We start from the raw sequence: 57671 nt of genomic DNA on the forward strand, positions 1-57671 counted from the left end.
GGTCCGGTGACGCCGCCGCCCGCCCGCTGCGGGATCACGCCTCGGGGTCGACGGTCTCGGGTTCGAGGCCCAGCAGGTTGGCGACCTCTTCAACGACGGTGTCGTAGACGAGAAGGGCCATCTCGTCAGGGTCGGTGGTGCGGATCTCCACCGGGCGGCGGTAGACGATGATGCGGGCCTGCCCGGTGCCGGCGCGCTCCAACCGGGAGAACGGAATGCCGTCCTCGGCTGTGACACCGGGAGGGACCTCCGGGACGTCCTCGACCATGAATTCGACGTAGGCGAGTTCGCGGGCCCACACGCGTTCGAGGCGTTCGACCGCATCGAGCACGAGGTCGTCGAAGACCTGCGCCCGGGTCCGGGATATGGGGAGCTCAGACGGCGTCAATGGGCCGCGGATTCCACGTCCGCGGCGATCCCTGCGCCGTGTTCGGTCGGCTTGGGGCCGATGAGGGTGCACTCGTCGCACGCATTGAGCCTATGCCATCCGGAGCCCCCCGCGCAGCCCCAGGGGCGCCGGTTCGGGCCGCCCGCAATGCGCTCCGGCCGCCGACCGCTTCGCGGGGCTCCGGATCGCCCGCGCACGGGAGCACGCGCCTGCGGCGCCGTGTCGATGCCGGTAGTAGCGGATGCGCCGGGAAAGGCATAAGGTCAGGGGTCGTGAGCGTTGTCCGACGCTGCTCTCGCACCGCGTGCAGGCAGCCCGCCGTCTTCACGCTCACCTATGTCTACGCCGATTCCACTGCGGTCCTCGGCCCGCTCGCGGCCTATGTCGAACCGCACTGCTACGACCTGTGCGCCATGCACGCCGAACGCCTCACGGCGCCCCGCGGGTGGGAGGTCGTCCGGCTCCCGGCCGACAACTCCGGCGGCCCCGGCAGTGACGACCTCGAAGCGCTCGCCAATGCCGTCCGCGAGGCGGCGCGGCCGCCCGTCCGGCGCGAACCGGTCGGGCAGGGCAGTGAGACCCACCGGCGCGGCCACCTGCGGGTCGTGAAGTCCGAGCCGCGCGGCGAACCCCCCGCCCACCGGCAGGCCCGCCCCGGATCCGACGGCTGAACGGCGGCCCCTTGCGCGTCCGCTGCGGCCGCGCCCCCGAAACGAGGCGAACCCCCGGACGCGCGGCCTCCGGGGGTTCGCGGCATGCGGCGCCGGGCGCCTACCGGGCCGGCCGCCGGGCGTTCCCACGGCGGCGGAGGGCCGTGACGACCACGATCACCAGCGCCGCGACGATACCGGCCGCGGCGAGGCCGAGCCCGATGGAGACCATCGCGACCCGCCGGGTCTCGGCGCCCTTCACCACGTCGCCGCCTGCGATCCCATGGCGGATCTGGGAGCCGCCGGCGCAGCTGTAGGTGTGCTCCCCGGGCTCGGTGGTGTCGAGGTAGCCGTTGAGGATCCACACGCCGTCGTCGGTCTCGTAGGACCCTTCGCGTTCGAGCACGCCGACCTTGCCCGAGGGGGTGGTGTGGGTGCAGTCCCAGGTGTTGACGTCGGTGGTGAACAGGGCCCATTGCCCGTCCTCGCCCGCGCCGACCTCGAAGGTGGCCGTGCCGCTGCCGTCGACCTGCGCGGCGAAGTCGGGGGTGGGCTTGGCGGAGTTGGCGCCGAGCGCGATCAGTGCGACCCCGGCGGTGAGGCCGACCGCGAGGACGACGGCGCCCACCCAGTACCAGAGGCGCCGCGGCCTGAGGTCCTGTGTGGAGGGAGCGGAGGAATGCGCGTGGGGGATGTGCGGGGGCATGGACGGGGGAGGTGACTGGGGTAGGGACACATGCGGGATTCTGCCAGAACGCCCCCGGATTCGGACACCTGCGCGATTCGGCACGTGTGCCCGCCTGCGATCCGGCCGTGCGCCGGTGCGCGCGGGCGTCCGATCAGGGGCGCCGTCCGCCGTCGTCCCCGCCTTGGTCCGCGGCCCCGGCTGCTCCGCCGTCGTCGCCGTCGTCGCCCTGGTCCGGGGCGCCGTCGCCGTTTCGTCCCGCGTCCCTGCTCCCGCCCGCGCCTCCGCCCTTGTCTCCGCCCGTTTCTCCGCCGTGTTGCCCGGCCTCGCTGCGGTCGCCGCCCTGCGGGCCCGGGGGGCCGGTCGGCGCGGGGCCGTCGGCCGCTGCGAGGCCGCCCGGGCCGTCGGGCCGGGCTCCGATCGCGGCGAGGACGTCGCGGCGGACGACCCCCATCGCCAGCGGCACGGCGAACAGCATCAGGAACAGCACCCGCGTCAGCCGTCCCTGCGTCTCCGGACACGCGCCCGACGGGTCGACGACCGGGCCGCCGCACACCGCAGCCTCGGCGGCCCCGGCGCTCGGCCAGGCGAGCAGCCACACCGCAGTGAGCAGGATCGCGGCGAGGAGCACAGCGGGGACGTCCATGGCGCGGCCGTTGCGGATCCGCCGGTACATCCAGATCAGCACGATCCCGCTGCCCGCCGCCCACAGGCCCCGGCCCGTGGACGCCGAGCCGACGCAGGGGGCCGGGGCGATCAGCGCGTCGTCGGTGTCCCCCTCGGCCGGCGGGGTCGCCTCGGGAGCCGGCGGCACCGTCACCTCGGAGCGGAGGTCCTCCGGAACCGGCGCCCCCGAGCCGAGGAGCTCCTCTGGCACCGGCGCCCCGGAGTCGAGGAGCTCTTCCGGGACCGGAGCCGGCGACGGCAGCTCGGTCTCGGCCGACTCCGACGTGATCTCGGTGAGCGTGTACTGCTCGCACGGCACACCGCCGAACGTCAGGTAGACCGCGAACACGAACATCGCGGTGATGAGCGTGAGCAGGAGGGCGAGCATCCCGTTGGGGCGGCCGCGAACGTCGGTGACAGGGGGGATGACCACAGTGGGCTCTCTACTCGTGAGGGCTGGTCGTCGGCTTGATGACTGATGGGGCGCCGGTCTGGTCGGTCCCGACCAGACCGGCGCCCCAACAGCTGCTCAGGCCGGACCGGCACCCCGACAGCCGCTCAGGCCTGCTGCGGCCCGCCGCCTTCGTCGGTCGCTCCGTCGCCACTACTGTCCTCGCCGCCGCCGGTGCCGCCCGTGCCGCCGTTTCCGTCCGGCGCTCCGCCGGAGGGCGGTGCGGGTGGGGGACCCGGTGCGGGGCCGGCGGTCGCCGCCGCGTCGCGCCGCACCACGCTCATTGCCAGCGGGACCGCGACCAGGACGACCAGCCAGGACGGGAGCAGGCCCGACTGGCCCCAGGAGGGGAGCAGCAGGCTGCTCGGCCAGCACACCGACCACAGCAGCAGCGCCAGCGCGATGAACCGGAGGTCGAACGAGCGGTTCGCGCGGGCGCGCAGGTACAGCCAGCCCAGCACCAGCGCGGTGCCGAACGCCCACACCGCGAGGCCGGAGCCCCCGCTGCCGTAGCCGCTCCCCTGGACGGCGACCATGGGCGCCGCGGTGTTCCCCGAGTCGTTCCCCGAGTCCTCCGGCGTGTACTCGTCGACCCCCGTCTGCGCCGCGCCCCCGCCCTCGACGATGACGTCGGCCGGTGTGTAGGCGAACCAGCCGAAATCGGACGGTTCGCCGGTGGAGCCGCCCGACAGCGAACCGACGAGCAGGTGCACGGTGAGGGCCAGCATGGAGGCCGCGAGGCCGAGCAGGATGGCGAGCAGGCCGCTCTGCCTGCCGCGCGAGTCGGTGACGAGTCGGGTGAACACGGCGGGAAATCCCCTCGGATTCGGGTGTGGTCGGGGCGGTGCGGGGGAGAGCACCGCGCAGTCTGCCCGACACCGGCGACATCCCGCCAGGGGGGCGCTTGCCGAGGCTGCTGCCATGGCGCCCGCCGGTCTTATAGGTTGGAAGACCGCGGGCTCCGGCGGCCCGCAGCACCGATCCCACAACGAATCCCGCGGAGCGACGACAGTTGGGCGACCTCGCACAGATCTTCAAGGCGTACGACATTCGCGGCCTCATCCCCGACACCCTCGACGCCGGTATCGCGCGCGCCATCGGCGCCGCCTTCGCCGAGGTGGTCGGCGGGCCGACCATCGTGGTCGCCCACGACATGCGGCCGTCGTCGCCGGAGCTCGCCGCGGCGTTCGCCGAGGGTGTCACCAGCAGGGGCGTCGACGTCGTCGCCGCAGGGCTGGGCTCCACCGACCTGCTCTACTACGCGTCGGGCGTGCTCGACATCCCTGGCGCGATGTTCACGGCGAGCCACAACCCGGCCCAGTACAACGGCATCAAGCTGTGCCGCGCCGGGGCCGCGCCCATCAGTTCCGACACCGGGCTCGACGACATCCGCCGCCTCGCCGAGCAGGGCCTGCCCGCGCCGAGCGGGCCCGCGGGCACCGTCACCGAGCGCGACCTCCTCGCCGACTACGCCGCGCACCTGCGCTCCCTGGTCGACCTCAGCGGCGGACGCCCGCTGAAGGTCGTTGTCGACGCCGGCAACGGCATGGGCGGCCACACCGTCCCCGCGGTGCTCGGCAAGGACCTGCTGGGGCCCCTGCCGCTGGAGATCGTCCCGCTCTACTTCGCGCTCGACGGCACGTTCCCGAACCACCCGGCGAACCCGCTCGACCCGGCCAACATCGTCGACCTCCAGGCGAAGGTGCGCGCCGAGGGCGCCGACATCGGCCTGGCGTTCGACGGCGACGCCGACCGCTGCTTCGTCGTCGACGAGCGCGGCGAGCCCGTGTCGCCCTCCGCCATCACGGCGCTGGTGGCGGTGCAGGAACTCGCGAAGCACCCCGGGTCGACCATCATCCACAACCTCATCACCTCGCTCGCCGTGCCCGAGGTCGTCCGCGAACACGGCGGCACCCCGGTGCGCACCCGTGTCGGGCACTCCTTCATCAAGGCGGAGATGGCGCGTACCGGTGCGGTGTTCGGCGGTGAGCACTCCGCCCACTACTACTTCCGCGACTTCTGGCGGGCCGACACCGGCATGCTGGCCGCCATGCACGTGCTGCGCGTGCTCGGCGCCCAGGACGCGCCCCTGTCGGCCATCACCGCCGAGTACGACCGCTACGCCGCATCGGGCGAGATCAACTCCGAGGTCGCTGACCAGGCCGCGCGGGCCGCCGCCGTCGAGGCGGCCTTCGCCGGGCGCGACGGCGCCTCAGTCGACCACGTCGACGGGCTCACGGTGTCGCTGCCCGACGGGAGCTGGTTCAACCTGCGGGCCTCCAACACCGAGCCGCTGCTCCGCCTCAACTGCGAGGCGCGCGACCCCGCGCTGATGGCGGCGCTGCGCGACGAAGTCCTCGAAATCGTCCGGGCCTGACCGGCCCACCGCACTGCCGACCTACTGGCTCTCCCGACCGACCGCCCTGCCGACCCACCGACAACGACTGATCACGACCGACCACCGGCGAGGAAGCACGAACCATGAGCACCACGATCGACGACTGGCTGCTGGAGATCCTGGCCTGCCCGAAGAGCAACGCCCCGCTCCGCCTGGACGAAGAGGCCGGCGAACTGGTGTGCGACGAGAGCGGGCTTGCCTACCCCATCCGCGACGGCATCCCGGTGCTGCTGGTCGATGAGGCCAGGACCATCGAGCCGTCCTAGGCCGGCCCATGCCATTGGTGTTCGAGGAGCACCGCCTCGGCGGGCTCGCCGAGGGCGGCGACCCCGCCGCCCTTGAGGCGCTGCGCGCGACCGCGTCGGGTGCGGCCCGGCTGCGGTCGGCCCGCTCCGCCGCGCTCGAAGCCGACCTGGGCGCGCTCACCGCCGACGGCCGGCCCCGCTCCATCGTCGTGGTCGCCGCGGACGCGCCGGTCGGCGAGGCGCCGGCCGCCGTGTTCGGCAACGGCTGCCCCGTCCCCCTCGTCGCAGTCCGCGACCACCGGCTGCCCGGCTGGGTCGCCGGACACGATCTCGTCATCGCCGTCGCGGCCACATCCGGCCAAAACGCCGATCCGGTGGCGCGCGCGGCGGCCGAGGCGGTGCGGCGCGGGTGCCGGTTCCTGGGAATCGGCGCACCCGGCGGACCGCTCGCGCCGATCGCCGAGCAGGCCAGGGCGCCCTACATCCCGCTGCACGCCGCCGGGGCCGTCGCCGCCGACATCGGCCCCGCGCTGTGGGGGCCGCTCGCGGCCGTCCTCACCGCCGTGGGCCGGACGGCAGGGATCACCGCCGTCCCCGCCGAGGTGTTCGAGGCGGCGGCCGCGCGCCTCGAAGACGTCGCCCACCAGTGCCGGCCGGCGGCGGAGCCCTGGATCGACCCCGCCAAGTCGGTCACCCTCGACCTCGCCGGGGCGCTGCCGCTGATCTGGGGCGGCACCCCGATCGCGGCCGTTGCGGCGCGCAGGTTCGCCGCGACCCTCGGCGCGCAGGCGCGCTACCCCGCGCTCGCCGGGGAGGTGCCCGGCGACCTCGCCTGGCAGGCGCCCACCGCCGAGGGGCCGTTCGGCGGCGACGGCGCCCCCCGCTCGATCTTCGACGACCCGGAGCCCGAAGGCGCGGCCCGCATGCGCGCGGTGCTGCTGCGCGACCCCGGCGGGCCCGGCGACCCCGGCGATTCGGACGAGCCCAGCGTTTCCGGCGATTCCGGCGGGTCCGGCGCTATGGCGGGTACGATGACGGCCGCCGAGGAGTCGCTGCGCGCACGTGGTGTGGGCATCAGCGAACTCCGTACCGAACCGGGCCATCCCTTGGAACGTTTGGCCGGTTTGATCGCTCTAACCGAATACGTCACTGTGTATCTTGCTGTGGCGTACGGCGTCGATCCGCTGAGTTCCCGACCGGTCGTGCCCTGACGCCGTACACGGCCCCTTTGCCTGGAGGAAAACTCGATGCCCGGTTCCCAACCGCTGTTGCCGAACGATCCCGCCTCGTTCGGCGCCTACAGCGTTGTCGGACGTCTGGGCAAGGGCGGTCAGGGCATCGTCTTCCTCGGTCGCGACGGCGAGGGCGACGAATACGCCATCAAGGTGCTGAACGACACCTGGGCGGCCGATAACGACCTCCGCAAGCGGTTCGAGAAGGAGGTGCGCGCCGCCCAGAAGGTCGCGTCGTTCTGCACCTCGGCGATCCACGAGGCGAACCTCGACGCCGACCCGCCCTACGTCGTCAGCGAGTACGTCCCCGGCATGTCGCTCCAGGAGGCCGTCGCCGCCGAGGGCCCCCGCAAGGGCGCGTCCCTCCAGCGGCTGGCCGTGTCGACCGCGACCGCGCTGGTGGCCATCCACCAGGCCGGTATCGTGCACCGCGACTTCAAGCCGGGCAACGTCCTGCTGGGCCCCGACGGCCCGCGGGTCATCGACTTCGGGATCGCCCGCGTCGACGACGGCACCGCCACCATGACCAACTCCATCGTCGGCACCCCGTCGTACATGTCGCCGGAGCAGATCGAGGGCTCCGGCATCACCGACCGCGCCGACATCTTCGCCTGGGGCTGCGTCATGGCGTTCGCCTCCACCGGCAACGCCCCGTTCGGCTCCGACAGTGTCCCCGCGGTCGTGCACCGGGTGGTCAGCGCGCCGCCCGACATCGGGGCCATCACGGGCCCGCTGCGCCCCATCATCGAGGAGTGCCTGAACAAGGACCCCAATCGGCGGCCCAGCGCCCAGCAGCTGCTGATGCGCCTGCTCGGCCACGAGAGCCCGGCCTCGACCGACGAGATCAAGCGCGAGGGCGAGCAGCGCGCGGCGGAGTCCGGCCCGCAGAGCGGACCGAACGCGCCCTACGGCGCGTTCCCGCCGCACAGCGGCCCGCAGACCCCGTTCCCGCAGCAGCCGCCCACGGGCATGAACCGCCCGATGACCGGGCCGCAGCAGCACGGCGGGTTCAACACCCCCCTCCCGCAGCAGCGCCCCATGGCGCCGCAGAACCCGCAGGGCATGCACAACCCCATGGGCCCCGGGCCCGGGGCGCAGCGCCCCCCGATGGCGGGGCCCAACACCACGTTCGGGCCGGGGTTCGGCGGGCCGCAGCACACCATGGGCCCACAGCAGCCGCCAAAGCCCGCCCAGCAGGAGGACCCCCTGCTGTCGCAGGGCTGGGTCGTGCCGGCCGTGCTGATCGCGATCATCATCCTGCTGCTGCTGCTCGTCCTGGTGTCGCTCAGCGGCGGCTGAGGCGCCGCCGGCCGGTCAGGCCATGGCCTTGGTCAGGCGTTCGATCGCGCGGGCCAGCACGTCGTCGACGAAAACCTCGATCGCGGGCCACCGCTCGCCCGCACTGTCTGTGGGGACCAGGGTGACGCATTCGGTGCTGGCGAGGTCGAGCGCGTCGCCGACCCCCTCCCGCGTGGTCAGGCGCGCGTCGGCGGTCACGGCGAGGACCCCGGTCACGGCGCTGCCCACGTCCTGCACCGCGACCAGCACCCGCAGCGCCGCGTCGCTGACCGCGAGTTCGAGGCTCGCCCACCAGCAGCCGGGGCCCCGGTGGAACAGGGCCCGCTCGGCCGCGTCGTCGGACCGCTCACGGGTGTCGCCGTCGTCGGCGGTGCCGGCGCGCACCGACGCGCGGGCGGAGCCGTCGAGCGTGCGGAGCACGAGCGCGGTCGAGTCGGCCGCGCGGCGGAGCCGGTCCCCGATCGCGCGGTGCACGGCGCCCGCTAGGGCCGTGCTGCCGCCCTGGACGGGCTTGTGCGCCGCCGCCGACGCGCTCACGTCGGCGCGCAGCGCCGCGGTCTGGAGGTCGGTGAACAGCCGCACGACGGCGCCAAGCCGCAGGCGGGCGTCGCCGAGGTGCAGCGCCGCGGCGTGCCGGTGGGCCAGGCGGTGGTCCATGATCAGCGGCGCGTAGTCGGACCGGATGAGCGCCAGCGACCCCAGTGCCCACGGCAGCGGCCGCAGGCGCGCGGGGACGCCGCCCGCCCCGCCGGAGTCACCGGACCCGTCGGACACGTCGGCTGGGGGCCCTGCTGCCGCCAGTACCTCCGCGCACTTCACATGCAGGTGCGCCGCCCGGATGAGCGGATGCGTCTCCACGGCGGTGTCGGCGGCGAGGTCCCCGACACCGCGCGGACCGGCCGCGCCGAAATCGGGAATGGACGCGGCGAGGCGGGTGAGGTACGCCGCGTCGAGGACCTGTCCCGCGCGGCAGTCCGCCGCCATGGCCGCGAGCGCGTCCTCCTCGGCGCGCAGGCGCTCGCGCAGGGCGGAGTCGCCGGGGCCGAGGTCGGCCAGGCTCCACACCGCCCGCCGCGCGGCGGGCGCCGGGACCGCGCCAAGGCCCGCTGCGGCCCGCAGTTCGACGATGTGGCGGCGGAAGCCGCGGCGCTGGTCCTCGGCCCGCTCGTCATCGGTTCTGCGCCGCCGCCGCGCCGCCCAGACCTCCCTCAGCCGGTCGACCTCGACCAGCCGGCCGCGGATGTCGGCGGGGAACTGCAACGGGGACAGACCGTGGTCTCGGGGGGCGATCACGGAATCAAACTAACCACGGTGGATGCCCGGGAAACCCCCAATGGGCGGTATTCGCGCCGAACGTCCGCCTCGGCGTCCGGCGGCGCCCCGGCACCAGGGTGTGGCCCGCAGTTCAACCGGGGTTGGTGCGCTCCATTCCGGCGCGCAACGGGCGCAGGGAAGCATGGCCCGGCGCGGAGGGCCCCGGTTCGGGACCCCGGCCCCCGCACCGAAGCCCTCCCGCAGACCCGTGAAGGCGGCAGCCGTGCAGAGCCCACCGACCGCGCCCGGTGCCAAGAGCGGGTACCGGCCGGAGATCCAGGGGCTGCGCGCCGTCGCCGTGCTCCTGGTGGCCGTGTACCACGTCTGGCTCGGCAGGGTGTCCGGCGGCGTCGATGTGTTCCTGCTGCTCACCGGGTTCCTGATCACGGGTTCCCTGGTGCGCGCCGTGGAGCGCGACGGAGGGGTGGGCCTGCTCGCCTTCTGGTCGCGCCTGCTCCGGCGGCTCTCCCCGGCGGCAGGGGTGGTCCTGCTCGGTGTGCTCGCCGCGACGGCCCTGTTCCTGCCCAAGGACCGGTGGCGCGACACCATCGGCGAGGCCGTCGCGGCGGCGCTCTACCACGAGAATTACCGGCTCGCCTTCAACGCGGTCGACTACCTCGCCCAGGACGTCGCGGCGAGCCCCGTCCAGCACTTCTGGTCGCTGTCGATCCAGGGGCAGTTCTACATCGTGTGGCCCCTGCTGGTCGCCGCGGCGGCGTGGGCGGCCGCGCGGCGCCGCCTCCCCGTGCGCAAGGCCGTCGCGGCGGCCCTGGTGCTGGTCTTCGCGGCCTCACTGGCGTACTCCGTGTACATCACGGGCGCCGACCAGCGGTGGGCCTACTTCGACACTGGGGCGCGCCTGTGGGAGTTCGCCCTCGGCGGGCTGCTCGTCCTGGCACTGCCGCACCTGAACCCGCCCCGGGTGGCCCGCATCGCGCTGGGGTGGGGCGGGCTGGCGGCGCTCGTCCTGTGCGGGCTGCTGCTCCAGGTCTCCACCGTGTTCCCCGGCTACGCGGCGCTGTGGCCGACGCTCGCCGCGGGCGCGATCGTCGTCGCGGGCGGCACCGGCAGCCGCTTCGGCGCCGACCGGCTGCTGACACTGCGCCCGCTGCTCTACGTCGGCGGCATCTCCTACGCGCTGTACCTGTGGCACTGGCCGGTCCTCGTCTGCTACCTGGCGGTCACCGATCGGACGGCGGCCAGCCCGGTCGGCGGGGCCGCCGTCCTCGCCGTGTCCGTCGCGCTCGCCGCGGCGACCAAGGCGGTGGTGGAGGACGGCGTGCCGCGCCTGACCCGGGCCCGCACCACCCCGATGTGGTCGGCCGCTGTGGGAGCGGCCTGCCTCGCCCCGATGCTCGTCGCCTCCGGCGGCTGGTCCGCGGCGCTCGACGCGGAGCAGCGCGAGCGCGAGGCGTTCGTCGCCGACCCCGCGAACTACCCGGGCGCGCTCGCGGCGCGCAACGGCGGGAGCGGCCTGCGCGACCTGCCCGTCTACCCGGCCCCGGCGGAAGCGGCCGACGACGTTCCCGAGAGCTACCCCGACGGCTGCAACCAGAACGTCGCGGGCAGCGAGGTGCTGACCTGCGAGTACGGCGACCCCTCAGCGGAGCGCACGGTGGCGCTGGTGGGCGGCTCGCACGCGGCGCACTGGTTGCCCGCGCTGGCGGAGCTGGGCGAGGACCACGGCTGGCGGGTGGTCAACATCGTCAAGGGCGCCTGCCTGTTCACCGACCTCGCGCAGACCTACAAGGGCGAGGACTACCCGGCGTGCGCCGAGTGGAACGAGGGCGTCCTCCGCGAACTCGCCGACCTCGGCCCGGACGTGGTGTTCAGCACCGCCACCACCAGCAGCATCGACAAGGAGGCGGGGTTCGGCGGTGAGGTGGTGGTCGACGGCTACGTCGACCGCTGGCGGGAGCTCGACGCGCTGGGGATCGACGTCGTGGGGGTGCGCGACACGCCCCGGTTCGGGTTCGACGTCGCCGAGTGCGTCGCGGAGAAGGGCCCGGAGGGGTGTGTCGGGCACGCGTCGCCGTCACTGGAGCGGACCTCGCCGCTGGCGGACCTGACGGAGTCGGGCGACGTGCCGGACAACGTGTCGTTCGTCGACGTCAACGACCTGCTGTGCGAGGACGGGCGGTGCCCGTCCGTCATCGGCAACGTGCTCGTCTACTGGGACAACGCCCATTTCACAGCGACCTTCGCCCGGACGCTCGCCCCCGCCATCGAGGACGAACTGAAGGCCGCCATGGGGGCAGGCGGGAGATAGCGGAGCGTCCCTGGCGCTGTTCCCTCGACCCACGGTGCGGTCCGGCTGCGGCACTGCGCCAGGGCCGCCCAGCGGACCTGGCGAAATACCGCTAGCCGTCCGCCGCACTTCCCGGCGCGCCGTCCGGGCCGCCGTCCGGTCCGCTGTCATCTCCGCCTACCGGCTCCCCGTCCGCCGGGCGGCCCAGTTGGACGCCGATCTTCGCGGTCTCGGTCAGCAGCAGCTCGCCGAATCCGCGCACCTGCTCCTGGTCCATCCGGTACGCCGGGCCCACGAGGCTCAGCGCGCCGACGATCCCCTGCGGCGCGACGATGGGCGCGGCGACGGCCGTGACGTCGGGCTCGGTGAGCGAACCGGCGCTCGCGTACCCGCTGTCGGGGAGCTCGCCGCGCAGCGCCCTCCCCGCGGCGGAGTCGCCCATGGGGACGGCGTGCCCCACCCAGCTCACGTGCCGGATGGAGTGGCTGCCCTCGGCCTGGGCGATGTACAGGGCGGTGTCGTCGAGGCCCGGCACGCTGAGGTAGGTGGACTCGCCGGTCTCCTGCGCGAGGAAGTCCATCGACGGTTCGGCGAAGCCCACCAGCGACTCGCGGCTGAGCGCCTGCGCGCCGAGCTGGATGAGGCGGGCCCCCGGCCGGAACACCCCGGCGTCGTCGCGCCGGACGAACCCCGTGGCCTCCAGTGTGCGCAGCAGCCGCAGCGCCGTGCTCGTGGCGAGTCCGCTGCGGCGGGCGCACTCGGTGAGCGTCGTCTCCCCCTGATCGGAGACGACCGCGAGGAGTTCGAGTGCGCGCTCGACGGCGCGGGTGGAGGGCTCAGCCATGGCCCGATTCTCCCGGACGGACATCAGGCGTGCGCCGGGACCCGCGGCGCGGCGTCGTGCGGGCCCGCCTCGGGCCCGCCTCGTTCCCGTCTCGTTTTCGTTCAATGGAACCTCTTTGCCGCCTGACGGCAGGATGGCATACTGCGATCATCACCTTGATGAAGAGGGGGTGCGCCTTGCTGCAACTCGACGGTTCCGCTCTGACCTGCGACCAAGTCGTCGCCGTCGCCAGAGGCGGCTCGCTGGTCAGGTACACCGGTGAGGCCCTGGCCCGCATCGACACCGCGGCGCGGCAGGCCGCCGCGGTCGCCGCGCGCAGCCCGGTGTACGGGCGCGGCACCGGCGTCGGCGCCAACCGCACCGTCGCGATCGCCGCCGACGACGGCGGCCACGGCCTGCGCGTGCTGCGCAGTCACGCCGCTGCCGCCGGGCGGCCGCTGCCCGCCGCCGCCGTGCGCGCCATGCTGCTCGTCCGCGCGAACCAGCTCGCCCAGGGCGGCTCCGGCGTCGCCGCGGCGACCGCGCAGGCCCTGGTGCGGATGCTCAACGACGACGCCCTGCCCACCGTGCGCTCACACGGCTCCGTCGGCACCGGCGACCTCACCGGGCTCGCGGCGACCGCGCTCACCCTCATCGGCGAACGCCCCGCGACCCGCCCGTGGCAGCCCCTCACGGCGTTCGACGGCGCCGACGCGCTCGCGTTCATCAGCAGCAACGCCCTCACCCTCGGCCGCGCCGCGCTGGCCGCCTGGGACCTCGAACGGCTCATCCGCGCCGGCGCGGTGACCGCCGGGCTGTCCTTCGCCGCCGTCGACGGCAACACCGAGGCGTTCTCCGAGGCGGCGCGGCGCACCGCGCCGTCCGACGGGGTCGCGACCGTCGGCGACTGGCTGAGAGGGCTCACCGCCGCGGCCCCCGCTGCGGCGCGCGTGCAGGACCCGTTCGGGTACCGCGCCTACCCGCAGGTCCACGGCGTCCTGGTCGACGCCTGGCGCGACCTCGCCGGTTCCGTCGAGACCCTCACCGCCACCGCCCAGGAGAACCCCCTGATCGTCACGGCCGCCCGCGACGACGACGCCGCGGCAGTGCACCACGGCGGCTTCCACCTCGCCGGCCTCGCACTGAAGCTCGACACGGTGCGGCTGGCCTTGGCGCAGACCACGCCGCTGCTCCTCGGGCGGCTGCGCACACTGAACGACCCCGCCTACACCCGCCTGCCCGCGTTCCTCGCCGCCGGTCCGGCGGGGGCGTCGGGGACGATGATCCTCGAGTACGTCGCCGCATCGGCGCACGGCGCCCTGCGCGCCGCCGCGGCACCGGTCGGCCTGGAGACCGCCGTCCTGTCGCACGGGACCGAGGAGGACGCCAGCTTCGCGTCCCTGGGCGCCCGCCAGTTGGAGGACGCCGTCGCGGCGTTCCGCCCCATGCTGGCCTGCGAGCTGCTCACCGCCGCGCGCGCCCTGCTGATGCGGGCGCCGGGCGCGCCGCGGTCGGCGGGCGGCCCGCTGGACGAGGCGCTGCGGCGCTGGGAGGAGCGCACGGGCCCGCGTCCCGACGCGTTCGACGACCGCGACCTCCAGGACGAGCTGCTCGCCGCCGAGGAGATCGTCGGCGACCTCGCCGACCTGCTGCCGCGTCCCACCTACTACGGCGAGCGCCGCTACAGCAGCGACGAGATCGCGGCGCAGGGCGACCAGCTGGGGCTCATCACCGCGTGAGCGCCCGAGCGCCCGCCCGCGTCAGCGCTCCCGCCGGAGCAGGCGCAGCGCCTTCTGCTTCTCGAAGTCCAGCGCGCGGGTGGGCGGCGGCGCGAGGCGGCCGAGCCGTTCGCCGTAGCCGCGCACCCGCTCCCTCGTAGCCGGCTCGGAAAGGACCCGCAGCGCGAACGACAGCGCGGCAGGGGTGATGTCGAAGCCCCGCTCCAGTTCCAGCCCCGCCGCGATGGTGCGCAGGTCGCCCTCTGTGAACCGGCGGTGCCGGTGCCCGCGCCCGGTGGGCTGCTCCTTCGTCACCGGCAGCAGCCCCAGCCCTTCGCGATAGCGCAGCATGCGGGGCGTGGTGTCGAGCCGTTCGGCGGCGGCCGAGATCGGGATGTCGCGCTCCATAGGGCGAATCTAGGCGAGATCCGGCGCGCACGCCCCGCCGAACCGGCAAAACTGACAATCCTGCGTCAAATTGACCCGGTTTCCGGTGCCGGGGGAGCACCACCGCCCTAGACTCAGGTCGCATCCACACGAGGAGAGAAAACGCATGGCATTCGACTACAAGGTCGCCGACCTGTCGCTGGCCGAGTTCGGCCGCAAGGAGATCCGCCTCGCCGAGCACGAGATGCCCGGCCTCATGGCGACCCGCGCCGAGTTCGGCGACTCCAAGCCGCTCACCGGCGCCAAGATCATGGGCTCGCTGCACATGACCGTGCAGACCGCCGTCCTGATCGAGACCCTTGTCGCACTGGGCGCCGAGGTGCGCTGGGTGAGCTGCAACATCTTCTCCACCCAGGACCACGCGGCGGCCGCCGTGGTCGTCGGCCCCAACGGCACCCCCGACAACCCCCAGGGCGTGCCCGTCTTCGCCTGGAAGGGCGAGACCCTCGAAGAGTACTGGTGGTGCACCGAGCAGGCCCTCAACTGGCCCGGCGGCGCCCCCAACATGATCCTGGACGACGGCGGCGACGCCACCATGCTCGTGCACAAGGGTGCCGAGTACGAGAAGGCCGGCGCCGTCCCCGACCCCTCCACCGCCGACTCCGACGAGTTCCGGGTCGTCCTCGAACTCCTCAACCGCAACTTCGCCGAAGACCCCCAGAAGTGGACCAGGATCGCCCCTCACATCAAGGGCGTCACCGAGGAGACCACCACCGGCGTGCACCGGCTCTACGAAATGCACCGCGACGGCGCGCTGCTGTTCCCCGCGATCAACGTCAACGACTCCGTCACCAAGTCGAAGTTCGACAACAAGTACGGCTGCCGCCACTCACTGGTCGACGGCATCAACCGCGCCACCGACGTCCTCATCGGCGGCAAGGTGGCCGTCATCCTCGGCTACGGCGACGTCGGCAAGGGCTGCGCCGAGTCGCTGCGCGGCCAGGGCGCCCGGGTCATCGTCACCGAGATCGACCCCATCTGCGCGCTCCAGGCCGCCATGGACGGCTACCAGGTGGCGACCCTCGAAGACGTCGTCGAGACCGCCGACATCTTCGTCACCACCACCGGCAACTTCAACATCATCATGGCCGACCACATGGCCCGGATGAAGCACCAGGCCATCGTCGGCAACATCGGCCACTTCGACAACGAGATCGACATGGCCGGCCTCGCCGCGACCCCCGGTGTCGAGAAGATCGAGATCAAGCCGCAGGTGCACGAATGGCGGTTCGCCGACGGGCACTCCATCATCGTGCTGTCCGAAGGGCGCCTGCTGAACCTCGGCAACGCCACCGGCCACCCCAGCTTCGTGATGTCCAACAGCTTCACCAACCAGACGATCGCCCAGATCGAGCTGTTCACCAAGCCCGGCGAGTACCCCGTCGGCGTCTACGTGCTGCCCAAGCACCTCGACGAGAAGGTCGCCCGCATGCACCTCGACGCCCTCGGCGTCCGGCTCACCGAGCTGACCAAGGAGCAGGCCGCCTACATCGGTGTGGACGTGGCCGGCCCCTACAAGCCCGACACCTACCGCTACTGATCGCCAGCCGCACCGGATATGGCACAGCCAGCGAATGACGTCGCGGACCTCGGCCTCGCACGGGCCGGGGTCCGCCGCGTCGAATGGGCCGAACGGGCCATGCCCGCCCTGCGCGGCGTCCACCGCCGCTTCGCGGCCGACCGGCCGCTGGAGGGCTGGCGCATCGCGGCGTGCATGCACGTCACGGCCGAGACCGCGAACCTGCTGCGCGCCCTGAGCGCGGGCGGCGCCGACATCGCGCTCGCGGCGTCCAACCCGATGTCCACCCAGGACGACACCGCCGCCGCACTCGTCGACGCCTACGGGGTGTCGGTGTACGCGCGCGCGGGCATGGACCCCGCCACCTACGAGCGCAACCTCGTCACCGTGCTGGAGCGGCGCCCGCACCTCCTCCTGGACGACGGCTGCGACCTCGTCAACACCGCGCACGCCGAACTCCCCGGGTTGCTCTCGGAGGTCCTCGGCGGCTGCGAGCAGACCACCACCGGCGTCATCCGGCTGCGGGGCATGAGCGCCGAAGGCGCCCTGCGCATCCCGATGATCGCCGTCAACGACACCGCCACCAAGCGCATGTTCGACAACCGGTACGGCACCGGGCAGTCCACCATCGACGGCATCCTGCGGGCCACGAACACCATGCTCGCCGGCCGCACCATGGTCGTCGCCGGGTTCGGCTTCTGCGGGCGCGGCCTCGCCGAGCGGGCGCGCGGCATGGGCGCCCGCGTCGTCGTCACCGAGGTCGACCCGGTCAAGGCGCTCGACGCCGTCATGCAGGGCTACACCGTCCTGCCCATGGAGCGGGCAGCCGCGATCGGGGACGTGTTCGTGACCGTCACCGGCAACCGCGACGTCGTCCGCGCCGAACACCTCGCGGCAATGAAGGACGGCGCGGTCCTCGCCAACTCCGGGCACTTCGACGTGGAGATCGACCTCCCCGCGCTGGAGGACCTCGCCGTGGAGGTGCGCCGCGAGGTCCGCCCGCAGGCCGACGAGTACGTCCTCGCCGACGGCCGCAGGCTCGTCCTGCTCGCCGAGGGCCGCCTGGTGAACCTCGGCGCCGCCGAGGGCCACCCGGCCGCCATCATGGACATGTCCTTCGCCGTGCAGGCCCTCACCGTCGACTACCTCGCGCGCAACCACAAGGACCTCGCACCCGGCGTGCACGACGTCCCCGGCGAGATCGACACCGAGGTCGCCCGGCTGGAACTCGCCGCGCTCAACGTCGACATCGACGCCATGACCCCCGGGCAGGAGGACTACCTCAGCTCCTGGCGGGTGTAGTCCCGGCGTGCGGCGCGCCCCGGCGGGTCAGGCCGGACCGCCGGGGCGGCGGGCGGCGAGGCGCTCCTCCTCGCGGCGGCGCCGCTCGGCGAGCACCGCCGCCAGGAATTCGACCGGGCTGGCCTGCGGCGGCGGGGGCGGCGCCACCTGCTGGGCGACCATCGCGGCGATGCGGGCGCCCATCTCCGTGCGCGCCTGGTCGCCCAGTTCGTGGAAGCGCAGCACGTACTGGCGCGCGGTGTTGGCGGTGTCGGCGCTGAGCGCCGACAGCTCCGCGGTGCGCGCCCACTCCGCCATGTGCCGCGGCATCTGCACGATCCCGGAGTTGCGGTTCCCGCCCCGCTCCGACACCACGAACGTGCCGGCGAGGAAGTCGCCGACGCGCCGCCCCTGCGGGTTGACCAGTGACGTGTAGAGCGCGACGGAGCCGAAGGTGACCCAGAACTCGACCGCGCCGCACAACGCGCGCGCCAGCGCCTGGCGGAACCGCTCGGGCGAGCCGTCGATCCCGACCACCCGCATGCCGAGGACGAGCTTGCCGAGGGAGCGCCCCCGCGTCAGCGACTCGACCGCAGTCGGATAGCCGACGGCGATCAGGATGGTGAGCCCCAGCTGGACGGCCGCCGTCGCCGCGGGGTCGAGGCCCTCGGCGATCCGCGTGACCCCGAGGACGGCCAGGACCATCAGCGGGACCTGCACGAACGCGACGTCCATGCCCATGGCGAGCAGCCGGGTCACGAACCCGGCGGGCCGCAGGTCCAGCACGACGGCGTCGCCGGTGACCAGCGGGGCACGCCCGTAGTCGGCACCGTCCTGATTCGCCACCGGTGCGCCTCCCGAAGTCGGTGGTCGGTGAGCGGGCACCGCGCTGTGGGCGCGGGCCGCCTGTCCAGTGCATACCAGTCTGGCAGGATTACCGCGCAGCGGGCGCCACCGGCACTGCCCGCCGCGGCCGCCCCGCCGGGGTGAGTAGGGTCGGACCCGTGGATCTCGACGTGTACACCGCCGCGCACCGCCCCGACTGGGACCGCTTGCAGACCCTCGTCCGCCGGCGGCGCAGCCTCGACGGCCCCGAGGTCGACGAACTCGTCGAGCTGTACCAGCGGGTGTCCACCCACCTGTCGGTGGTCCGGTCCTCCGGGCAGGACCCCGCACTCACCGGCCACCTGTCGGGCCTGGTGGCGCGGGCCCGCTCGGCCGTCACCGGTTCGCACAGCGCCGGCTGGGGCGACTTCGCCCGCTTCTTCACCCGGACCTTCCCAGCGGTGCTCTACCGGCTCCGCTGGTGGTGGATCACCGCTTCGCTGGCGTCGCTCGCCGTCGTCGTGGGCATGGCGGTCTGGCTGGTGAACGACCCCCGGGCGCTGGCGGCACTGGGGCCGCCGGAGATGATCCGCTCCTACGTCGAACACGACTTCGCCAACTACTACGTCGAGCACCCCGGCGCGTCGTTCGCCGCGCAGGTGTGGACGAACAACGCGTGGGTCGCCGCGCAGGCGCTGGTCCTGGGCGTGTTCCTGTGCGTGCCGGCCGTCTACGTGCTCTGGGCCAACGCCGCGGCGCTCGGTCAGGCGGCCGGGATGATGTTCGCGAACGGCAAGGGCGACATCTTCCTCGGCCTGATCCTGCCGCACGGGCTGCTGGAGCTGACAGCGGTGTTCGTCGCCGCCGGGGTCGGCATCAAGCTGGGCTGGACCATCATCGCCCCCGGGCACCGCCCGCGGATCCAGGCGCTGGGCGAGGAGGCCCGCGCCGCCATCGCTGTGGTGCTGGGCCTGGTGGTGGTGCTGTTCATCTCCGGGCTCATCGAGGGCTTCGTGACGGGGTGGGTGCACATCACGTGGCTGCGCATCGGCATCGGCGTCCTCGCCGAGGCGCTGTTCCTCGCCTACGTGTTCATCCCGGGCCGCAAGGCGGCCCGCGAGGGCGAGACCGGCGACCTCAAGGAAGCCCCGCAAACCGCCCCGGTCAGCGGGTGAAAAACCCGGCGCACACGACGCGCCCCGGGTAATCTGTGTGCATGGCGGTCACCGAGGAAGACAAGGGACGGCGCTCGGCTGCGAAGAAGCGGGCGCCGCGGCGCAAGGTCGCGCTTCCGCAAGCGCTGGCCGATGACATCCGCACGCGGGTCGACCCCGAAGACTTCGACGCGTACGTGATCGAAGTCCTCGAACGTCAGGCACAGCGTGAGCGGCTCGCCGAATTGATCGCCGCACACGAGCGCGAGCAGGGCCCGCTGCCGCAGGAGTACCTCGATGAAGCCTATGAGGCATTCCGCGAGGCCGAACGGAAAGAAGCCAAGCGGCGCGCAGCAAACCTCTGACCAGTGGGGTCGTTGTCCTCGACTGCGAAGCGCTCGGCAAACTGATCTCCCGGGACCGGCGGCTCTTGGCCTTTCTCGCACGAGCGAACACCGAAGAGCGGCGGATTGTCTGCTGTGCCGCGACCCTGATCGAAGCGCAGCACAGCAAGGTCAAGGCGGCGGAACTCTCGTACGCGCGCTCCCTGGTATCGGTCGAAGCGGTGACGGAGGAGATCGCGAACGAGGCTGTGGCGCTGCTGCGCGCCGCCGGTCTCCACGGGCACCGCCATGCCATCGATGCAATGGTTGCGGCTACGGCGATGGCTCAGCAGGGCGGCGTCGTCCTGCTGACCAGTGATGTCGATGACATGACCGCGCTTTGCGGCGATCGTGTCGCAGTCGTCAAGGTCTGAACGCCGCCTGTCGGTACCTGCCACTGGCGCCGGGTCTCAGGGCCGCCCCTGGGCCTTACTGGCGATGGCGGAGTCCAAGGCGGCGGGCGGATGCGGTGGAAGGGGCGCGGACATGGCGGCTCGATGGTTCACGAGCAGCCACAGCAGCGCCGAGACCGGCAATTGCGTAGAGGTCGCCTTCGCGGGGCGGGCCGTTCTCGTGCGCGACTCGACCGCACCGGCAGCCCGCACTCTCGCCTTCGGGGCGGGGGAGTGGCTGGGGTTCCTGCGTACTTCGGCCCCCGCCGATTCCGGTCGCCGGACCGGCCCCCGGTAGTCCGGACCCCGGTACGCGCGGCCCGTTGCGGCGCCGCCCGTTCGGTCTCTTCATTCAGCCTCGGCCAGGCGCGCGCGGGCGAGACGGGTGTCGGGGTGGTCGGGGCCGAGCACCTCGCCCATGGCGTGCGCGACCGACGCGAACCCGCTGCGCGCCGCGGGGAGGTCCCCCCGCTCCAGCGCGGTCAGCGCGAGGTAGTAGTGCACATCCAGGGTGGCGGGGTGGTCGGCGCCGAGTAGGCGCTCCCTGGCGGCCAGTACCCGCCGGAAACCCGCCTCCGCCGCCGTGTTGCGGCCCTTCCGCAGGTCGACGTAGGCGAGATTCTGCCGTGTGAACAGGGCGCTCTGATCCTCGGTCTCGGCGCGGCGCTCCCAGACCGCGAGGAGCAGGCGCAACTCGGTCTCAGCCGTGTCCCAGTCACCGCGTTTCACCGCTATGAGAGCGAGCTGGTGCCGGGCGCTCAGCGTGTCCGGGTGGTCGGGCCCTGAGATGCGTGTGCGGGCGTCCAGGACCGAACGGAACTGTGCCACCGCCTCGTCCAGCCGGCCGCCCGCCAGAAGGGCGTCCCCGGCGTGGTGCCGCGCTGTCAGGGTCACCCGGTGCTCGGCGCCGAGTGCGCGCTCCGCTTCGGCGGCCACAGTGGACAGCTCCGCGTACGCGCGGGCGGAGTCGCCCCGTTGCAGGGTGAGCCGAGCCCGGCGCACCTCGGCCGTCAAGGTGTCGGCGTGCACCGGCCCCAGCGCGTGGCTCCGGAGGTCGCGGACGGCCAGGTAGGCCGCGTGCTCCAGAGCGGGGTCGCGGCCCGGCTGGGCCTCCAGCAGCCGCACCGCGTCATCGGCGGTCGCGGCCGCCCGGTCGCCCAGCCCGGCGCGCACGGACTCGCCGATGAGCGGGTGGACGCGCAGCCCCGGCCCGCGCCCTCCCCCGCCGGGGCCGCCTGCGTCTCCCCGGCCGGTGCCGCCTGTGCCGCCCAGGCCGGTCAGCTCTACCAGGCCGTGGACGACGAGGGCGTTGAGCGCGCGGGCCACGGCGGGTTCGTCCAGGGTGCGGTCACCGGCGTCCACGCTCCCGCCGCGGAGCAGGCCCACCGGCAGCCGGGCGAGCGGGACGGCCGCACCGTCGGGTCCCAGCACGGACAGCAGGCGCAGCAGGGGCGCCGCCTCCGGCGCCTGCTCCGGGGGGATGAGTTCGAGGGAGAGCTCCCAGGCCCCGGAGAGCAGCCGGCGCGAGCGGCCGGCCCCGTGCGCGTCGTCGAGCGGGAGCGTCAGCGCGTCCAACCGGGAGACGGCGCCGTCGATATGCGCCAGCAGCGCGTGGCAGTCCTGGAACAGCGTCCGGTGCGTCGCCAGGATCCGGCCGGCCAGCGCCAATGCGAGCGGGTAGCCGCCGAGCCGGTCGGCCAGGTCACTGGCGCCCGCGGACCCGGCGGCGCCCGCGTGGTCGGCGAGGACGGCGGCCGCGCTCTCCGCGTTCAGCGGCGCGACCTCGTGCAGCACCGCCGGGGCCCACACGGCGGCGTCGCCGACCCTGGTGGTGACCAGCACGAACCCCGCCGGGTCGCCGCGCAGCCAGTCGAGCCCTTCGGCGAGGGTCCTTGTCGGGGCCAGCTCCGCAGGCCGGTCGATGTTGTCGAAGACCAGCAGCCACGGGACGGGCGCGGCGGCCAAGTGCCGCCAGACCCACCGGGCCGCGCGCCCGGGGGTCGGAAAGAGCTGTTCGGCCTCCGCCCGCGGTGCGCCCAGCTCCACCGCGACCTCCAGCATCGACGCGAGGACGTTCCCGGTGCGGACCCAGAACACCGTCCGGCCCCGGGCGGCGGCCCGGTGCGCGAGTTCGGCGGCGACCGTGGACTTTCCGATCCCGCCGGGTCCGGCGAGCACGTGGGGGCGCGAACCGCCGGCGTCCATGGCGTCGGCGAGGTCGTCCAGCAGGGCGGTGCGTCCGCGGGTGTCCGTTGTCGGTCGGGGCGGGTCCAGGTGGACGTCGTCCAGCGCGGCGGGCGGCGGCGCGGAATGGAGGTGCACCTCGCCGTGGATGTCGCGCGCCTGGAGCAGCGTGCCGTGCACGGCGCCGCGGACGGCGTTCCCCGTGTTACTCGGGTTCCCCGGGTCCCTCGGGTTCCCCGTACCGGTGCCGCCGTGCGGGGGCTGCGCGGTGGGGTCGGGAGTGCGCCCGGGGTCCCGCCGCCCGTCGGCGGAACCGTCGCCGAACGGGCCGCGCCTGGGGGTCACAACCGGCCCTGGGCCTTCAGGGCGATGTAGGCGTCGGCGAGGGCCGGGGCGATGTGCTCCGGGTCGGCGTCGACCACCTCGACCCCGTAGCGCCGCAGCTCCGCCGTAATGCGGCGGCGGTCGGTGCGGGTCTTCTCCGCTGCGGCCGCCCCGTACACCGCCTTCGCGTCGCCGCGCAGGCCCGCCATCTCGGTGACCCTGGTGTCGGACACGGCGGCCACCATGACCAGGTGCCGGGCCGTCAGCGTCGGCAGCAGCGGCAGCAGGCCCTCTTCCATGGACGCTGCGTCGAGCTCGGTGAGCAGCACCACCAGCTGCCGGGTGCGGCTCTGCTGCGACAGGACCGCGGAGACCAGCCCGCGCGGGTCGGACTCCACCAGCTCCGGTTCGAGGGTCGCCATGGCCTGCACGATCGCCGGGACGGTGCTGCCGCGCCCGTGCCCGCGCACCTGGGCGCGCACGCGCCGGTCGTAGCCGAGCAGCCCCACCCGGTCGCCCGCCTTCGCCGCGAGCGCGGCGAGCAGCAGCGCGGCGTCCATGCCGTGGTCGAGGCGCGGGGTGTCGCCCACCCGCCCCGCCGAGGTGCGGCCGGTGTCGAGGACGATGAGGATGCGGCGGTCGCGCTCGGGGCGCCACGTGCGCACCACGACCTCGCTGCGGCGGGCGGTCGCCCGCCAGTCGATGGACCGGACGTCGTCGCCGGGGACGTACTCGCGCAGCGAGTCGAACTCGCTGCCCTGGCCGCGCACCATCGCCCGGTGCTGGCCGTCGAGTTCGCGCAGCTTCGAGAGCTTGCCTGGCAGGTGGCGGCGGCTGTGGAACGGCGGCAGCGCCCGCACCGTCCAGGGGGCCGGGAGGGTGGCCTGGCGGGCGCCGAGCCCGAGCGGGCCGAAGGAGCGCACCGTGACCCCTGCGGCGTGCTGGTCGCCGCGCCGGGTCGGCGTGAGGGCGGTGTCGATGCGGCGCCGCTCCCCGCCGGGCAGGGTCACGGTGTGGGTGCGCGGGGCCGCGCCGGCGCTGGGCGCCCACGCGTCGCGGACGAGGGCGCGCACCCTGCGCCCGCCCGGGTTGGCGAGGAGCAGGCCGACCTGCGCCGACTCACCGAGGCGGATGGAGGTCTCGCCGTCGCGGACGAAGCCGAGCGCGCGCGGCGACGGTGCGAGCAGCACGTCGAGCAGGATCGCCCCGAACAGCGCGACGAGGACGGTCCACAGGACCCACCAGCCCAGCGCCCCTCCGGCGAGGACGACGAGGACGCCGATTGCAGCGAGGAGTACCGCCCGCCCAGTGATCGCCATCGCGTGTGGTGCCTCGTTCCGATCGGGGTCGGCGCGCCCTTCCTGCCGCGGACGGCCTGCTACCGACCACCTTGCCGTACATGCGGGGCGAAGGCATCCCGCGGGGCGGTCAGCCCTCTGCGGCGAGCAGCCGCGCGGCGGCGTCGCGCGCGGTGGCGATGGCGCCGGGCAGCTCGGCGACGCTGCGGCCCACGACCGCGCCCTCGTGCAGGATGAGCAGGGTGTCGGCGAGGCGTGCCGGGTCGGCGGCGCCGAGTTCCGCCGCGAGTTCCAGGTAGCGCCCGCGCAGCCACTCCTTCTGGTCCCTGGCGGCGGCGCGGCCCGGGTGATCGGGGTCGGCGAGTTCGGCGCAGGCGTTGACCATGGCGCAGCCGCGCTCGTTCTCGCGGTCGGTCCACTCGGCCAGCGCGTCGAAGGTCGCGAGGATCCGCCGGACGGGGTCGTCCTCGGCGTCGACCGCGTCGGTCACCCACTGCCGCCAGCGCGCGTCGCGCGCCCGCAGGTAGGCCACGACCAGCGCCTCCTTGGAGCCGAACCGGTCGTAGATGGTCTTCTTGGTCACCCCGGCCTGCTCGGCGACGAGCTCCATGCCGACGGTGTTGATGCCGCGGCGGTAGAACAGGTCGCCGGCGACGTCGAGGACCCGCTGCGCGGCCGGGGTCAGAGGGCGGTCGGCGCGGGTGCGTGCGGGAGCCATGGGATCGATCGCCTTCCTCGCGTGCCGTGTCCGGGTACGCCACCACTATACCGAACGGTGTGGTTATGCGTGGCCCGGTCCCGCGCTCCCGCGCCGGCCCGGCTACCCCTTCGGGCGGAAGTGCGGGTTCTCGATGACCCCGACCAGGTGGCCCTCCACGCCGCGGACGACGGCCACCCGGATGCCGCCGCCCACCTCCGCCACCTCGCTGTGCGGCTCGGCCCCGTGGTCCAGCAGCCGCTTCAGCCCGGCGTCGGCGTCGGGCACACCCCAGTAGGTGACGGGGGAGCCGCCGGCCGTCTCCGCGGGCTGGAGGCCCAGCTCGTAGCCGCCGACGTCGAACCCGACGTAGTACGGCTCGTCGAAGTAGGGGCCGTGGCCCAGCAGCTCGGCGAACCACGCCTTTGCCGCGGGCAGGTCGGCCGCCGGGTAGATGATCGTGCGCAGTCCGAGGAACACGGTGCTGCCGTCCTTTTCGAGTCGGGTGCGCCGGCGGGTCCGGCACACCCGGCAGTCTCCCGGCGCGCGGCCCCGCGGGTCTTGAACGGAACGGACACGCCGCCCCAGTCCCTGCCCCAGCCCTGCCCTAACCCTCGCCGAGCCCCTGCCAGCCCTCATCCCCGCCCAGCCCCTGCCGCGCGGATACGGGTCAGCGGGGCACCGGCACCGACGCCAGGACGCCGTCGAGGATCCCGTCGGTCGTTGCACCCTCCAACTCCGCCTCCGGGCGCATCGCGATGCGGTGCCGCAGGGTCGCCTTCGCGAGCGCCTTGACGTCGTCGGGGCTCACGTAGTCGCGGCCCGACAGCCACGCCCACGCCCGCCCCGTGCGCAGCAGCGCGGTCGCGCCGCGCGGCGAGGCGCCGAGTTGGAGTGACGGCGACTGCCGGGTCGCCCGGCAGATGTCGACGATGTAGCCGAGCACCTGCGGCGCGACCTGCACCGCCTGCACGGCCTGCCGCGCGGCCCGGAGCTCGGCGGCCCCCGCCACCGGGTGCACCCCCGCTGCGGCGAGGTCGGCGGGGTCGAACCCGGCGGCGTGCCTGGTCAGCATGTCGACCTCGTTGTCGCGCTGCGGCAGCGGGACCATCAGTTTCAGCAGGAACCGGTCGAGCTGCGCCTCCGGCAGCGGGTACGTGCCCTCGTACTCCACCGGGTTCTGCGTCGCGGCGACCATGAACGGGTCGGGCAGGCCCATGGGCCGACCGGCCACGGTGACCTGCCGCTCCTCCATGGCCTCCAGCAGCGCGGCCTGGGTCTTGGGCGGGGTGCGGTTGATCTCGTCGGCGAGCAGCAGGTTCGTGAACACCGGGCCCTCGTGGAACTCGAACGCCGTGCTCCGCGCGTCGTAGACCTGCGACCCGGTGACGTCGCCCGGCATCAGGTCGGGGGTGAACTGCACCCGCTTGTGGTCGAGCGACAGGGCCGCCGACACGGTGCGCACCAGGAGCGTCTTCGCGACGCCGGGCACGCCCTCCAACAGCACGTGGCCGCGGCACAGGAGCGCGACGACCAGCCCGGTCACCGTCTCCTCCTGGCCGACCACGGCCTTGGCGACGACGCCGCGGAGTTCGGTGAGCGCCGCGCGGGCCTGCTCGGCTGACGGCTGCCCATCGGTGGTAAAGGCGGTCACGAGTGCTGGTACCTCTCTCTTCGCGGTGCTGTGGTCTGCGCCGTGCTGGTGGCGTCGCGGTGTCGGCGGGTCAGCGGAGGCCCGCTTCGAGCCGGTCGAGTTCGTCGGCGAGCCGGACCAGGCCGGCGTCGTCGGCGGTGAACGGGTCGGCGCCGCCGGGGTCGGGCGACGACCCGTAGAGCAGCGCGGCGACGTGGCCGCGATCGGCGCCGCCGCGGGAGGCGACGGCGTCGACCACGGAGCCGGGCGGCGCGTCGGGGCCCAGCCCGAAGGCGGGCCGCAGCCGGCCGATGACACCGCCGCGCAGCGCGGCGGCCGCGCGGTCGCGGGACCGCCGCGACGCGTACAGCCCCGCGCGGCCCTCGGTGGTCTCGGCCGCGCGCACCACCACCGGCAGCGACTCCGTCACCAGGGGCCCCAGCCGCCGCCCCCGCCACAGTGCGGCCAGCAGCAGCGCCGCAGCCAGCGCGCCGAGCGACAACCGGACGGAGAACGGGGTGAGGTCCCACAGGGTCTGCCCGCCGCCCTGCACCGGGACATCGGGGATGGCGAACACGACGTCGCCGGGGTCGCCCCCGTTCGCGCCGAGGAGGTTCAGAGCGAGCGCGGCGTTGCCGTTGGCCGCCAAGTCCTCATTGCGCAGGAACGCCGAGCCGCCGAGCACCGTGGTGGTGCGCCCGTCGGCGTCCGTGCGCACCAGTGGGGCTCCCCCCGAGCCGCCGTAGCAGGACTCCGCTCCGTCGGAACCGCGGTAGCGCTCCCCGTCGAGGTCGGCGCGGCCGGCCGCCGCTGCGCCCGGCAGGGCGCAGCGCGGTTCGGGTGCGCTGTCGCCGCCGCGGCCCGACACCCGCACCCCCGGCGCGAACGCGTCCAGCGCGCCGGTCGTGGGTTGGACGAGGACGCGGTCGCCGGGCACCGCCGCGAGCCGCTTCAGCTCCGCCGGCGTCAGCCGGTGGGACTGCGTGAGGAGCAGGGTGGAATCGCCGCCGTTGCGCTCCGCCGCGTCGGCGGCGTCGGCGGCGTCGTCGATGCCGCGGGCGACGGTGACCTCGGACCCCTGGTCGGCCAGGATCCGGACGAGTGCGCGGGTGCCTTCGGGCCCGGCCGATTCGGGGTCGAGGTCGCCGCGGACACTCGTTTCGGAGCCGAGTGACACCAGCAGCGCCACCACGACCAGGGCCGCGCCGAACAGCAGCGGGCCTCGGGCCGCGCGCCACATCTGCCGGGGGGTGCGGGAGATCTGGGCGGACTGCCGGGACGGCTGCGACGGCGGGGATGCCTGGGACGCGGGGGCGGCGGTGGCACCGCTTTCGGGGGCGGGGCTTTCGGGGGCGGGCACGCTCACCGGGCCGCCCCCGCACCGGCGTCCTGCGGGTGGACCGGTCGGCCCGCCGCGAGGCGGGTGTCGAGCTCCTCCAGCATCCTGGCGTGCTCGGCCGTCGCCTCGCGGCCGCCGTACCAGACGTCGTTGAACACCGTTGCGGCCCGGTGCAGCTCGACACGGTGCGCGGGGAGCGCGACGGACGCCTCGGACGCGAGCTCGGTCGCCGTGCGCCCGGAACGCGGTGCGACGATCGCGCGCTCCTCCAGATCGCGGGTGAAGGCGCGGAGCCGCTCCCTGACGGCGTCGGCGTACTCGCCCGCTGCGGCATGGCGGTCGGCGCGGGCGCGGTGCGCCGCCGCCGTCAGGGCGGTCGCGGGGTCGAACAGCGCGCCGCGGCGCCGCGCCCTGCGGGCCGGGCGGGTGTAGAGCAGCAGGGCGACCACCAGCAGGGCGAGGACGGCCAGGACGGGCCCGAGCACCCACCACCCGCCGGGGACGCTGTCGGACTCGCCGATCACCCGGAGGAGTTCGGCCAACCACTCGGCGACGGCGTCGTAGATGCGCTGGAGCAGGCCGGGGTCGTTGTTGCCGTAGTCGGGGTCGGCCAGCTCCTCACGGGCGATCCGGGCGCCGTCGTCCCCGCTCACCTGGCCGCCCGCCTGCGCTGCCACCGCCACCGCCGCCGCTGTCGCCGTCAATGCGGCGCCCCGTACTGCTCCCCGTACGGCCGGGGCCGGTCGCGCAGGTAGACCTCGGCGCCGACGGACTCGTGGCCGCCGCGGGTGGCGGTCTGGAGTTCGAGGTCGAAGCCCTCGCGGCGCATGCGCATGTCGACGTAGAGCAGTGTGGTGACCCCGGCGAGGAAGGGGCTGGTGACGGCGCCGCTGACCGCGGTGCCGAGGAAGGTCGCGACGCCCACGGTGATGCCGACCCACGCGGCGTCGCCGCCGAGCGGGGCGGCCTGGTTCACCATGGAGAACGGGAAGTTCAGGATGCTGCCGACCACGCTGACGAGGACCTGCGAGAGCAGCAGGATGAGGAAGACCCGCCACCAGCTCCGCCGGGTCAGCGCCCACGACCGGCCCAATGCGCTGAACGGGCCGATGCGCTCCAGCACCACGGCCGGCATCGCCAGGGCGAACTTGTTCATGATCCAGGCGTAGAAGGCGACGTAGGCGAACACGCTGAGCAGCACCATGGGGATGAACACGTACCACTCGGTGCTCTGCCAGGTGGCCGCGATCACCGCGACGTTGAGGACGGTCACGCCGCCGGCGATGGCGATCATGAGGAAGTAGATGAGGAGCTGCACGGCTCCCAGGCCGAGGATGGCGCCGATACGGCCGTTGACGGCGGCGATGGCGTCGCCGAAGCTCAGCCGGTGGCCCAGGACCGCGCGGCCGATGACCCCTGCCAGCAGCCCGCTCAGGACGAGCACGGCGATGGCGTTCACCAGCAGGCCGGCGAGGATCGCGCCGAACCCGAAGGCCCCCGTGGCGAGCAGCTCGTCGAGGAGTTCGTCCGGGTTGTCGACGTTCGAGGGCGGCGCCGCGGTGAGGCTGCTCAGTTCGCCCAGCAGGACCGCGGAGCCGAAGGCCGGCAGGATGCTCGCCAAGCCGATGACCAGGACCGAGATCCCGAGTGTGGCCTTGGGGTTCTCCCGCATGTAGGCGAAGGTGCCGTTGAAGATGTCGCCGAGGGTGAGCGGCCGGAGCGCGACGACGCCGGGCCGCGGCTCCCGCGGCGGGGGGACCCAGCCGGAATGAGGCGGTGGTCCCATCGGCGATGGGCCCCAGGCGCCGCCGGATCCCGGCGGGGGACCCCAACCCCCGCCGCCGGGCGGCGGCGGCCCCTGCGGACCGTAGGGATCCGGCCCCTGCGGGCCTCCGGGTGCCGCCCAGCCGCCGCCGGGCGGCGGCCCCTGCGGGCCTCCGGGCCCGCCCTGCCAGCCGGGTCCGTGCTGCGCAGGCGGGTACGGGCCGCTGCCCGGGGGCTGCCAGCCCCCGCCGTCGTCCTGCGTCATCGATACTCCGTGGGGGTCGCCGGATCGCTGTTGCCGCGGCCGCGGGTCGCCCGCGAGCGCACCCCCAACCTACTTGCACCATGGGATATCGCCGCCGCGCCGTGTGCCCGGGCCGCGGCGCGGGTATAGGCGGAAAACGGGCGGCGGGCCCGCTGCGAGGGGCCGGCGTGGCGGGGTGCGCCCCTGGTGGGCCGTGTTGCCGGTGCTCGTTCATTCATTTTGTATGCTTTCGTTATCCGCAGGTGTGCGGTACCCCGGGACCGACGGCTCTAGACGCGGCGGCCGGTCACGCGGCAGGGTGTGCCGAGAGTGCCGGTCGGCGGCCGGAAGTGCCTGGTCCGGCCGTCCCCCGGGCACGATGAGCCCGCAGATGGCAAGCTTGGACGGGGTGTCCGCGCGCGGCGGCCCCGGCAGGAGTGTCGGCGCGCACGGAGCGCGGGCGGAAGGCTCGCCCTCCGGGCGATAACGCCAGAGACGCAGTAGACGCCGAAGTTGTGCCGCATGAGTGTCCGGAAAGGAGAAGGTGCTCGGGCCCGCGTGATTCCGCGCGGAGCGGCCCCCCAAGGGCCGCCCGCCACGGTGCGCGGGATCAGCCGAAGAGCGCCGGAAAGTCAATGAAGGGACGCGTACTGGTCGTCGACGACGACCTCGCTCTCGCCGAAATGCTGGGCATCGTCCTGCGGGGTGAAGGCTTCGAGCCGTCATTCGTGCACGACGGCGACAAGGCGCTCGAAGCATTCCGCGAGACCAAACCGGATCTCGTACTGCTCGACCTCATGCTGCCGGGTGCCGACGGTATCGACGTGTGCCGGCAGATCCGGGGCGAATCGGGTGTGCCCATCGTCATGCTCACGGCGAAGAGCGACACCGTCGACGTCGTCCTCGGCCTCGAATCGGGGGCCGACGACTACATCGTCAAGCCGTTCAAACCCAAGGAGTTGGTGGCGCGGGTGCGCGTGCGGCTGCGCCGCACGGAGGAGCCGGCCCCCGAGGTGCTCCAGATCGGCGACATCACCATCGACGTCGCCGGCCACTCGGTGCGCCGCGACGGCACGCCCATCAGCCTCACCCCGCTGGAGTTCGACCTCCTCGTCGCGCTGGCGCGCAAACCGCGCCAGGTCTTCACCCGCGAGGTCCTCCTCGAACAGGTGTGGGGGTACCGGCACGCCGCCGACACCCGCCTGGTGAACGTGCACGTCCAACGGCTGCGCGCGAAGATCGAGAAGGACCCCGAGCACCCCGAGGTCGTCGTCACCGTGCGCGGCGTCGGCTACAAGGCCGGGACCGCCTGACCAAGTGCGAGTGATCGAGTAGACGTGTGACGGCCAGGGTGTCGATCAGGAGGCGGACGGCCGGCGGCCGGCCGGGCGGCGCCATGGGCGGCAGGCGCGGCGCCCCCGGCCCGGGGGCCGCCGAGCGCCCCGAGGGCGAGGCCGCGGCGCGGTCGCGCGCGCAGCACGCCGCGGCCCTGGTCCAGCGCAGCTACCTCGCGGCGCAGCGCGTCGCCCGCCGCCTGGTCGGCGCGGTCCACTCGCGCTGGCGGCGGTCGCTGCAACTGCGCGTCGTCAGCATGACCCTGGTGACCTCGGCGCTGGTCACAGCGGTCCTCGGGTTCTTCATGATGCAGCAGGTGCAGGCGGGCCTGCTCGACGCCAAGCAGGACGCCGCACTCAGCGACCACCAGGCCGGGCTCACCTACGCCCTGAGCGAACTCCAGGGCGACGAGCAGGCGGGCGACCGCTACGGCCAGTTCGAGCAGATCACCAGCGAACTCAGCACCCGCAGCGGCGCCACCGGCCTCTACGACGTCCTCATCCTGCCCTCGTTCCCCGGCGACAACGGGTGGACCAGCGGCGACGTCGAAGAGGCGAGCGTCCCCGACGCCCTGCGCGACAAGGTCCAGCAGACCAGCGAGCTGGAAAAGCCCTACCTGCGCTACACCGAGATCGTGCGCACCGGCGGCACGGAACCCGGCCTGGCCGTGGGCGCCCAGCTCGTCGACGCCTACGAGCTGTACTACGTCTTCCCCCTCGACCACGAGCAGCAGATCCTGAACCTCGTCCAGGGCACCCTGTACCTCGTGGCGTCGGCGCTGAGCATCCTGCTCGCCGCGATCGCCTACATGGTCACCCGGCAGGTGGTGCTGCCGGTGCGCAGGGCCGCCGGCTCGGCGGAGAAGCTCTCATCGGGCGACCTCACCGAACGGATGAAAGTGCGCGGCGAGGACGACCTCGCCCGCCTCGCCGTCTCCTTCAACAACATGGCCGGGAACCTCCAGGAGAAGATCCGCGAACTGGAGGAGCTGTCGAAACTGCAACGGCAGTTCGTCTCCGACGTCTCCCATGAGCTGCGTACCCCCCTCACCACCATCCGCATGGCGGGCGACCTGCTCTTCGACGACCGCGACGGCTTCGACCCCACCGTCCGGCGCTCGGTGGAGCTGCTCCAGAGCCAACTGGAGCGGTTCGAGGAGCTGCTCGCCGACCTGCTGGAGATCAGCAGGCACGACGCCGGGGCCGCCACCCTCGCCATCGAGTCGGTCGACGTGCGCGGCGCGGTGCTGAAAGCCGTCGGCGACGCCGAGCAGATCGCGGAGAAGCGCGGCATCAAGGTCGTGCTGCGGCTGCCCGCCGACCCCTGCGTCGCCGAGTTCGACTCCCGCCGGATCAGCCGTATCCTGCGCAACCTCGTCGTCAACGCCATCGAGCACAGCGAAGGCAAGGACGTCATCGTCACCGCCGCCGGCGACCGCGATTCCGTCGCCGTCGCGGTGCGCGACTTCGGCGTCGGCCTCAAGGAAGGCGAGGAGCTGCTCTGCTTCGACCGGTTCTGGCGGGCCGACCCCGCGCGGGCGCGCACCACCGGCGGGACCGGGCTGGGGCTGTCCATCGCCAAGGAGGACGCCACACTGCACGGCGGCTGGCTCCAGGCGTGGGGGACACCCGGCAAGGGGTCGCAGTTCCGGCTGTCGCTGCCCCGCAAGGCAGGCGGTGAACTGCGCGGTTCCCCGCTCCCGCTCGCGCCCCCCGAGATGGCCATGGGCAGGGTCCGCGCCGTCGCCGCCATCACCGCCGGCGACGCCGAGGCGTCCCGCACCGCACCGACAAGGGAGCAGCCGTGACCGCCTCCCGAAGCCCTCGCAATCCACAGCATCCCCGGAATCCCCGGCGCTCCCGAAGCCCCCGGAATTCCGGCAGCGGCTGGAGCCGCGACGCCCGCCGGGCCGCCGCGCTCCTGTGCCTCGCCGCGCTCCTCACCTCGTGCGCGAGCGTGCCGACCGGCGGCCCCATCGTCGCCGGTGGCGGCGGCGAGAACGGGCGCGGCCACCAGGACGACTACGTCCGGCTGCTGCCCGCGGGCCCGCAGCAGGACGTCGGCGAGGAGCGGCTGGTCCGCGACTTCCTCCGCGACATGGGCAGCCTCGAAGAGGACCACCGGGCGGCGCGGCTCTTCATGACGGGCGACGAGCAGCGGCAGTGGCGGCCCAACGGCACCGTCCTGGTCTACGACGAGATCCGCGACGCCGACTTCACCGTCAGCACCGCGGCCGACGGCGAAAGCGCCACCGTGCGGATGCGGGCCGACCAGGTCGCCAGCATCGACCACGGGGGGCAGTACCTGCCCGTCGACAAGGGCGAGCGCATCGACACCGTGTTCACCCTGGCGAAGGCCAAGGGGCAGTGGCGCATCGCCGACCTGCCCGACGAACTGCTGCTGTCGCGCCGCGACATCGACCGCGTGTACCGCCCGCTGAACCTCTACTACTTCAACCAGGACGACAGCACCCTGGTGCCCGACCCCGTGTTCATCCCGGCCTCCACCGAGGAGATCCCCACCCGCCTGGTGCGGATGCTCGTCAACGGGCCCACCGAGTGGCTGGCGCCCGCGGTGCGCACCGCGTTCCCCAAGGACACCAAGGTCGCGGTCGCCTCCAGCGGCGGGCGCGTGACCGTGCAGCTGCGCTCGACCGGCGGATCGCCCGACCAGGGCGAATCCTTCCGCATGGGCGCGCAGATCGCCTGGACCCTGCGCCAGCTCGCCGAGGTCCAGGAGTTCACCGTCGAGGTGAACGGCGAGGAGACCCCGATCCCCGGCGGCCAGGACGGTGTCCAGCAGGTCTCAGGGCGGCTGTGGGACTCCGTGAACCCGTCGGTGGGCTCCGACAGCGAGCACGCCTACTTCACCCGCGAGGGGCAGCTCTGGTCGCTGTCGGCCGGTAGCGGCAAGCAGAACGCCGACCCGGTGCCCGGCCCCGCCGGCGCGGGCAGCGCCCCGCTGGAGCAGTACGCGGTGTCGGTGCGGGAGGGCCTGGTCGCCGGTATCGACGCCGCCGAGAAGGACTCCACGTCGGTGCTTGTCGCCGACCTCTCCGACGGCAGCGAGTACCGCACCGTTCTCAAGGACGGCGACTACACGTCCCTGTCGTGGGACGGCTACGACAACCTGTGGGTCGTGCAGGACCTCGGTTCGGGCGCCGACTCCGAAGAGGAGCGCGAGGCCGACTCCGCTGCCGACGACACCGAGCGCGGTCCCGAGCGCGATCCCGCCGACCCCGCGCCGCCCGACGAGCGGGCCGACGACGACCCCGAGTCGGGGGCGACCCGGCTGTGGCAGGTCGACGACGGGAAGCCGACCCGGGTCGAGGCGCCCGAGCTCGACGACCGCACGGTCACCCGGCTGCGCGCCTCGCGCGACGGCACCCGGGTGGCGGTCCTCCTCGAAGAGGACGACACCTCCCGCCTCTACGTCGGGCGCGTCACCGAGCACGACGGCGAGGTGCGGCTCGACCGGTTCAAACCGCTCGGCTCCGACCTGACCGAGGTCACCGACGTCGCGTGGCGCGGCGCCGACCAGCTCGCCGTCCTCGGCAAGCGCGGCGGCGCCGTGCTCGGGTACCTGGTGCGCCTCGACGGCAACGCCGAGTCGACCAGCGCCTCCGCGCCGCCCGGCGCCGACATGAAGACCATCGCGGCGGCGCCCGGTCAGCCGCTGCTCTCGGGCGCGGAGGACGACCGGATCTGGATGACCAACGACCGCGTCACCTGGCAGCGCATCACCGACGGCACCAACCCCGTCTATCCGGGCTAGTCGCACTTCGTTGCGTCGGCTGGGCGGCCTGGTCGAAGTCCTGCCAACGCGGGTCCCGGGCGGCCGTCCACAGGCCGCGCGATCCGCCTCGCCGCGACGGTGGTCGCGGCGCCAGTATGGCCGAATGGACCCGGAGCACCCGGCCCCGCCCGCCGCACCCGCCTGGATCGCGGCGGCGCTCTCGGCGCTGGTCGACCTGCTGCTCGGCGAGACCTGCGCCGGATGCGGGCGGCCCGGGGCCGCCCTGTGCGCCGCGTGCTCCGGGCTCCTCGACCGCCGGCCGCGGCGCTGCCGCGGCCGCCCCGGCTGCCCGCAGGCGTGGGCGGTCGGCCCCTACTCCGGCCGCGACCGCTCGGTGCTGCTCGCATTCAAGGAGCAGCAACGCCGCGGCCTCGCAGCCCCGCTGGGGCGCTCACTCGCCGCCGCCGTCACCGCGGCGTCCCGCGCGGGCCCCGGGAGCCCGCTGCTGCTGGTGCCGGTGCCGCCGCGGCCGTCCGGTGTCCGCCGCCGCGGCTACGACCCCGTCCTGCTGCTGGCCGGTGCGGCGGCCCGCGCCCTCACCGCGCGCGCCCGCCCCGCCCGGGTCCACGCGGCGCTGCGCCCGGTCCGCCGCGTCGCCGACCAGGTCGGCCTGCGCCGCGACGAGCGGCGGGCGAACCTCGCCGGAGCGTTCGCCGTGCCGCGGCGCGCGGTGCGGCCGCTGCACGGCCGCGCGGCAGGGCGCACCGTCGTCCTCGTCGACGACGTCCTCACCACCGGCGCCAGCCTCGCCGAGGCCGCCCGTGCCCTGCGGGCGGCCGGTGTGCACCCCGCCGCAGCGGGGGTGCTGGCCGAGCGCGGTCGAGGCAGTGGGCGGCCGGGGTAATCTCAGTGGGTCTCTTGCGCGGGCCGGATGCCCGGTGTGTCCGGCCGGTCCGCGGGAGGGGCTGCACGCGCCCGGGAGGTGTCGGGAGTTCCCCTGCTGACAGCTGGTGAATCTCGGGTTAGCGTTCGAGCATGGCACCCGTCCGGGTCCGTGGTTGCGCCGGGTTCGGCGCCCCGAGCGAGGGGCGCCCGCCCGGCAAGCCGAGGCCAGCCGCAGGCGAAACGGCCCACGTAAGGCGACTTTTCGTCGACCGATCACGGTGCGGCTTAGAGGTAAGACCTGCCCCGTCGGAGGTCCCGATGTCCTCCACGACAGGGAGAAGGGCGGTAGTGGTGCATAAGCGCCGCGGAACCCTCAGCAGGCGGATGTGGGGACGAAGACCAGGTCGGCCGGACGGGTGGCATGCTCCTCGCGTGGATCTCCAGGCGCGCGGCGGAAGTTCGCACCGATTACCCACGTTGCTCCCGATACACCGTTGAGGTCTCGTTCACCCTGGTGAAGCCGATGCCGCATGGGGAGTGCAGGGGTGCGATCGGATGGGTATACGGCACCCAACACCGCGTGACGTGTTATCTCGTCCGCTTCGCGGAGAGGAACCACGGGAGCGGGCGCCCGCAGCCCCGGCGGTGGGCGCACAACCAGAAGCAGGGCCGCCGCAGCCACGGCGGCCACGCGCGACGAAGGGGGTCTTGTGGACATCATCGTCAAAGGTCGGCGCACAGGTGTCAGCGACAAGTTCCGGCAGCACGTCGAAACGAAGCTGGCCAAACTCTCCAAGTGGGAGCAGAACGGGATGAGCGTCGATGTGGAGGTGTCCAAGGAGCGCAACCCGAAGCTCGCCGACCAGCGCGAGCGCGTCGAGTTGACCATCCACGGCGGTGGTCCGGTGATCCGGGGTGAGGCGTCGGCCGACGACCGCTACGGAGCGTTCGACATCGCGCTGGACCGGATCGAAGCGCGCCTGCGCAAGGTCGCCGACCGCCGCAAGGTGCACAAGGGGGCCCGGGCGCCCGTCTCGGTCGCCTCGGCAACGGCCGACCTCGCCAACGGCAACGGCGGCCCGCTCGCCGGTACCGGCCGGGTCCGCACGGCTCCCGCCGCCAGGGACGCCGAGGACACCGAGATCGACGGCGTCGCCATCGACACCGCGTTCGGCGATGAAATCCTGGAACTCGACACCCAGGGCGAAAACCCGGTCATCGTTCGGGAGAAATTCCATTACGCCAAGCCCATGAGCATTGACCAGGCGCTGATGGAAATGGAACTCGTCGGGCACGATTTCTACCTGTTCCACGACGAGAAGTGCGACGCCCCCAGCGTGGTGTACCGCCGGAAGGGCTTCAACTACGGCGTCATGCGCCTCATGGAGTAATCCGGCGGGCCGCACGGCGCGGCCCGGCAGCGCGGTGCGCCGCGACCGCACCCCGGGCGGCCGCGGCGCACACCTATGTGGTCTGCTTTTCCCAACCTCCGGCGGATTCCCGCGAATTTGCGGAAACTGTAGAAACACCGGGCCGGTTGGTGCTGTGCTGAAACAAGCCCTGCTCGAACAGGCCCTGCTCGAACAGGCCCTGCTCGAACAGGCCCTGCTCGAACAGGCCGTACTCGAACAAGCCCTGCTCGAACAGGCTGTGCCCGAACAAGCCGTGCCTGAACAAGCTGCTGGAACACGTTGAACGACCGGCGACCGCCGCCGTGCGGTGAGGAAGGGACTACGCAGCCGTGACCGGGACTCCCCCCACCCGCCGCGAACCCATCCGGGTCCTCGTCGTGGACGACCACGCCTTCTTCCGCAGGGGCCTCGTCTCGGTCCTCGCCGAAGAGTCCGACATCAGCGTGGTCGGTGAGGCGGGCGACGGGCGCCAGGCCGTGGACCAGGCCGGCGATCTGCTCCCCGACGTCGTCCTCATGGACGTCCGGATGCCCCACATCAGCGGCATCGACGCCTGCACCGGGATCAAGAGCGCCGTCCCCAGCGCCAAGATCGTCATGCTCACCATCAGCGACGAGGAGGAGGACCTCTTCGACGCGATCAAGGCGGGCGCGACCGGCTACCTGCTCAAGGAGATCTCCGTCATCGAACTGCCCGAGGCGGTCCGCGCGGTCGCCGACGGCCAGTCGTTCATCAACCCGTCCATGGCGACCAAGCTCATCGGCGAGTTCGCGACCCTCGCCAAGAAGGAGTCCGACAAGGGCCGCGGCGGCGACGTGCCCGCCCCTCGGCTGACCGACCGCGAGAAGGAGGTCCTGCGGCTGGTCGCGCGCGGATTGAACAACCGCGACATCGGCCAGGAACTCTACATCTCCGAGAACACCGTGAAGAACCACATCCGCAACATCCTGGAGAAGCTCCAGCTGCACTCCCGGATGGAGGCGGCGCTCTACGCGATCCGCGAACGCATCCTCGACGAGGACTGAATCCCGGCCCGGTGTTCGGAGCCGACTGCCTGCCCTGAACTCCCTGCCCACGATTTCCCTGCCCCCGAACTCCCGGCCCCGGATTCCCGCCTCCCGATCTCCGGCCCTCGATTCTCACCTGGTCCTAACCCTCGGGTGACAGTCTGGGGGAGCGGCCGCACCCGCGCGGCCGCCGCGCCCACCGAGGTCAGGGCCGCGGGCCCGGCCTGAAGCGGCGGCATCGCGGCGCCCCGTCCCGCGCAGCGCGCTCGTATGCAACGGTCGAGGTACTAGGGTCGCCTACGATGGAATGCTGGGTGTAGTGGAGTAGTCGCCCCGCCTCAACCGACGCGGGCCACGATCGGCGAGGAGCGCATAGGAAGTGCCAGGCATACTCGACAAGGTCCTGCGCGCGGGCGAAGGCAAGATCCTGCGTAAGCTCAAGAAGCTCAAGGACCAGATCAACTCGATCGAGGACGACTACGTCGATCTGAGCGACGCCGATCTGCGCGAACTCACCGACGAGTACAAGCAGCGCTACGAGGACGGCGAGTCACTCGACGACCTGTTGCCCGAGGCGTTCGCCACGGTGCGCGAGGCCGCCAAGCGCACGCTCGGCCAGCGCCACTTCGACGTCCAGCTCATGGGCGGCGCCGCGCTGCACCTCGGCAACATCGCCGAGATGAAGACCGGCGAGGGCAAGACCCTCACGGCGACCCTTCCCGTGTACCTCAACGCGCTCTCCGGGAAGGGCGTGCACGTCGTCACCACCAACGACTACCTCGCCCGCCGCGACGCCGAGAACATGGGCCGCATCTACCAGTTCCTGGGTATGGAGGTCGGGGTCATCGTCCCCGACATGTCCAACGACGAGCGCCGCAAGGCCTACCTCGCCGACATCACCCACGGCACCAACAACGAGTTCGGCTTCGACTACCTCCGCGACAACATGGCGCTGTCAAAGGACGACCTCGTGCAGCGCCAGCACCACTACGCCATCGTGGACGAGGTCGACTCCATCCTCATCGACGAGGCGCGCACCCCGCTCATCATCAGCGGGCCCGCGGAGCAGAACTCGCGCTGGTACTCCGAGTTCGCCAAGATCGCGCCGCGGCTGCGCGGCGTCGAAGTGCGCGACCAGGACAACCTCCGCGAGATCGAAGAGCGCGACGGCGTCACCTACCACTACGAGTACAACCTCAAGAAGCGCACGGTCGGCATCACCGAGGCCGGTGTCGCGAAGGTCGAGGACTGGCTCGGCATCGAGAACCTGTACGAGGCGGTCAACACCCCTCTCATCAGCTTCCTGAACAACTCGCTGAAGGCGAAGGAGCTCTTCAAGCGCGACAAGGAGTACGTCGTCAAGGACGGCGAGGTCCTGATCGTCGACGAGTTCACCGGTCGCGTCCTGGCCGGCCGCCGCTACAACGAGGGCATGCACCAGGCCATCGAGGCCAAGGAGAAGGTGCGGATCAAGGACGAGAACCAGACCCTCGCCAAGGTCACCCTCCAGAACTACTTCCGGCTGTACGAGAAGCTCGCCGGGATGACCGGTACCGCCACCACCGAGGCGGCCGAGTTCAACCAGACCTACGACATCGGCGTCGTGCCCATCTCCACGAACATGCCGATGGTCCGCACCGACCGCAAGGACATCGTCTACAAGAACGAAGAGGTCAAGTTCGACGCGGTCGTCGACGACATCGCCGAGTGCCACGAGAAGGGCCAGCCGGTGCTGGTCGGCACCACCAGCGTCGAGAAGTCCGAGCTGCTGTCGAAGCTGCTCAAGCGCAAGGGCATCCCGCACGAGGTGCTGAACGCGAAGAACCACGCGCGTGAGGCGTCCATCATCGCCCGGGCGGGCAAGCTCAGCTCCGTCACCGTCGCCACCAACATGGCGGGCCGCGGCACCGACATCATGCTCGGCGGCAACCCCGAGTTCATGGCCGACGAAGAGCTCCAGGCGCGGGGCCTCGCTCCGCTGGAGACCCCCGAGGACTACGAAGAGGCGTGGCCCGCGGCGCTCGAAAAGGCCAAGCAGGAGTTCGACGAAGAGCACGAGCAGGTGGTCGACGCCGGCGGGCTGTACGTCCTCGGCACCGAGCGGCACGAGTCGCGCCGCATCGACAACCAGCTCCGCGGCCGCTCCGGCCGCCAGGGCGACCCCGGGATGTCGCGCTTCTACCTCTCCTTGCAGGACGACCTGATGCGGCTGTTCAACAGCGCCCGCGTCGAGATCATCATGGAGCGGCTGAAGATCCCCGAGGACCAGCCCATCGAGCACGGTGTGGTCAGCAAGGCCATCATGAGCGCTCAGGGCCAGGTCGAGGTCCAGAACTTCGAGATCCGCAAGAACGTCCTGAAGTACGACGAAGTCATGGACCGCCAGCGCAAGGTCATCTACGCCGAGCGCCGCAAGGTCCTCGACGGCGCCGACCTCCAGGAGCAGGTCGAGGCCATGCTCGACGACGTCCTTGAGGGCTACGTCCGCCAGGCCACCGCGGAGGGCGACGCCGAGGACTGGGACCTCGAACGGCTGTGGAAGGCGTTCGGCCAGGTCTACCCGGTCAGCTTCACGGCCGACGAACTGGTCGAGGACAACGGCGGCGAGATCAGCACGATCACCCCCGACATCCTCATCCAGCGCGTCACCGAGGACGCCCGCTCCGCCTACGCCCGGCGCGAGGAGGAGCTCGGCGCCGAGAACATGCGCGAGGTCGAGCGCCGCGTCATCCTCCAGGTCATGGACCGCAAGTGGCGCGAGCACCTCTACGAGATGGACTACCTCCAGGAGGGCATCGGCCTGCGCGCCATGGCGCAGCGCAACCCGCTGATCGAGTATCAGCGGGAGGGCTTCGACATGTTCCAGGAGATGCTCGCGAGCATCAAGGAGGAGGCCGTCGGCTTCCTGTTCAACGTCGAGGTGCAGGTCAACAACAAGGAGGACGACTCCGAGGTCTCCGCGTCCAGCGCCGCCGCCACCGCGGCGGCCAAGGCCGGCGCCCTCGCGGCGGCAGTGGGCGGCGACACCGCCGTCCGCCCCGGCTCCGGTGATTCCGCCGGATCCGACGAGGACTCCGAGGACGCCGAGGGCGACTCCGCCGATGCGGAGTCCGACGACGCAGCCGCGGCCGCCGCCTCCGACCGTCCCGACCTCGTCGTCCCCGGGTTCGGCGAGGGCCGCCCCGGACGGCTCGACTACTCCGCCCCGAGCGAGACCGGCGGGGTCGAGAAGCGCTCCGAGACCGTCGACGACGCCTACGCCGGCACGTCCCGCAACGCGCCGTGCCCGTGCGGCTCGGGCAAGAAGTACAAGAAGTGCCACGGCGCGCCGAACGCCAAGTAGTGCGGCGCTCGCACGACCGACGGCCAGGGGCCCCGCGGTGCGCGGGGCCCCTGGCCGCTCCCGGGCCCCTGCCGTGAGCGGCGACCGCCCCTACACCACCCTCAGCTGCGCGATGTCCCTCGACGGCCACATCGACGACCTCGCGCCCCGGCGCCTGGTGCTGTCCGACGACGCCGACTGGGACCGCGTCGACGCCGTCCGCGCCGACCACGACGCGATCCTCGTGGGCGCGGGCACCGTCCGCGCCGACGACCCCCGGCTGCTGGTCCGCTCCGAGCGGCGCCGGGCCGCCCGTGTCGCCGCGGGCCGCCCGCCGAACCCGCTGCGCGTCACCCTCACCAGCGGGGGCGGCCTCGACCCCGGGCACAGGATGTTCGCCGACACCGCCGCGCCCACGCTCGTGTACACATCGGCGTCCGCAGCCCCGGCGCTCACCCGGCATCTCGCCGCGGCCCCCGCTGCCACCGTCGTCGCAGCGGGCGAACCGCTGGACCTGCGCGTACTACTGGCCGACCTGCGCGGGCGCGGTGTCGAGCGGCTGATGGTCGAGGGCGGCGGGCGCGTCCACACCCGCTTCCTCGCCGAGTCCCTCGCCGACGAGCTGCACCTCGTCATCGCCCCGTTCATGGTGGGGGAGGGGGCCGCACCGCGGTTCCTGTACCCCGCGGCGTTCCCGCAGACCCCGGCGGCGCCCATGCGGCTCGCCGAGGCGAAGGCGCAGGGCGACCTCGTGCTGCTGCGCTACCTCCTGTAGCTGCGCTGCTTCCTGACCTGCGCTGCTGCCTGACCTTCCCTGCTTCCTGAACTCCCGAGTTGCCCTGCCCCCTGAACCGCCGGGGACACGGACAAGGGGCGGGCCCGCGGGCCCGCCCCTCACCTGTTCCCGATGCTTCAGTTGTTTCGGATACTTCGGATGTCGCCCGGACTGCGGAGCCGACCGGTCAGGTGCCGGTCCCGTCCTTGTCGCCTTGGGCGCCGTCGGCCTTGGGACGTGGCTCCGGCTGCGGCTCCGCGGCAGGGGTGCTGTCGCCGGCGGCGATCGGGACCTCGACGTCGGGGTTCACCGCGATGGACGCGCCCTCCTCGATCGGCTCGCGCCCAGGGGTCGCGATGTTCAGCCGGGTGATGAGGAAGTAGAAGATCACGTAGTACAGCGCGAAGTACAGCACGCCCATACCGAGGATCAGCGCCAGTCCGGTGGTGTTCGACTTCGTCGCGTTGAGCAGCATGTCGATCAGTCCGGCGGAGAATCCGAAGCCGAGATGGGCGTCGAGCGCGTTCAGGATCGCCATCGATATGCCCGTCAGGACGACGTGCACGACGAACAGCATCGGCGCGATGAAGATGAACGCGAACTCGATGGGCTCGGTGATCCCGGTGACGAACGCGGTCAGCGCGCCGGAGATCATGATGCCGCCGACGGCGGCGCGCTGGCTGGGGTGCGCGGCCCGCCACATCGCCAGGGCAGCTGCGGGCAGGCCGAACATCAGCACGGGGAAGAACCCGGACAGGAAGCCGCCGGCGGTGGGGTCGCCCGCGAAGTAGCGGTTGATCTCGCCGTGCACGACGCCGTCAGGGCCTTCAAAGGTGCCGAAGATGAACCAGACCACGGAGTTCACGACGTGGTGCAGGCCGAACGGCAGTAGCAGCCGGTTGACGATGCCGTAGGCGCCGGCGCCGATCCAGCCGGAGGTCATGATCCACTCGCCGAGGCTGTTGATCCAGCCGCCGACGGTCGGCCAGAGGAAGCCGAACGCCACACCGAGGATCAGGCCGGCGAGGGCGGTGATGATCGGCACGAAGCGGCGGCCGCCGAAGAATCCCAGCCAGGTGGGCAGCTTGATCCGGTAGTAGCGCTGCCACAGCAGCGCCGCGACCAGGCCGATGACGATGCCGCCGAGGACGTCCGTGGGGTTCTTGGCGCCCCAGTTGATCGCCGGTTCCAGTGTGGAGATGTCCCCTTCGGCGGGGACGCGGGTGCTGGGGTCGGCCGCTGCCGCGTAGGTGGTGACCCGCGTGCCGACGTCGCCCTGCGGCCCGTCGAACGCGAAGAACACCACCTTGGACACCCGGTCGAAGACCAGGTAGCCGACAACGGCGGCGAGGGCTGTGGAGCCGTCGGCCCGCTTCGCGAAGCCGATGGCGACACCCACCGCGAACAGCAGGGGCATCAGTTCGAACAGCGCGTTGCCGGCCTGTCCGACGACGTTGGCGACCTGTTCCCAGCCGCCGATGGCGCCGAGGAGGTCGGGCTGGCCGAGGCGCAGCAGGATGGCTGCCGCGGGGAGCACGGCAATGGGCATCATCAGGCTGCGCCCGATGCGCTGGAGGATGGCGAGTGCCGCTGATGGGGCCTTCGCCTGTTCTGCCGGCATGGTGGAGCTCATCGGTGGTTCTCCCATGACTTGCAGGTGAGAGGGGGCGGAAGTGGGGAGCGGGTCTGCGCGGTGCGGAGCGCTGGTCGGCAGGGTGCTGGCGTCGGCGGGTCGTCCGGGCGGCGCGGTGCCGCTAACCCGCGGCGCGCCGGCGCGGGTCGAGTGCCGTTTGGAGTTGGTAGCGGTCGCCGCGGTAGGACGACGTGGCGACCTCGACGCAGCGCCCGTTGCTGAAGCTGCGGCGCTGCATCAGCAGTACGGGGCTGCCCGGCGGGAGCCGGAGCAGCTTCGCGTCAGTGGGGTCGCAGATGGCGGCTTCGATGGTCTGCTCGCCGGAGTCGAGCAGCACTCCGTACTCTTCTTCGAGCAGTTGGTACAGGGAGCGGCCGGCCAACGAGTGGGTGTCGAGGTCCGGGGCGAAGGACAGGGGGATGGTGGACCGTTCGACCGCCATAGGTTCGTCGTCGGCGGTGCGCAGGCGCTGGATATGGTGCACGCGCGTGCCGGGCGGGAGGTCGAGCATCCGGGCGGCGTGCCCTCCGGCGGGTTCGATCCGGCGCAGGATGTCGCGCGAGCCGGGGGTGAAGCCGCGCTGGCGCATGTCGTGGGTGAAGGATGCGAGGGCGAGGGCCATGGCGATCTTGGGGCGTGCCACGAAGGTGCCCTTGCCGGGGACCCGGTACAGCTTGCCTTCGGCGACGAGCTGGTCGATGGTCTGGCGGACGGTCATCCGCGACAGGCCGTATTCGGTGCCGAGCTCGCGCTCGGAGGGGATCGCGTCGTCCACGACCAGTCCGGAACCCTCGATGAGGTCCAGCAGGATCTCCCGGAGTTGTGAGTACTTCGGGATCGGGCTCGCCGGATCGATCGCCATGAGCGGTGCCTGTTCGCTGCGCGGTGGTGGACGTGGTCGGTTCGGAGCGGGTCTGATATGACTGGTATAGGCCGGACTAGACCACAGCACGACGCGGCGTGTCAATATCAGTCGCGCCGTTGCTTTCCAACAGCTTTCCAACTGCTTACATCTGCTTTCCACCAGTGTTCCAGCTGCGTTCCAGCTCGATATCGAATGGGCCGCGGGCCCTCAGCCATGGGGAGAAGTCAGTGCCAGCAACGACCAGCGTCATGCGCTCCGAGATCGATGAGCAGCCCCAGGCGCTGCGCGCCACGCTCGACGCGCTGCTGCCCAAGTCCGCGGAGATCGCCGCCCTTGCGCAGCAGACCCGCCAGGTCCTGTTCATCGCGCGCGGCACGTCCGACAACGCGGCCGTCTACGGCAGCTACCTGATCCAGGCGCACGCCGGGCGCCTCGCGAACCTCGCCTCGCCGTCCATCGCCACGGCCTACGGGGCGCGGATCGACCTCTCCGGTGTGCTCGCCGTCGCCATCTCCCAGTCGGGCAAGACCGAGGAGATCGTCGAGACGCTCCAATGGGCCGCCGACTGCGGTGCGAAGACCGTCGGCATCACCAACGGGGCCGACTCCCCGATGACCCGGATCGCCGACGTCGCACTGGTGACCCAGGCCGGGACCGAGCTCGCCGTCCCCGCCACCAAGACGTTCACCGCCCAGCTCGCCGCGCAGGCCGTGCTCGCCCTCGGCCTCGGCGCCGGGCTCGACGCCGCCGAACTGGAGCGGGTGCCCGACGTCGTCGAGGACATGCTCGGCCGCAACGAGGAAGCCATCGACGCGGTCGTCGAGCGCCTCGCCGGGGTGCACGGCACGGTGGTGTCCGGGCGCGGCATGGCATTCTCCACGGCGCTGGAGGCCGCCCTGAAGCTCAAGGAGGCGTGCTACCTGCACGCCATGGGACTCTCCTACGCCGACCTGCTGCACGGGCCCATGGCCGTGGTCGACGCCGACACCCCGGCGATCCTCATCGCGGCGAACAGCGGTCCGACCCTCGCGGGGACGGTCGCCCTGGCCGAGCGGGTCCGCGCGAACGGGGCGCCCGCCTACGCCATCGGCGGCGGATCCGCGCTCGCCGACGCCTGCGACCTCAGCGTCCCAGTGCCCGACCTGCCCGAATGGCTCGCACCGTTCAGCCTCATCGTCCCGGCGCAGATCATCACCGAGAAGCTGGCGCGGCGCCTCGGCTACGACCCCGACAGCCCCCGCGGGTTGAACAAGGTCACCCAGACCTCCTGACCTGAGCTCCCTGACCTGAGCTCCCTGACCTGAACCCTCTGACCTGAGCTCCCTGAACCGAGCCTCCTGATCTGATCCCTCTGATCTGATCCCGTCGACCTGGGCTCCCTGACCTGAGCCACCTGCGGCCCGTGCGCCCCGCTCGGGCCGCCCTGCCACTGGCGGGCGCGGCGGCGGCCTAAGCTCGGCCGTGGACCCGGAACCGGCGTACACTCCCGCTCGACCGAGCCCGGTCCGCACCTCGCCAACGCCCACTGGAGGAAGCATGTCCGACAAAGCAGCAGCGATCGTCGCCGGTCTCGGCGGGGCCGACAACATCGAAGACATCGAAGCCTGCATCACCCGGCTCCGCAGCGAGGTCGCCGACCCCGCGAAGGTCGACCAGGCCGCGCTGAAGGCCGCCGGCGCCCACGGTGTCCTGGTCTCCGGGAACGTCATCCAGGTCGTGGTCGGCCCCGAAGCCGACTCCCTGACCGACGACATCAACGACATCATCGGTTGAGGTCGGGCCGGCGCTGCCGGGCCGACCATCGACGCCGCGGGCGCGGCCGCCCGGCCGCGCCCACGCATGAGGAGGCAGCAGTGTTCTCTGTTCGCACACCCGTGGCGGGCTCCGCCGTGGGTCTCGCAGCGGTCCCCGACCCGGTGTTCGCCGAGGCGATGGTGGGCCCGGGTACCGCGGTCACCCCGAACGGCGGCAGCCAGGAGGCGGTCGCCCCGGTGGCGGGGACGGTCGTGAAGCTGCACGCGCACGCCTACGTCGTCGTCGGTGCCGACGGCCGCGGGGTGCTCGTCCACCTCGGGATCGACACGGTGAACCTGAACGGCGCCGGGTTCGAGAAGCTCGTGGACGAAGGCGCCGAGGTCGAGGCGGGCCGCCCCCTCATCCGCTGGAACCCGGACGAGGTCGCCGCGCGGGGGCTCTCGCCGATCGTGCCCGTCGTGGCGCTGGACGCCGCGGCCGACGCGGTCTCCGCCATCGCCGAAGGCGCCGTCGCCGTGGGAGACCCGCTGTTCCAGTGGGCCTGAGCTGGTGTCGGACCGGTACCGAGCACCGCTGCGCGGCTGCTAGACCGGAGCTGACCGCAAACCGAGAACCCACGGAGACGGAAGCCCTGTGCATCACCCTGACCACTCCGGACGCTCCGGACACTCCGGACAGCCCGATCACCCCGGCCCGCAGCCCTCCGGCCCCGGCCGGGACGCCGACGAGGACGGCGCGGCCCCCCGCGCGGCGCTGTTCGACCTCGACGGCACCCTGATCAACAGCGAGCCCCGCAGCCTCGCCACCTGGGCCAAGCTGCTCGACGCCCACAACGTGCCCTACGACGACGAGCGCCTGCACACCTTCATGGGGCGGCGCGGCCGCGATGTCCTCGCGGAGCAACCCGATCTGTTCCCCGGCGTGAGCTGGGACGTCCTCCTCGCCGAGCTGGGCGTGTACGGCTCGGCTCCGGACCTGCCCGAAGTGGAGCTGCTCCCCGAGTCGGTGCGGTTCGTGCGCCGCCTGCACGCCGAAGGCGTGCCGTTCGGCCTGGTCACCTCGGCCGGCCGGGACTGGGCGGAGTTGGCGCTCGACCGGCTCGGCGTGCGGGAGCTGTTCCGGGACCTGGTCACCGCGGGCGATGTCACGGTGGGCAAGCCCGACCCCGAGGGCTACCTCCAGGGCGCGGAGAAGCTGGGTTTCGCCCCCGAGCACGTCGTCGTGTTCGAGGACGCCCCCGCCGGTGTCGAAGCGGGCCGGCGCGCGGGGATGCGGGTCGTCGGCATCACCACCACGCACGCCCGCGACACCCTGGGGTCGGCCGACCTCGTCGTCGACCACCTGACCGAGGTCGACTGGCCGCGCATCGACGCCTAGTCCCCACGGCTCCGATGCCGCACCGGCCCCCGAAGCCGCCCCGAATGTCCCAAAAGCGTCCATAGTGCCGAATCGCGGGCCGCCGACCGGTGACGGCCCCGGTAAGCCTATGTACAATCACCGCAACCAAAGGCAAAACAAACTAAAACAATGTGAAGCCAAGGAGATGGGGAAGCAATGCCTAAATCCCTGACGGGTGTCGGCGTGAGCTCCGGCGTCGGCTACGGCCCATCGCTGCGCCTGACCCGGTCCGTGCCCGAGCCGCCCCCAGGCGACCGGCGCACACGCGACGCCGACTCCGAGACCGGCGTGGCCGTCAGGGCCATGGAGGACACGGCCGCCGACCTCACCGAACGCGGCGACCTGGCCGGCGGCCCGGCCAAGGAGGTCCTCGCGGCGCAGGCGCTCATGGCGCGCGACCCCTCGCTCGCCGACGACGTCCGGCGCCGCGTCGCCGACGGGACCTCGGCGGCGCGAGCGGTCTTCGAGTCCTTCGCGATGTACCGCGAAATGCTGCTGGGCGCCGGCGAGTACATGGCCGCGCGCGTCGCCGACCTCGACGACGTCCGCGACCGGGCGGTCGCCCGGCTGCTCGGCGTCCCCGTCCCCGGCGTCCCCGAATCGGACACCCCGTTCGTGCTGCTCGCGCAGGACCTCGCCCCCGCCGACACCGCCCTGCTCGACCCAGCGCGCGTCCTGGCGTTCGTCACCCGCGAAGGCGGCCCCACCAGCCACACCGCGATCCTCGCCCGCTCACTCGGCCTGCCCGCGGTCGTCTCCTGCGCCGACTCCGACACCATCGCCGACGGCACCATGCTGCTGGTCGACGGCGCCACCGGGGCCGTCACCCCCGAACCCGCCGCATCGGACGTCGACGCCGCGCGGGCCGCGGCAGCGGCGCGCGCCGACGCGGCCGCCCGGACCACCGGGCCCGGCGCCACCAAGGACGGCCACCCCGTCCCGCTGCTCGCCAACATCGGCGGCCCCAAGGATCTACCCGCCGCATTGGAGAACGGCGCCGAGGGCGTCGGCCTCTACCGCACCGAATTCCTGTTCCTGGACCGCGCCGACGCGCCCGGCCACGAGGAGCAGGTCGCCGCCTACCGCGCGGTCCTCGAAGCGTTCCCCGGCCGCAAGGTCGTCGTCCGCACCCTCGACTCCGGCGCGGACAAGCCCCTCGCGTTCCTCCCCCCGCCGGGGGAGGAGCCCAACCCCGCCCTCGGCGAGCGCGGGCTGCGCATGATGCGCCGCTTCCCCGAGGTGCAGGACGCCCAGCTCGCGGCGCTCGCCCAGGCCGAACGCGACACCGACGCCGACCTGCACGTCATGGCGCCCATGGTCACCGACCCCGAGGACGCCGACTACTTCGCCGCCGCGGCGGCCGACGCCGGGATCCGCACCGCGGGAATCATGATCGAGGTCCCCGCGGCGGCGCTGCGCGCCCGCCACCTCGCGGAGTCCGCCGCGTTCTTCAGCATCGGCACCAACGACCTCACCCAGTACGCGTGCGCGGCCGACCGCGAGGTGGGCGGCCTTGGCAGGTTCCAGGACCCGTGGCAGCCGGGCGTCCTCGACCTGGTCGCCGCCACCGCCGACGCGTCCGGTGCGGCAGGGCGCTCCTGCGGGGTGTGCGGCGAGGCGGCCGCCGACCCGGTCATGGCCTGCGTGCTGGTCGGCCTCGGGATCGACACGCTGTCCATGGGGGCGACCGCGCTGCCCATGGTCCGCGCCGCGCTCGCGCGGGTGACCCGGGCGCAGTGCCAGGCCGCCGCGGCGGCGGCCCGGGCCGCCCGCGGCCCGTCCGACGCCGTCGCAGCCGCCCGCGGCGCCCTTCCCGGACTCGCGGAACTGGGGCTCTGACCCCTTGCTCCGCACGCCCTGACCCCCGCGGGCCGTCCCCCTTGTCCCCGGGGTACTGGCCCCGGCCCGGCCCGGCCCACCGGGGACGCCGACCCCGGCCCCCTGCCCCCGGGCCGGCGGCGCGGCGTGCGCCGCCCGACGCATACGCGCACGCCGCGCCCCAGGGCGCCGTTATCGTGGGAGCCGCCTTCCCCCCTGACCCGGCCCGCCCGCGTCCCGTCTGCCCACGCCGTGAAGAGGACCCCATGCGAATCCGCCGCGCCGTTGCGCCGCTCTGCGCGCTCCTCCTCCTCACCGCCGGGTGCGCGGGCGCCGAAGAGGACGAGGGGCCCCGCGCCCAGCCGCCGAAGGCGTCCGACCCCGCCGACGCGGCGCGCGAACTCCTCGCCGACATGAGCACCAAGGACAAGATCGGCCAACTGTTCGTCCCGGTCGCCGTCGGCACCACGGCCGAGGAGAACGCCGAGCTGATCGACACGCACCGGCCCGGCGGCCTCATCTACTTCCCGGAGAACCTGGAGGACGCCGAGCAGATCGCGACCCTGTCCAACGGGCTCCAGGACCGCGCCGTCGACACCGGCGCCGGAGTCCCGCTGTTCCTCGGCATCGACCAGGAGCAGGGCATGGTCTCCCGGCTGCCGGTCGGCGCCCGGTTCCCCGACGCGATGGCGGTCGGCGCCACCGGCGACCCCGGCGCTGCCGACTCCCTCGCCCGCACCACCGCGAAAGAACTCGTGGCACTCGGGATCAACCTCGACTACGCGCCCACCGCCGACGTCAACGTCAACGCCGACAACCCGGTCATCGGCATCCGGTCCTTCGGCGCCGACCCCGGACTCGTCGGGACGATGATGGCGGCCGAGACCGAGGCGTTCTCCGACGAAGGCGTCGTCCCCGTCGTCAAGCACTTCCCCGGGCACGGCGACACCGACGTCGACAGCCACACCGGGCTCCCCGTCGTGGAGAAGAGCCGCGCCGAATGGGAGAAGGTCGACCTCCCCCCGTTCAAGAAGGCGGTCGAGGACGGCGCCGACGCCGTCATGACCGGGCACGTGTTCATGCCCGAACTCGACGACTCCGGCGAACCCGCCACACTGTCGAAGAACGTCACCACCGGGCTGCTGCGCGACGAACTGGGCTTCGACGGCGTCGTCTCCACCGACGCCCTGAACATGGAGGGGGTCCGCCAGACCCACGGCGACGGCGAGGTCGCGGTCCGCGCCATCGAGGCGGGCGCCGACCAGCTCCTCATGCCGCCCGACATGCCCGCCGCCGTCGACGCCGTCACCAAGGCCGTCGAGAAGGGGCGCATCTCGGCCAAGCGGCTCGACGCCTCGGTGCTGCGGCTGCTGGAACTCAAGGTCAAGCGCGGCCTGTTCGACGCCGAACCGGTCGACCCCGCCCAGGCCGAGTCCGCTGTCGGGACCAAGGGGCACAAGGCCGCGGCGCAGGACGTCGCCGACGCGTCGGTGACCCTGCTCCGCAACAAGAGCGACGTCCTCCCGCTGCGCGAGGGCGCGAAGGTGCAGGTGGTGGGGGAAGGGGCCGAGCAGATCGGCGCGGCCCTGGAGGACCTGGGGGCGACCCTCACCGACTCGGCCGGGCAGGCCGACGCGGTGGTCGCGGGGACCCTCAGCGCCCGCGGCGAGGCCGACCAGAAGGCCGTGGTCACACGGGCACGCGACTCCGGCACCCCCGTGATCGTGGTCGCCCAGGGCAACCCCTACGACATCAGCGAACTGCCCGGCCTCGACGGCTACCTCGCCACCTACTCCTCCGTGGGCGTCTCACGGACGGCCGCCGCACGGGTCGTCATGGGGAAGGTGCGGCCCACCGGCACACTCCCGGTGGACATCCCCGGAACCGACCTGAAGACGGGCGACGGCCTGCACTACTGACCGGCGAGCCCGACCTGTGAGACCCGACCGGTGACACCGGGGGCCGCCCCTCCGCGAGCGCGCCACGCGCCTCAGTGCTCGCCTCAGTGCTCGTGGTCGTGCTCTTCCTCGTTCCCTTCCTTGTCCCCTTCCTTGTTCTCGCCCTCGTGGTCGTTCTCGTGCTCGTCCGCCGCGCCGGTTTCGAGCGGGGCGAGGCCGACGATCGCGAGGTCGCGCGGCGCGTAGTCGAACGCCATGCTGCGGCCGGCTTCGAGGCCCTTCCGGTCCACCGCGACCTCCACGACCTCCTTGGTGGTCGGGTTCAGGACGTAGGCGAAGTTCTCGGCCGCGGCGACCACCGCCCGGCTGCCGTCCTCGCTCTCGGTACGGAACTTCTCCGTCGCCTGGACCTTGGCGACGACCTCGGCCTTCTCGGGGTCGATCGCGTGCAGCACACCGTCCTTGGTCAGGACCAGCCCCTGCTCCCAGTACGGGTCCCACGCCACCGTGGCGACCCCGCCGGGCACCTCCACGGGGGTCGAGGTGTCCTTCTCGGTGTCGATGACCACAACGGTGTCCTCGGAGTAGTCGCCGAGGACCCGGGTCGCCCCCTGCTGGCCGACGATGGTGCCGGTCTTCTCCTCCTCGCCGCCCTTGGTGGGGCCGTCGATCTTCTCGGCCTCCCAGGAGCCGTCGTGCCGGTGGAGTTTCAGCACGCCGTCGAGGCAGCCGAACAGCACGGTGTCGTCATCGGGGGAGAACTCGCCGTGCAGGTCCGGGCAGTCCTTGAACGCCTTGGTCTGCTTGCCGTCGGCCCCGATCACCTGCGCGCCGACCCGTCGGTCGTTGTCGGGACCCTTGCCGTCGCCGAGGCTCGCGATCAGCTCGTCGCCGATGGGGACGGCGACCCCGTGGTGGGCGTCTCCGCCGCGCACGGGGTCGCCCTCCGCCGCGAGGTCCTTCGGGGCGCCCTCGCCGAGATGCACCATGGTGATGCCCGCGTCGCCGTCGGCGAAGACCGCCGCGTGGTCGCCGTGGGCCACGACGTGCGACGGGGCCGGGACGTCGATGGCGCCGTCGACCACCGACGGGTCGATGTGGGCCGCGTCCTCGTGGTCGCCGTGCGCCTTCGAGCGGATTCCCGCGTCGATGAGCTGCACGGTGTCGTCGTCGCCCTGCACGGCGAAGACGCGGGTGCCCGAGGGGTCGGTGGGGTGCAGGCGCGCGGCGCCCTTGGTCTTCAGCGTGCCGGCGCTCTTCCCGGAGGCGACGTCGATGACGTCGACCCGGCCGCTCCCGGCGTCGGACACCAGCAGCCGCGGTTTGACGGCGCCGTGCGCCGCCTTCCGGGGCTTCCAGTCGGCGGTTGCCGCCTCGTCCGTGCCGCCGGCGTTGTCGCCGCTGCCATCGCCACCGCCGCAGGCCGAGGCCAGCAGGACCAGCGGGAGGAGGGCGGCCGCGAACGCGGAGCTGCGCATAATGCTCCTTAAGTAATGAAAACGGTTTTCATTCTTATATCATATGTCCGGTTTGGCCGGCACATCCCGGGGCAGCACGACGCCCGCGGACCGGAGCGGTCCACGGGCGTCATGCCAGGTCACCTAATCGGGTCGGTGCCTCCTGCTGCTCTCCAGCCGGGCTGTCTTGCCGCCTGCCTACTGCGCCACTGTCCGCCTATCGCCTATCGCCTATCGCCTACCGCCTATCGCCAATTGCGCTACTGCGCCGCTTCCCGGGGGGCCGCCGCCTGGTGCTTGAGCTCACGGCGCGCGATCGAGCGCAGGTGCACCTCGTCAGGGCCGTCGAAGATACGCATGGCACGGGCATGCGCGTACATCAGGGCGAGCGGGACGTCGTCGCCCACCCCGGCGCCGCCGTGTACCTGGATCGCCCGGTCGAGCACCTCGGTCGCCGTGCGCGGCGCCGCCACCTTGATCGCGGCGATCTCCGTCCGCGCGGCCTTGGTGCCGTATCGGTCGATGAGCCACGCGGTCTTCATGACCAGCAGCCGGGCCTGCTCGATGCTGAGCCGCGACTCCGCGATCTGCTGCTGGACCACGCCCTGGTCCGAAAGGGGGCCGCCGAACGCCGTGCGCGACGCCGCCCGCCGGGTCATCAGCTCAAGCGCGCGCTCCGCCATGCCCAGCGCGCGCATGCAGTGGTGCACGCGGCCCGGCCCCAGCCGCGCCTGGGCGATCATGAACCCGTCGCCCTCCCCGGCGACCAGGTTCGCCGCCGGCACCCTGACCCCGGTGAACCGCAGTTCGCAGTGGCCCTCCTGGTCCTGGAAGCCGAACACCGGCATCGACCGCACCACCTCCAGCCCGGGGGTGTCGCGCGGGACGAGGATCATCGACTGCCGCCGGTGCGGCGCTGCCGCGGGATCGGTCCGGCCCATGACGATCAGCACCGCGCAGCGCGGATCCGCCATCCCGCTGATCCACCATTTGCGGCCGTCGATGACGTAGTCGTCGCCGTCGCGGACGATCGAGGTCTCGATGTTGGCGGCGTCGGAGGACGCGACGTCGGGCTCCGTCATGGCGAACGCCGACCGGATCTCCCCTGCGAGCAGCGGGTCGAGCCAGCGGCTCCGCTGCTCCGGGGTGCCGAACATGTGCAGCACCTCCATGTTCCCGGTGTCGGGCGCCGAGCAGTTCAGCGCCTGCGGAGCCAGCGCGGGGGAGCGGCCGGTCAGTTCGGCGAGAGGGGCGTAGTCGGTGACGCTCAAGCCGCTGACGTCGGGCAGGAAGAGATTCCACAGCCCGCGCTTGCGCGCCTCGGCCTGCAACTCCGCCGAGACCGGCGGCAGTTCGTGGTTGTCCGGCCCGGCGGCGGCGCGCCACCGCGCATACACCGGCTCGGCAGGGTAGACGTGATCGGACATGAACTCCCGCAGTGCGGCCAGGTACTCGCGGGCGACGGGGCTCGGCTCGAAGTCCATGCCGCCGAGTATGGCATCCGACCGACCAGTCGGTACCGCGAGGATTGGCGGTCGCCGCAGCGGGGAAAGAACACCGCCCCGGACAGCAGTGCCCCAGGGGGGGACCCCGAACCCGGGGCCCGGCAACGGGCCCCCGAACCGGACGGAGGCGGTCGCTGTGCCGCAGACCTGCCGTGCAATCATCACCGACTGGGGAGGGGTGCTCACCTCCCCGCTCCTTGACTCCATCGACGCCTGGCTCGCAGCCGACGGCATCGACCCCGACGTCTACCGGGGGGTCATGAGCACCTGGTTCCGCGGCGGTCACGGCGGCAACGGCTACGGCACGGACAACCTGATCCACGCGCTGGAACGCGGCGAGATCGCCCCCGCGGAGTTCGAGTCCCTGCTGGCGGCCGAACTGCGGCTCCTCAACGGCGGCCCCGTCCCGGCCGAGGGCATGCTGGGGCGCATGTTCGCCACGTTCCTGCCGGTCGACGCCATGTACGCGCACCTGGGCCAGGCGCGCAGGCAGGGGGTCCGCACCTGCCTGCTGTCGAACTCCTGGGGCAACGGCTACCCGCGCGACCGCTTCCCCGCCGCCTTCGACTCCGTCGTCATCTCCGGCGAGGTGGGCATGCGCAAACCCGAGCCGGAGATCTTCGCCCACGCGGTGGACCAGGTGCGGATCCCCGTCGAGGAATGCGTGTTCATCGACGACATCGAGCACAACGTGCGTGCGGCGGTCGACCTCGGCATGGTCGGCATCCTGCACCGCGACGCGGAGGAGACCCGCGCCCGGCTGGAGGAGGTCTGCGGAATCCGCCTCGACGCGATCTCTGTCTGACGGGCTGTCTGACGGGCTGTCTGACGGACTGCCTGACCGGCCGGCTGACCGGACGGTTGGCCGGGCCGGTGATCGGCCGGCGGTCCGCCGCAGCACACCTGGCCGTCCGGCCTGCTATCCGGCCGATCGGCCGGTCGGCGTCGGCCGGGTGTGACGCGGCGGGCCGCGGAGTTGCCAGACTGGGATGCGCGGCACCGTGCCGCCCATCCCGAACCGAGAAGAACGGCCCGACCGATGCGCATCTACCTGCCGACCACCCTTCCGGCGCTGGCGGCGGCACTCGCCGCAGGGCGCGTCGAGGGCGACGACGGGACACCGCTGCGCGCCTACGCGGCGACCGCCGCACTGCGCGGCCTCGTCGGCGACGACGACGAGGCACTGGAGTACGAGGCGATGCGCGCCGCCGCCGACGCGTCCCTGCGCCTGCTCGCCGCCGACCCGGCCGCCCCCCGCCGCAGGGTGGTGCTCGCCGCGGACATCCCCGACACCGCCATCGACCCTGTTCACGACGCAGACCCTGCCGATCCCGGCGGGCCCGACGACCCGGCCGCCGTTGCCGTGCGCGGCGGCGTCCCCCTCAAGCGGGTGGCGTCCGGGCACGTCGACGACGACGCGGCGGCCGACGACATCGCCGCCGGCCGCACCGACGACCACGAACTCCTGTGGTTCGCGACGCAGGAACTCCCCTACCTCGTGGAGTGACCGCCCCGGCGGCGGATCAGCGCCCGCCCTCCAGCAGCGCGTACACGGCGCGCAGGTCGTCGGCGACACCGGCCTGCGCGTCCATCGCGCTCTGATACAGCGTGCGCCAATTCGCGGCGCCCCTCTCGGTCTGCTGACGAAGAAACTGGTCGACCCCGGTGCCGGTGTCGGAGGTGTCCCTGGACACCTTGACGTTGTACGCGATCCCGGCGACGACGAACGCCCCGGCGATGACCCACGCCACTGCGCTGCCTGTCGCCACTGCGACCACGGCGGCGAGCAGGGCACCGCCGCCAAGCGAGCCGTACCAGGCCTTGGCGTTCCCCGGTTCCGGAGCGGACGCGGCGATCGAGTTCTGAACGGCGGCGATCGACGCCTCGTCGGGACCCGCCGACGACACCTCGATCCGCCGACCCGCGTAGCTCACGACCGCCTTGTCCTCGAACGGGGCGCTCGCCTGCTCGGCGAGCCGGTCGGCCGCCGCGCGGATATGCGGGCCGAACGCCAGCAGCGCGGCCCTGCCGCGCTGCTCGGGGACGTCGGAGCCGGTGGCGTCGGCCCGCAGCAGGTCCATGGCGCTGCCGACCGGCGCGTCCCACCGCAACTGCCCCGGGGCGGTCGACGGGCTGCCGTTCCCCTCGATGATGTCGCGGAGCTGCGCGACCCGCGCGAGGATCGGGGCCTCCTTGTCGGCGCCCTCGTCGATGAGGAGCCGCAGCACGTGGGGGACCTCGGCCCCGGTGTCGGTCGCGCCCTCCGCGTCGGTGATGCCCTTTGAACCGGCGGTGCCTTCTGAACCGGCGGTGCCTTCTGAACCGGGGGTGCTTGCTGGACCGGTGGTGCCCGTAGGGCTGCTGAGGCGGTCCTGGAGCAGGGACCGCAGCGCGCCGAGGCGGTCGGCGTAGGTGATCCGGTTGGCGGCGTCGGCGGTCCCCTGCAAGCCGCGCGGGACCTGGACGGCCGACCTGCCGCCGACCGCCTCCCAGTCCGCCGCGGCCCCCTGGCCGGAGTCGCGGTCGACCACGTTCAGCATGTGCCGCCGGACGAGATCGCGCGCGGCGTCGCCGAACGCGCCGTCGGCAGCGGCGGTCCACAGCTCCCGCTGGTGGCGGCGCACCTCGGCCGGAATATCGGGCAGCGCGCTGTTCAACAGCTCCACGGCGTACTGGGCGGTGCCTTCGGAACCCGCCAGCGTCCGCAGCGCGAGGAGGGTGAACACCGCGGTGCGCTCGGGGTCGCGGGCGTGCGCCGCCTCGATGTACGCCTTGGCCTTCGCCGTGTCGCCGCGCAGCGCCGCCGAGACGCCCTCGGCCGCCGGTGCGAGCCAGTACCCGGTGACGTCCGCGATGCCGAGCCCGCCCGCCGACTCGTGGTCCGACGTGCCGTCGAGCAGCGCGCCGACCTCGTAGCGCACGCGCGCCGGGCCGTCGAAGCCGACGAGCTCCGCGCGCAGGTCGCTCAGCTCGACGAACGCGTCGAAGGACCGCGACAACCGGTCCAGCCGCTGCTCAAGGGTCCCCTTGACCTCGCTTAGCTCCGAGTGCAGCCGCTTGGCCTGCGCGGCCGCCGTCCGGCGGGCGGCGGCGAGCTGTTCGTCGATCTCCCCGATCCGCTGGTTCTGGCGTCGTTCGGCCCAGTAGTTGCTCATGACTTCTACGCTGCTTTCGTCCGGACTCCGGAGATCCCAGGAGTGCGACGTACACGGTAACCGCCCGGTTCCCCACTGTGTTTCGGCCGTGTCCCTGCCGTGCCACCACCGTGCC

Annotated in this window: 52 protein-coding genes (1 of these 52 cut by a window edge); 31 read left to right on the top strand and 21 right to left on the bottom strand. The window is 72.9% G+C overall.

The features are described 5' to 3' along the window. Nucleotides 1-10, top strand: the end of a protein-coding gene (locus tag CLV63_RS14235; protein ID WP_106583487.1) for a DUF5719 family protein. Its footprint begins 1439 nt before the window's first position; only the last 10 of its 1449 coding nucleotides appear in the window; its start codon lies off the left edge, out of view; its stop codon occupies nt 8-10. Between the two features lie 24 nt (nt 11-34). On the opposite strand, the gene CLV63_RS14240 is transcribed toward CLV63_RS14235, so the two are convergent. Continuing rightward, nucleotides 35-388: a metallopeptidase family protein gene (locus CLV63_RS14240; protein WP_394339775.1), complete on the bottom strand. Its 354-nt coding sequence runs from the start codon at nt 386-388 to the stop codon at nt 35-37. A gap of 272 nt (nt 389-660) precedes the next feature. Here CLV63_RS14240 and CLV63_RS14245 point away from each other — a divergent pair, with 272 nt between their 5' ends. Continuing rightward, entirely contained in the window at nt 661-1059 is a 399-nt protein-coding gene (locus CLV63_RS14245) for a DUF3499 domain-containing protein (RefSeq protein WP_106583489.1), read from the top strand. A gap of 100 nt (nt 1060-1159) precedes the next feature. Here CLV63_RS14245 and CLV63_RS14250 read toward each other — a convergent pair whose 3' ends face one another. From CLV63_RS14250 to CLV63_RS14260, 3 genes are all read right to left on the bottom strand, one after another. Further along, on the bottom strand, nt 1160-1774 hold the full coding sequence (locus tag CLV63_RS14250) for a hypothetical protein (RefSeq protein WP_146165564.1): 615 nt from the start codon (nt 1772-1774) through the stop codon (nt 1160-1162). Between the two features lie 103 nt (nt 1775-1877). After that, nucleotides 1878-2822: a hypothetical protein gene (locus tag CLV63_RS14255; RefSeq protein WP_106583491.1), complete on the bottom strand. Its 945-nt coding sequence runs from the start codon at nt 2820-2822 to the stop codon at nt 1878-1880. Nucleotides 2823-2947: 125 nt separating this feature from the next. Beyond that, nucleotides 2948-3646, bottom strand: a complete 699-nt coding sequence (locus CLV63_RS14260) for a hypothetical protein (protein WP_106583492.1) — start codon at nt 3644-3646, stop codon at nt 2948-2950. Nucleotides 3647-3852: 206 nt separating this feature from the next. On the opposite strand from CLV63_RS14260, the gene CLV63_RS14265 reads away from it, so the two are divergent. The 4 genes from CLV63_RS14265 to CLV63_RS14280 all read left to right on the top strand — a co-directional run bounded on the left by CLV63_RS14265 (nt 3853) and on the right by CLV63_RS14280 (nt 8014). Continuing rightward, nucleotides 3853-5217, top strand: a complete 1365-nt coding sequence (locus tag CLV63_RS14265; RefSeq protein WP_106583493.1) for a phosphomannomutase/phosphoglucomutase — start codon at nt 3853-3855, stop codon at nt 5215-5217. Between the two features lie 104 nt (nt 5218-5321). After that, nucleotides 5322-5504, top strand: coding sequence for a Trm112 family protein (locus CLV63_RS14270; protein WP_106583494.1), 183 nt, complete (start codon nt 5322-5324; stop codon nt 5502-5504). Between the two features lie 8 nt (nt 5505-5512). After that, entirely contained in the window at nt 5513-6694 is a 1182-nt protein-coding gene (locus CLV63_RS14275; protein ID WP_106583495.1) for an SIS domain-containing protein, read from the top strand. Between the two features lie 36 nt (nt 6695-6730). Further along, on the top strand, nt 6731-8014 hold the full coding sequence (locus CLV63_RS14280; RefSeq protein WP_106583496.1) for a serine/threonine-protein kinase: 1284 nt from the start codon (nt 6731-6733) through the stop codon (nt 8012-8014). 15 nt (nt 8015-8029) lie between these two features. Here the strand turns inward: CLV63_RS14280 and CLV63_RS14285 are convergent, their stop codons facing one another. Further along, a complete protein-coding gene (locus CLV63_RS14285; protein WP_146165565.1) occupies nt 8030-9307 on the bottom strand; it encodes a hypothetical protein in 1278 nt (425 codons plus the stop codon). A gap of 163 nt (nt 9308-9470) precedes the next feature. On the opposite strand from CLV63_RS14285, the gene CLV63_RS14290 reads away from it, so the two are divergent. Then, complete coding sequence (locus CLV63_RS14290; protein ID WP_106583498.1) at nt 9471-11597, top strand: acyltransferase family protein; 2127 nt, start codon at nt 9471-9473, stop codon at nt 11595-11597. 91 nt (nt 11598-11688) lie between these two features. Here CLV63_RS14290 and CLV63_RS14295 read toward each other — a convergent pair whose 3' ends face one another. After that, nucleotides 11689-12420: an IclR family transcriptional regulator gene (locus tag CLV63_RS14295; RefSeq protein ID WP_106583499.1), complete on the bottom strand. Its 732-nt coding sequence runs from the start codon at nt 12418-12420 to the stop codon at nt 11689-11691. A gap of 158 nt (nt 12421-12578) precedes the next feature. On the opposite strand from CLV63_RS14295, the gene CLV63_RS14300 reads away from it, so the two are divergent. Next, nucleotides 12579-14138 (top strand): aromatic amino acid lyase, encoded by a 1560-nt coding sequence (locus CLV63_RS14300; protein WP_170134224.1) that lies wholly within the window; start codon nt 12579-12581, stop codon nt 14136-14138. Between the two features lie 21 nt (nt 14139-14159). Here the strand turns inward: CLV63_RS14300 and CLV63_RS14305 are convergent, their stop codons facing one another. Continuing rightward, nucleotides 14160-14525, bottom strand: a complete 366-nt coding sequence (locus CLV63_RS14305; protein WP_106583501.1) for a MerR family transcriptional regulator — start codon at nt 14523-14525, stop codon at nt 14160-14162. Nucleotides 14526-14670: 145 nt separating this feature from the next. Here CLV63_RS14305 and ahcY (CLV63_RS14310) point away from each other — a divergent pair, with 145 nt between their 5' ends. Both ahcY (CLV63_RS14310) and ahcY (CLV63_RS14315) read left to right on the top strand, forming a co-directional pair. Further along, the gene (gene ahcY, locus CLV63_RS14310) at nt 14671-16104 is read left to right on the top strand and encodes an adenosylhomocysteinase (RefSeq protein WP_106583502.1); all 1434 of its coding nucleotides are present in this window, start codon (nt 14671-14673) and stop codon (nt 16102-16104) included. Between the two features lie 18 nt (nt 16105-16122). After that, nucleotides 16123-17385 carry an adenosylhomocysteinase gene (gene ahcY / locus CLV63_RS14315; RefSeq protein ID WP_106583503.1) on the top strand — a complete coding sequence of 421 codons (1263 nt, stop codon included), beginning with the start codon at nt 16123-16125 and terminating at the stop codon, nt 17383-17385. A 27-nt stretch (nt 17386-17412) separates the two neighbouring features. On the opposite strand, the gene CLV63_RS14320 is transcribed toward ahcY (CLV63_RS14315), so the two are convergent. Next, nucleotides 17413-18210 carry an RDD family protein gene (locus CLV63_RS14320; RefSeq protein ID WP_245928812.1) on the bottom strand — a complete coding sequence of 266 codons (798 nt, stop codon included), beginning with the start codon at nt 18208-18210 and terminating at the stop codon, nt 17413-17415. Nucleotides 18211-18368: 158 nt separating this feature from the next. Between CLV63_RS14320 and CLV63_RS14325 the strand changes: the two genes are divergently transcribed. The 4 genes from CLV63_RS14325 to CLV63_RS14340 all read left to right on the top strand — a co-directional run bounded on the left by CLV63_RS14325 (nt 18369) and on the right by CLV63_RS14340 (nt 20416). Further along, nucleotides 18369-19364 carry a stage II sporulation protein M gene (locus tag CLV63_RS14325; protein ID WP_106583504.1) on the top strand — a complete coding sequence of 332 codons (996 nt, stop codon included), beginning with the start codon at nt 18369-18371 and terminating at the stop codon, nt 19362-19364. Between the two features lie 41 nt (nt 19365-19405). Further along, nucleotides 19406-19708, top strand: a complete 303-nt coding sequence (locus CLV63_RS14330) for a hypothetical protein (RefSeq protein WP_106583505.1) — start codon at nt 19406-19408, stop codon at nt 19706-19708. Then, a complete protein-coding gene (locus tag CLV63_RS14335) occupies nt 19705-20100 on the top strand; it encodes a PIN domain-containing protein (protein WP_106583506.1) in 396 nt (131 codons plus the stop codon). Before CLV63_RS14330 ends, CLV63_RS14335 begins: the two co-directional genes overlap by 4 nt. Before the next feature lie 112 nt (nt 20101-20212). After that, nucleotides 20213-20416 (top strand): DUF397 domain-containing protein, encoded by a 204-nt coding sequence (locus CLV63_RS14340; RefSeq protein ID WP_106583507.1) that lies wholly within the window; start codon nt 20213-20215, stop codon nt 20414-20416. A 50-nt stretch (nt 20417-20466) separates the two neighbouring features. On the opposite strand, the gene CLV63_RS14345 is transcribed toward CLV63_RS14340, so the two are convergent. The 8 genes from CLV63_RS14345 to CLV63_RS34575 form a co-directional block, all read right to left on the bottom strand. Continuing rightward, entirely contained in the window at nt 20467-22647 is a 2181-nt protein-coding gene (locus CLV63_RS14345) for a tetratricopeptide repeat protein (protein ID WP_106583508.1), read from the bottom strand. Further along, nucleotides 22644-23945: a DUF58 domain-containing protein gene (locus tag CLV63_RS14350; RefSeq protein ID WP_106583509.1), complete on the bottom strand. Its 1302-nt coding sequence runs from the start codon at nt 23943-23945 to the stop codon at nt 22644-22646. Before CLV63_RS14350 ends, CLV63_RS14345 begins: the two co-directional genes overlap by 4 nt. Before the next feature lie 109 nt (nt 23946-24054). Beyond that, nucleotides 24055-24642, bottom strand: a complete 588-nt coding sequence (locus CLV63_RS14355; RefSeq protein ID WP_106583510.1) for a TetR/AcrR family transcriptional regulator — start codon at nt 24640-24642, stop codon at nt 24055-24057. A gap of 102 nt (nt 24643-24744) precedes the next feature. Next, nucleotides 24745-25101, bottom strand: a complete 357-nt coding sequence (locus CLV63_RS14360; protein WP_106583601.1) for a VOC family protein — start codon at nt 25099-25101, stop codon at nt 24745-24747. Between the two features lie 190 nt (nt 25102-25291). Beyond that, a complete protein-coding gene (locus CLV63_RS14365; RefSeq protein ID WP_106583511.1) occupies nt 25292-26275 on the bottom strand; it encodes an AAA family ATPase in 984 nt (327 codons plus the stop codon). 70 nt (nt 26276-26345) lie between these two features. Then, nucleotides 26346-27620 (bottom strand): DUF4350 domain-containing protein, encoded by a 1275-nt coding sequence (locus CLV63_RS14370; protein ID WP_245928814.1) that lies wholly within the window; start codon nt 27618-27620, stop codon nt 26346-26348. After that, nucleotides 27617-28297 carry a DUF4129 domain-containing protein gene (locus CLV63_RS34570; RefSeq protein ID WP_245928815.1) on the bottom strand — a complete coding sequence of 227 codons (681 nt, stop codon included), beginning with the start codon at nt 28295-28297 and terminating at the stop codon, nt 27617-27619. Before CLV63_RS34570 ends, CLV63_RS14370 begins: the two co-directional genes overlap by 4 nt. Continuing rightward, on the bottom strand, nt 28294-29379 hold the full coding sequence (locus CLV63_RS34575; protein ID WP_106583512.1) for a hypothetical protein: 1086 nt from the start codon (nt 29377-29379) through the stop codon (nt 28294-28296). Before CLV63_RS34575 ends, CLV63_RS34570 begins: the two co-directional genes overlap by 4 nt. Nucleotides 29380-30236: 857 nt before the next feature. Between CLV63_RS34575 and mtrA the strand changes: the two genes are divergently transcribed. From mtrA to CLV63_RS14425, 9 genes are all read left to right on the top strand, one after another. Next, nucleotides 30237-30914 (top strand): MtrAB system response regulator MtrA, encoded by a 678-nt coding sequence (mtrA, locus tag CLV63_RS14385; RefSeq protein WP_106583513.1) that lies wholly within the window; start codon nt 30237-30239, stop codon nt 30912-30914. 83 nt (nt 30915-30997) lie between these two features. Further along, nucleotides 30998-32743 (top strand): MtrAB system histidine kinase MtrB, encoded by a 1746-nt coding sequence (gene mtrB, locus CLV63_RS14390; RefSeq protein ID WP_106583514.1) that lies wholly within the window; start codon nt 30998-31000, stop codon nt 32741-32743. Nucleotides 32744-32856: 113 nt separating this feature from the next. Then, a complete protein-coding gene (locus tag CLV63_RS14395; protein ID WP_106583604.1) occupies nt 32857-34710 on the top strand; it encodes an LpqB family beta-propeller domain-containing protein in 1854 nt (617 codons plus the stop codon). 124 nt (nt 34711-34834) lie between these two features. Then, nucleotides 34835-35575, top strand: a complete 741-nt coding sequence (locus CLV63_RS14400) for a ComF family protein (protein ID WP_106583515.1) — start codon at nt 34835-34837, stop codon at nt 35573-35575. A 691-nt stretch (nt 35576-36266) separates the two neighbouring features. Continuing rightward, nucleotides 36267-36947 (top strand): ribosome hibernation-promoting factor, HPF/YfiA family, encoded by a 681-nt coding sequence (hpf, locus tag CLV63_RS14405; RefSeq protein ID WP_106583516.1) that lies wholly within the window; start codon nt 36267-36269, stop codon nt 36945-36947. A gap of 154 nt (nt 36948-37101) precedes the next feature. Further along, nucleotides 37102-37251, top strand: coding sequence for a pentapeptide repeat-containing protein (locus CLV63_RS33560; protein ID WP_170134225.1), 150 nt, complete (start codon nt 37102-37104; stop codon nt 37249-37251). Between the two features lie 46 nt (nt 37252-37297). After that, the gene (locus CLV63_RS14415) at nt 37298-37993 is read left to right on the top strand and encodes a response regulator (protein ID WP_106583518.1); all 696 of its coding nucleotides are present in this window, start codon (nt 37298-37300) and stop codon (nt 37991-37993) included. A 361-nt stretch (nt 37994-38354) separates the two neighbouring features. Further along, nucleotides 38355-41318 carry a preprotein translocase subunit SecA gene (gene secA, locus CLV63_RS14420; RefSeq protein ID WP_106583519.1) on the top strand — a complete coding sequence of 988 codons (2964 nt, stop codon included), beginning with the start codon at nt 38355-38357 and terminating at the stop codon, nt 41316-41318. A 73-nt stretch (nt 41319-41391) separates the two neighbouring features. Then, the gene (locus tag CLV63_RS14425) at nt 41392-42072 is read left to right on the top strand and encodes a RibD family protein (RefSeq protein ID WP_106583520.1); all 681 of its coding nucleotides are present in this window, start codon (nt 41392-41394) and stop codon (nt 42070-42072) included. Nucleotides 42073-42259: 187 nt separating this feature from the next. Here the strand turns inward: CLV63_RS14425 and CLV63_RS14430 are convergent, their stop codons facing one another. Then, nucleotides 42260-43705: a PTS transporter subunit EIIC gene (locus CLV63_RS14430; protein ID WP_211301306.1), complete on the bottom strand. Its 1446-nt coding sequence runs from the start codon at nt 43703-43705 to the stop codon at nt 42260-42262. Between the two features lie 121 nt (nt 43706-43826). After that, nucleotides 43827-44567 (bottom strand): GntR family transcriptional regulator, encoded by a 741-nt coding sequence (locus tag CLV63_RS14435; RefSeq protein WP_106583522.1) that lies wholly within the window; start codon nt 44565-44567, stop codon nt 43827-43829. A 230-nt stretch (nt 44568-44797) separates the two neighbouring features. On the opposite strand from CLV63_RS14435, the gene CLV63_RS14440 reads away from it, so the two are divergent. From CLV63_RS14440 to CLV63_RS14465, 6 genes are all read left to right on the top strand, one after another. Then, a complete protein-coding gene (locus tag CLV63_RS14440) occupies nt 44798-45841 on the top strand; it encodes an SIS domain-containing protein (RefSeq protein WP_245928817.1) in 1044 nt (347 codons plus the stop codon). Nucleotides 45842-46106: 265 nt separating this feature from the next. Next, entirely contained in the window at nt 46107-46343 is a 237-nt protein-coding gene (locus tag CLV63_RS14445) for a glucose PTS transporter subunit EIIB (RefSeq protein ID WP_106583524.1), read from the top strand. Nucleotides 46344-46423: 80 nt separating this feature from the next. Next, a complete protein-coding gene (locus CLV63_RS14450; protein ID WP_106583525.1) occupies nt 46424-46870 on the top strand; it encodes a PTS sugar transporter subunit IIA in 447 nt (148 codons plus the stop codon). A 208-nt stretch (nt 46871-47078) separates the two neighbouring features. Further along, nucleotides 47079-47702 carry an HAD family hydrolase gene (locus CLV63_RS14455; RefSeq protein WP_245928829.1) on the top strand — a complete coding sequence of 208 codons (624 nt, stop codon included), beginning with the start codon at nt 47079-47081 and terminating at the stop codon, nt 47700-47702. A 177-nt stretch (nt 47703-47879) separates the two neighbouring features. Then, nucleotides 47880-49562 (top strand): phosphoenolpyruvate--protein phosphotransferase, encoded by a 1683-nt coding sequence (ptsP, locus tag CLV63_RS14460; protein ID WP_106583527.1) that lies wholly within the window; start codon nt 47880-47882, stop codon nt 49560-49562. A gap of 245 nt (nt 49563-49807) precedes the next feature. Further along, a complete protein-coding gene (locus tag CLV63_RS14465; protein WP_106583528.1) occupies nt 49808-51460 on the top strand; it encodes a glycoside hydrolase family 3 protein in 1653 nt (550 codons plus the stop codon). Nucleotides 51461-51543: 83 nt separating this feature from the next. Here the strand turns inward: CLV63_RS14465 and CLV63_RS14470 are convergent, their stop codons facing one another. Next, nucleotides 51544-52917: a hypothetical protein gene (locus CLV63_RS14470; protein WP_106583529.1), complete on the bottom strand. Its 1374-nt coding sequence runs from the start codon at nt 52915-52917 to the stop codon at nt 51544-51546. A 239-nt stretch (nt 52918-53156) separates the two neighbouring features. Next, nucleotides 53157-54380, bottom strand: a complete 1224-nt coding sequence (locus CLV63_RS14475) for an acyl-CoA dehydrogenase family protein (protein WP_106583530.1) — start codon at nt 54378-54380, stop codon at nt 53157-53159. 157 nt (nt 54381-54537) lie between these two features. On the opposite strand from CLV63_RS14475, the gene CLV63_RS14480 reads away from it, so the two are divergent. Continuing rightward, nucleotides 54538-55206 (top strand): HAD family hydrolase, encoded by a 669-nt coding sequence (locus CLV63_RS14480; protein ID WP_106583531.1) that lies wholly within the window; start codon nt 54538-54540, stop codon nt 55204-55206. 234 nt (nt 55207-55440) lie between these two features. Beyond that, a complete protein-coding gene (locus tag CLV63_RS14485) occupies nt 55441-55908 on the top strand; it encodes a DUF6912 family protein (RefSeq protein ID WP_106583532.1) in 468 nt (155 codons plus the stop codon). Nucleotides 55909-55924: 16 nt separating this feature from the next. Here CLV63_RS14485 and CLV63_RS14490 read toward each other — a convergent pair whose 3' ends face one another. Beyond that, nucleotides 55925-57556: a hypothetical protein gene (locus CLV63_RS14490; protein ID WP_106583533.1), complete on the bottom strand. Its 1632-nt coding sequence runs from the start codon at nt 57554-57556 to the stop codon at nt 55925-55927. Nucleotides 57557-57671: the final 115 nt, after the last annotated feature.

The organism is Murinocardiopsis flavida, from assembly GCF_003014485.1.
Classification (GTDB): domain Bacteria; phylum Actinomycetota; class Actinomycetes; order Streptosporangiales; family Streptosporangiaceae; genus Murinocardiopsis; species Murinocardiopsis flavida.

Excerpts from the sequence above, each read along its gene's own strand:
- CLV63_RS14270 (WP_106583494.1), top strand. The coding sequence starts at position 5,322 with ATGAGCACCACGATCGACGACTGGCTGCTGGAGATCCTGGCCTGCCCG.
- CLV63_RS14275 (WP_106583495.1), top strand. The coding sequence starts at position 5,513 with ATGCCATTGGTGTTCGAGGAGCACCGCCTCGGCGGGCTCGCCGAGGGC.
- CLV63_RS14280 (WP_106583496.1), top strand. The coding sequence starts at position 6,731 with ATGCCCGGTTCCCAACCGCTGTTGCCGAACGATCCCGCCTCGTTCGGC.
- CLV63_RS14290 (WP_106583498.1), top strand. The coding sequence starts at position 9,471 with ATGGCCCGGCGCGGAGGGCCCCGGTTCGGGACCCCGGCCCCCGCACCG.
- CLV63_RS14295 (WP_106583499.1), bottom strand. The coding sequence starts at position 12,420 with ATGGCTGAGCCCTCCACCCGCGCCGTCGAGCGCGCACTCGAACTCCTC.
- CLV63_RS14300 (WP_170134224.1), top strand. The coding sequence starts at position 12,579 with ATGAAGAGGGGGTGCGCCTTGCTGCAACTCGACGGTTCCGCTCTGACC.
- CLV63_RS14305 (WP_106583501.1), bottom strand. The coding sequence starts at position 14,525 with ATGGAGCGCGACATCCCGATCTCGGCCGCCGCCGAACGGCTCGACACC.
- ahcY (WP_106583502.1), top strand. The coding sequence starts at position 14,671 with ATGGCATTCGACTACAAGGTCGCCGACCTGTCGCTGGCCGAGTTCGGC.
- ahcY (WP_106583503.1), top strand. The coding sequence starts at position 16,123 with ATGGCACAGCCAGCGAATGACGTCGCGGACCTCGGCCTCGCACGGGCC.
- CLV63_RS14330 (WP_106583505.1), top strand. The coding sequence starts at position 19,406 with ATGGCGGTCACCGAGGAAGACAAGGGACGGCGCTCGGCTGCGAAGAAG.
- CLV63_RS14340 (WP_106583507.1), top strand. The coding sequence starts at position 20,213 with ATGGCGGCTCGATGGTTCACGAGCAGCCACAGCAGCGCCGAGACCGGC.
- CLV63_RS14350 (WP_106583509.1), bottom strand. The coding sequence starts at position 23,945 with ATGGCGATCACTGGGCGGGCGGTACTCCTCGCTGCAATCGGCGTCCTC.
- CLV63_RS14355 (WP_106583510.1), bottom strand. The coding sequence starts at position 24,642 with ATGGCTCCCGCACGCACCCGCGCCGACCGCCCTCTGACCCCGGCCGCG.
- CLV63_RS34575 (WP_106583512.1), bottom strand. The coding sequence starts at position 29,379 with ATGGGACCACCGCCTCATTCCGGCTGGGTCCCCCCGCCGCGGGAGCCG.
- mtrA (WP_106583513.1), top strand. The coding sequence starts at position 30,237 with ATGAAGGGACGCGTACTGGTCGTCGACGACGACCTCGCTCTCGCCGAA.
- mtrB (WP_106583514.1), top strand. The coding sequence starts at position 30,998 with ATGGGCGGCAGGCGCGGCGCCCCCGGCCCGGGGGCCGCCGAGCGCCCC.
- CLV63_RS14400 (WP_106583515.1), top strand. The coding sequence starts at position 34,835 with ATGGACCCGGAGCACCCGGCCCCGCCCGCCGCACCCGCCTGGATCGCG.
- CLV63_RS14430 (WP_211301306.1), bottom strand. The coding sequence starts at position 43,705 with ATGAGCTCCACCATGCCGGCAGAACAGGCGAAGGCCCCATCAGCGGCA.
- CLV63_RS14435 (WP_106583522.1), bottom strand. The coding sequence starts at position 44,567 with ATGGCGATCGATCCGGCGAGCCCGATCCCGAAGTACTCACAACTCCGG.
- CLV63_RS14445 (WP_106583524.1), top strand. The coding sequence starts at position 46,107 with ATGTCCGACAAAGCAGCAGCGATCGTCGCCGGTCTCGGCGGGGCCGAC.
- ptsP (WP_106583527.1), top strand. The coding sequence starts at position 47,880 with ATGCCTAAATCCCTGACGGGTGTCGGCGTGAGCTCCGGCGTCGGCTAC.
- CLV63_RS14465 (WP_106583528.1), top strand. The coding sequence starts at position 49,808 with ATGCGAATCCGCCGCGCCGTTGCGCCGCTCTGCGCGCTCCTCCTCCTC.
- CLV63_RS14470 (WP_106583529.1), bottom strand. The coding sequence starts at position 52,917 with ATGCGCAGCTCCGCGTTCGCGGCCGCCCTCCTCCCGCTGGTCCTGCTG.
- CLV63_RS14475 (WP_106583530.1), bottom strand. The coding sequence starts at position 54,380 with ATGGACTTCGAGCCGAGCCCCGTCGCCCGCGAGTACCTGGCCGCACTG.
- CLV63_RS14485 (WP_106583532.1), top strand. The coding sequence starts at position 55,441 with ATGCGCATCTACCTGCCGACCACCCTTCCGGCGCTGGCGGCGGCACTC.
- CLV63_RS14490 (WP_106583533.1), bottom strand. The coding sequence starts at position 57,556 with ATGAGCAACTACTGGGCCGAACGACGCCAGAACCAGCGGATCGGGGAG.